The organism is Gilliamella apicola (assembly GCF_003202655.1).
Lineage (GTDB): Bacteria > Pseudomonadota > Gammaproteobacteria > Enterobacterales > Orbaceae > Gilliamella > Gilliamella apicola_R.
Map to the genome: position 1 here is coordinate 1 of NZ_QGLR01000004.1, position 57,671 is coordinate 57,671.

The 57,671-nt window shown below is 33.6% G+C and carries 49 protein-coding genes and 2 pseudogenes (1 of these 51 running past the window's edge); 42 read left to right on the forward strand and 9 right to left on the reverse strand.

The window, feature by feature from the left end:
* The coding region (locus DKK70_RS00925; protein ID WP_219999640.1) for a ShlB/FhaC/HecB family hemolysin secretion/activation protein at positions 1-1,703 on the reverse strand (1,703 nt) is incomplete at its 3' end.
* A 492-nt stretch (positions 1,704-2,195) separates the two neighbouring features.
* Here DKK70_RS00925 and suhB point away from each other — a divergent pair.
* Positions 2,196-2,999 (forward strand): inositol-1-monophosphatase, encoded by an 804-nt coding sequence (suhB, locus tag DKK70_RS00930; protein ID WP_110432358.1) that lies wholly within the window; start codon positions 2,196-2,198, stop codon positions 2,997-2,999.
* Between the two features lie 81 nt (positions 3,000-3,080).
* Here the strand turns inward: suhB and DKK70_RS00935 are convergent, their stop codons facing one another.
* Positions 3,081-3,485: a winged helix-turn-helix transcriptional regulator gene (locus tag DKK70_RS00935; RefSeq protein WP_110422440.1), complete on the reverse strand. Its 405-nt coding sequence runs from the start codon at positions 3,483-3,485 to the stop codon at positions 3,081-3,083.
* A gap of 120 nt (positions 3,486-3,605) precedes the next feature.
* Here DKK70_RS00935 and DKK70_RS00940 point away from each other — a divergent pair, with 120 nt between their 5' ends.
* The 23 genes and pseudogenes from DKK70_RS00940 (at position 3,606) to DKK70_RS01070 (ending at position 23,588) form a co-directional block, all read left to right on the forward strand.
* The gene (locus DKK70_RS00940) at positions 3,606-5,807 is read left to right on the forward strand and encodes a heavy metal translocating P-type ATPase (RefSeq protein WP_110432359.1); all 2,202 of its coding nucleotides are present in this window, start codon (positions 3,606-3,608) and stop codon (positions 5,805-5,807) included.
* Between the two features lie 732 nt (positions 5,808-6,539).
* A complete protein-coding gene (locus DKK70_RS00945) occupies positions 6,540-6,863 on the forward strand; it encodes a hypothetical protein (protein ID WP_110432360.1) in 324 nt (107 codons plus the stop codon).
* A gap of 655 nt (positions 6,864-7,518) precedes the next feature.
* A complete protein-coding gene (locus tag DKK70_RS00950; RefSeq protein WP_110432361.1) occupies positions 7,519-8,193 on the forward strand; it encodes a hypothetical protein in 675 nt (224 codons plus the stop codon).
* Between the two features lie 354 nt (positions 8,194-8,547).
* Positions 8,548-8,967, forward strand: a complete 420-nt coding sequence (locus DKK70_RS00960) for an NTF2 fold immunity protein (RefSeq protein ID WP_110432363.1) — start codon at positions 8,548-8,550, stop codon at positions 8,965-8,967.
* A 116-nt stretch (positions 8,968-9,083) separates the two neighbouring features.
* Entirely contained in the window at positions 9,084-9,500 is a 417-nt protein-coding gene (locus DKK70_RS00965) for an NTF2 fold immunity protein (RefSeq protein ID WP_110432364.1), read from the forward strand.
* Between the two features lie 170 nt (positions 9,501-9,670).
* A pseudogene (locus tag DKK70_RS17415) lies at positions 9,671-9,764 on the forward strand (RHS repeat-associated core domain-containing protein); the annotation flags it as partial.
* A gap of 280 nt (positions 9,765-10,044) precedes the next feature.
* A complete protein-coding gene (locus DKK70_RS00970) occupies positions 10,045-10,530 on the forward strand; it encodes a hypothetical protein (RefSeq protein ID WP_110432365.1) in 486 nt (161 codons plus the stop codon).
* A 545-nt stretch (positions 10,531-11,075) separates the two neighbouring features.
* Positions 11,076-11,750 carry a hypothetical protein gene (locus tag DKK70_RS00975; protein WP_110432366.1) on the forward strand — a complete coding sequence of 225 codons (675 nt, stop codon included), beginning with the start codon at positions 11,076-11,078 and terminating at the stop codon, positions 11,748-11,750.
* A gap of 101 nt (positions 11,751-11,851) precedes the next feature.
* A complete protein-coding gene (locus DKK70_RS00980) occupies positions 11,852-12,526 on the forward strand; it encodes a hypothetical protein (protein ID WP_110432367.1) in 675 nt (224 codons plus the stop codon).
* 348 nt (positions 12,527-12,874) lie between these two features.
* A complete protein-coding gene (locus DKK70_RS00990; protein ID WP_110432369.1) occupies positions 12,875-13,297 on the forward strand; it encodes an NTF2 fold immunity protein in 423 nt (140 codons plus the stop codon).
* Positions 13,298-13,656: 359 nt separating this feature from the next.
* Positions 13,657-13,854: a hypothetical protein gene (locus DKK70_RS01000; protein WP_219999641.1), complete on the forward strand. Its 198-nt coding sequence runs from the start codon at positions 13,657-13,659 to the stop codon at positions 13,852-13,854.
* A 321-nt stretch (positions 13,855-14,175) separates the two neighbouring features.
* On the forward strand, positions 14,176-14,415 hold the full coding sequence (locus DKK70_RS16920) for a tetratricopeptide repeat protein (RefSeq protein WP_219999642.1): 240 nt from the start codon (positions 14,176-14,178) through the stop codon (positions 14,413-14,415).
* A gap of 390 nt (positions 14,416-14,805) precedes the next feature.
* Positions 14,806-15,021 (forward strand): hypothetical protein, encoded by a 216-nt coding sequence (locus tag DKK70_RS01015; protein ID WP_110432370.1) that lies wholly within the window; start codon positions 14,806-14,808, stop codon positions 15,019-15,021.
* Positions 15,021-15,515, forward strand: coding sequence for an immunity 26/phosphotriesterase HocA family protein (locus tag DKK70_RS01020; protein WP_110432371.1), 495 nt, complete (start codon positions 15,021-15,023; stop codon positions 15,513-15,515). The genes DKK70_RS01015 and DKK70_RS01020 overlap by 1 nt, the downstream gene beginning before the upstream one ends.
* An 81-nt stretch (positions 15,516-15,596) precedes the next feature.
* Positions 15,597-16,091 carry an immunity 26/phosphotriesterase HocA family protein gene (locus DKK70_RS01025; RefSeq protein WP_110432372.1) on the forward strand — a complete coding sequence of 165 codons (495 nt, stop codon included), beginning with the start codon at positions 15,597-15,599 and terminating at the stop codon, positions 16,089-16,091.
* 81 nt (positions 16,092-16,172) lie between these two features.
* The gene (locus tag DKK70_RS01030; protein ID WP_110432373.1) at positions 16,173-16,667 is read left to right on the forward strand and encodes an immunity 26/phosphotriesterase HocA family protein; all 495 of its coding nucleotides are present in this window, start codon (positions 16,173-16,175) and stop codon (positions 16,665-16,667) included.
* Between the two features lie 132 nt (positions 16,668-16,799).
* Positions 16,800-17,153 carry a hypothetical protein gene (locus tag DKK70_RS01035; RefSeq protein WP_110432374.1) on the forward strand — a complete coding sequence of 118 codons (354 nt, stop codon included), beginning with the start codon at positions 16,800-16,802 and terminating at the stop codon, positions 17,151-17,153.
* Between the two features lie 14 nt (positions 17,154-17,167).
* The gene (locus DKK70_RS01040; protein ID WP_110432375.1) at positions 17,168-19,021 is read left to right on the forward strand and encodes a hypothetical protein; all 1,854 of its coding nucleotides are present in this window, start codon (positions 17,168-17,170) and stop codon (positions 19,019-19,021) included.
* Positions 19,022-19,241: 220 nt separating this feature from the next.
* On the forward strand, positions 19,242-19,508 hold the full coding sequence (locus DKK70_RS01045; protein ID WP_110432376.1) for a hypothetical protein: 267 nt from the start codon (positions 19,242-19,244) through the stop codon (positions 19,506-19,508).
* A 232-nt stretch (positions 19,509-19,740) separates the two neighbouring features.
* Entirely contained in the window at positions 19,741-20,706 is a 966-nt protein-coding gene (locus DKK70_RS01055) for a hypothetical protein (protein WP_110432378.1), read from the forward strand.
* Positions 20,707-21,522: 816 nt separating this feature from the next.
* Positions 21,523-21,975 carry a hypothetical protein gene (locus tag DKK70_RS01060; protein ID WP_110432379.1) on the forward strand — a complete coding sequence of 151 codons (453 nt, stop codon included), beginning with the start codon at positions 21,523-21,525 and terminating at the stop codon, positions 21,973-21,975.
* Between the two features lie 107 nt (positions 21,976-22,082).
* Positions 22,083-22,712 carry a hypothetical protein gene (locus DKK70_RS01065; RefSeq protein ID WP_110432380.1) on the forward strand — a complete coding sequence of 210 codons (630 nt, stop codon included), beginning with the start codon at positions 22,083-22,085 and terminating at the stop codon, positions 22,710-22,712.
* A gap of 249 nt (positions 22,713-22,961) precedes the next feature.
* A complete protein-coding gene (locus DKK70_RS01070; protein ID WP_110432381.1) occupies positions 22,962-23,588 on the forward strand; it encodes a hypothetical protein in 627 nt (208 codons plus the stop codon).
* A gap of 665 nt (positions 23,589-24,253) precedes the next feature.
* Here DKK70_RS01070 and tilS read toward each other — a convergent pair.
* Together tilS and metC are read right to left on the reverse strand one after the other, a co-directional pair.
* Entirely contained in the window at positions 24,254-25,567 is a 1,314-nt protein-coding gene (tilS, locus tag DKK70_RS01080) for a tRNA lysidine(34) synthetase TilS (RefSeq protein ID WP_110432383.1), read from the reverse strand.
* An 11-nt stretch (positions 25,568-25,578) separates the two neighbouring features.
* Positions 25,579-26,796 carry a cystathionine beta-lyase gene (gene metC / locus DKK70_RS01085; RefSeq protein ID WP_110432384.1) on the reverse strand — a complete coding sequence of 406 codons (1,218 nt, stop codon included), beginning with the start codon at positions 26,794-26,796 and terminating at the stop codon, positions 25,579-25,581.
* A 97-nt stretch (positions 26,797-26,893) separates the two neighbouring features.
* On the opposite strand from metC, the gene DKK70_RS01090 reads away from it, so the two are divergent.
* The gene (locus DKK70_RS01090; RefSeq protein WP_034884514.1) at positions 26,894-27,511 is read left to right on the forward strand and encodes a 4'-phosphopantetheinyl transferase family protein; all 618 of its coding nucleotides are present in this window, start codon (positions 26,894-26,896) and stop codon (positions 27,509-27,511) included.
* 48 nt (positions 27,512-27,559) lie between these two features.
* Here the strand turns inward: DKK70_RS01090 and ftnA are convergent, their stop codons facing one another.
* Together ftnA and DKK70_RS01100 are read right to left on the reverse strand one after the other, a co-directional pair.
* Positions 27,560-28,081, reverse strand: coding sequence for a non-heme ferritin (gene ftnA, locus DKK70_RS01095; RefSeq protein ID WP_034884515.1), 522 nt, complete (start codon positions 28,079-28,081; stop codon positions 27,560-27,562).
* A gap of 102 nt (positions 28,082-28,183) precedes the next feature.
* Positions 28,184-28,948 carry a tyrosine-protein phosphatase gene (locus DKK70_RS01100; RefSeq protein ID WP_086353756.1) on the reverse strand — a complete coding sequence of 255 codons (765 nt, stop codon included), beginning with the start codon at positions 28,946-28,948 and terminating at the stop codon, positions 28,184-28,186.
* A 101-nt stretch (positions 28,949-29,049) separates the two neighbouring features.
* Between DKK70_RS01100 and pepB the strand changes: the two genes are divergently transcribed.
* The 13 genes and pseudogenes from pepB (at position 29,050) to DKK70_RS17430 (ending at position 51,695) form a co-directional block, all read left to right on the forward strand.
* Positions 29,050-30,330 (forward strand): aminopeptidase PepB, encoded by a 1,281-nt coding sequence (gene pepB, locus DKK70_RS01105; RefSeq protein ID WP_034901472.1) that lies wholly within the window; start codon positions 29,050-29,052, stop codon positions 30,328-30,330.
* A 695-nt stretch (positions 30,331-31,025) separates the two neighbouring features.
* A complete protein-coding gene (locus tag DKK70_RS01110; protein ID WP_110432385.1) occupies positions 31,026-32,165 on the forward strand; it encodes an SEL1-like repeat protein in 1,140 nt (379 codons plus the stop codon).
* Positions 32,166-32,494: 329 nt separating this feature from the next.
* Entirely contained in the window at positions 32,495-35,341 is a 2,847-nt protein-coding gene (locus DKK70_RS01115; protein ID WP_181415878.1) for a tetratricopeptide repeat protein, read from the forward strand.
* Between the two features lie 366 nt (positions 35,342-35,707).
* Entirely contained in the window at positions 35,708-37,150 is a 1,443-nt protein-coding gene (locus DKK70_RS01120; RefSeq protein ID WP_181415879.1) for an SEL1-like repeat protein, read from the forward strand.
* A 791-nt stretch (positions 37,151-37,941) separates the two neighbouring features.
* Positions 37,942-39,189: an SEL1-like repeat protein gene (locus tag DKK70_RS01125; protein ID WP_181415880.1), complete on the forward strand. Its 1,248-nt coding sequence runs from the start codon at positions 37,942-37,944 to the stop codon at positions 39,187-39,189.
* 765 nt (positions 39,190-39,954) lie between these two features.
* Positions 39,955-40,887, forward strand: a complete 933-nt coding sequence (locus tag DKK70_RS01130; protein ID WP_110432389.1) for an SEL1-like repeat protein — start codon at positions 39,955-39,957, stop codon at positions 40,885-40,887.
* Between the two features lie 292 nt (positions 40,888-41,179).
* Positions 41,180-42,328 (forward strand): tetratricopeptide repeat protein, encoded by a 1,149-nt coding sequence (locus tag DKK70_RS01135; protein WP_110432390.1) that lies wholly within the window; start codon positions 41,180-41,182, stop codon positions 42,326-42,328.
* Positions 42,329-42,769: 441 nt separating this feature from the next.
* A complete protein-coding gene (locus DKK70_RS01140; protein WP_258363888.1) occupies positions 42,770-46,183 on the forward strand; it encodes an SEL1-like repeat protein in 3,414 nt (1,137 codons plus the stop codon).
* A gap of 401 nt (positions 46,184-46,584) precedes the next feature.
* The gene (locus DKK70_RS01145) at positions 46,585-46,689 is read left to right on the forward strand and encodes an SEL1-like repeat protein (RefSeq protein ID WP_258363889.1); all 105 of its coding nucleotides are present in this window, start codon (positions 46,585-46,587) and stop codon (positions 46,687-46,689) included.
* Positions 46,690-47,146: 457 nt separating this feature from the next.
* Complete coding sequence (locus DKK70_RS01150) at positions 47,147-48,502, forward strand: tetratricopeptide repeat protein (protein WP_181415882.1); 1,356 nt, start codon at positions 47,147-47,149, stop codon at positions 48,500-48,502.
* 348 nt (positions 48,503-48,850) lie between these two features.
* Positions 48,851-50,203: an SEL1-like repeat protein gene (locus tag DKK70_RS01155; RefSeq protein WP_110432394.1), complete on the forward strand. Its 1,353-nt coding sequence runs from the start codon at positions 48,851-48,853 to the stop codon at positions 50,201-50,203.
* Between the two features lie 544 nt (positions 50,204-50,747).
* A pseudogene (locus DKK70_RS17425) lies at positions 50,748-50,996 on the forward strand (tetratricopeptide repeat protein); the annotation flags it as partial.
* Entirely contained in the window at positions 50,979-51,695 is a 717-nt protein-coding gene (locus DKK70_RS17430; protein WP_375334959.1) for a tetratricopeptide repeat protein, read from the forward strand. The pseudogene DKK70_RS17425 and the gene DKK70_RS17430, both read left to right, overlap by 18 nt.
* Before the next feature lie 81 nt (positions 51,696-51,776).
* Here DKK70_RS17430 and DKK70_RS01165 read toward each other — a convergent pair whose 3' ends face one another.
* On the reverse strand, positions 51,777-52,346 hold the full coding sequence (locus tag DKK70_RS01165) for a peptidylprolyl isomerase (RefSeq protein ID WP_110432396.1): 570 nt from the start codon (positions 52,344-52,346) through the stop codon (positions 51,777-51,779).
* A 250-nt stretch (positions 52,347-52,596) separates the two neighbouring features.
* Here DKK70_RS01165 and DKK70_RS01170 point away from each other — a divergent pair, with 250 nt between their 5' ends.
* The 3 genes from DKK70_RS01170 (at position 52,597) to robA (ending at position 54,958) form a co-directional block, all read left to right on the forward strand.
* On the forward strand, positions 52,597-53,268 hold the full coding sequence (locus DKK70_RS01170; protein WP_110432397.1) for a phosphoribosyltransferase family protein: 672 nt from the start codon (positions 52,597-52,599) through the stop codon (positions 53,266-53,268).
* A gap of 102 nt (positions 53,269-53,370) precedes the next feature.
* Positions 53,371-53,949, forward strand: a complete 579-nt coding sequence (nfuA, locus tag DKK70_RS01175) for a Fe-S biogenesis protein NfuA (RefSeq protein ID WP_110432507.1) — start codon at positions 53,371-53,373, stop codon at positions 53,947-53,949.
* Positions 53,950-54,034: 85 nt separating this feature from the next.
* Complete coding sequence (robA, locus tag DKK70_RS01180) at positions 54,035-54,958, forward strand: MDR efflux pump AcrAB transcriptional activator RobA (protein ID WP_110432398.1); 924 nt, start codon at positions 54,035-54,037, stop codon at positions 54,956-54,958.
* Between the two features lie 37 nt (positions 54,959-54,995).
* Here the strand turns inward: robA and trpR are convergent, their stop codons facing one another.
* Both trpR and sltY read right to left on the reverse strand, forming a co-directional pair.
* Complete coding sequence (gene trpR / locus DKK70_RS01185) at positions 54,996-55,286, reverse strand: trp operon repressor (protein WP_219999643.1); 291 nt, start codon at positions 55,284-55,286, stop codon at positions 54,996-54,998.
* An 11-nt stretch (positions 55,287-55,297) separates the two neighbouring features.
* A complete protein-coding gene (gene sltY / locus DKK70_RS01190) occupies positions 55,298-57,241 on the reverse strand; it encodes a murein transglycosylase (RefSeq protein WP_110432400.1) in 1,944 nt (647 codons plus the stop codon).
* Between the two features lie 163 nt (positions 57,242-57,404).
* On the opposite strand from sltY, the gene iscR reads away from it, so the two are divergent.
* Positions 57,405-57,671 carry the 5' portion of a Fe-S cluster assembly transcriptional regulator IscR gene (iscR, locus tag DKK70_RS01195; protein WP_110432401.1) on the forward strand. It continues 189 nt past the right edge of the window, so 267 of the gene's 456 nt are visible here — the first part of the coding sequence; its start codon is at positions 57,405-57,407; the stop codon falls past the right edge of the window.

Consider the following 57,671-nt stretch of genomic DNA (forward strand, 5'->3'; position numbering starts at 1 on the left):
TTAACATTAAAGCCTAATGTTAATGGATTGGTTTGGAACCCTTTGGGTTTGTGAATCGGTTTGCCGGCAAAGAGGTCATAGTAAAAACCATAATTATTTCCTCGTATGCCTATTACGCCACCGGTTATGTGCCGACCTAATAAGTATTCACTTTTGGCGCCCGAGACTTCACCTGTATCGATGCCAAAGTATGGCTCATGATTAAAGGGGGCTTGCCAGACTAGTTCATTACGGATATACCAACCATGATCTGCTCTTAAGGTTAGCTCGCCATCAAAACCGCGCACCGACCAACGTCCACCAATGGAAAATTGGTCCGGTGAAGTTAAATGATCGCCTCGTGTATATTGACCCTGATAGTCAAAACGATAACGAAACGGTTGTTGTTTGACACTGAAAGGGATATTGGCTGAGAAGTTAATGAGAAAAATATTGGCTAAAGCACTGCTGTCATATTCGCCATTATTCTCTTCTGGCGCTTTTTTAGCATTAAACCATCTAACCCCTTTTTGATAAGTTACCCCAGCATCTAAGGTGATATCGTTAATGTAATGTCGATGCTGTAAACCTAATTGCCAGTTGGTGGTTTTACGCTGTTGAAGCTCCATTTCAGTATCATTGATATAGTTATGAGACTCACGAAGCGTAATACCATAACTTAAGGTGGTTTTTTGCGACTCATTACGATGAATGACTCGGCTTAATTGAATATTGGCATTGCGGCTGCGACCACTATACTCAAAATTTTCATTTTGCCCGGCAATGGTTTGATGATATTTATTGCCTGATAATGAGGTACTGAGTAACCAATAACCAAACGGAATTGAATAGGATAAAAGAAAGTTACGTGAACCATACTTGCCTTTACCATTAATATCATGGCCACCGGAGGCGTAAAAAGAATCACTTAACGATAATAAGTTATCTAAATATAGTGTAGCGCCACCTTGGTCACGCCCGGTGGTTTTGGTGCCCGAATCATCAACTGATAAGCCTAAGCGCCACATTTTACTTTGTCGGCGGGAGATAACTACATCACTTTCACCCGGTTTGTCTCCCGGTACCAGTTCCATTTGTGTCGATACAGTCGGCAAGCGTTGTAAGTTTTCCAGACCTTGCTCAATATCGCGCAGATTAAGTGTGTGATTTTCTCTTACCGGCATAGCGGTATATAACTGCGCATATTTATCGCTATCATCACTGTAATAGAGCTTTCTGACCTTACCTTCAACCAATAATAGCTGTAATGTTCCGGATGTCAGGTCTTGTTCTGGCACAACTACGCGAGTGGTAATATAACCATAGCTAACCAATCGGTCCTGAATTTTACTCATCAGTAAACTAATACCTTCTGCTCCTAGGCAATGATGGTCTGCCTGACGTGCTAGTTTATTGATAGGAATAAACCAAGGTAACTTATCTCTTTCCAATAATTGCACTTGCTCGATGTTAAAGCATAAAGGTTCAGTTGGAAAAATGATTTCACCGGTTTCGTTGCTGGGAGCTAATAGATGAATGTCGGGTGATGAAGGTGTTAATGTATCTTGAATGGCTTTATCACGCTCTTGTTGATGGATAAGCTGCTGATCACTAACTTGATTGATAAGCTGTCGATCGTTAAGTTGCTGCGTGGGTGGTGGCTCTGCTAACGTAACCATCGTGGGTAAAACTATGAGACTACATGCTAATAAATACCTTTTCATTAATAAATCCATAAAATTAACAATGAAACATCATTACACACAAACCTATATAAAACCATGTTAACATTGAATCGATTCAATGTCGATGTAAAAATTGAGATTCATCATTTTATTATGATTTTTAATGTTTTATTTAACGGGATAAGCTTTGCTTATTATTTGATCTGCTTGTATTCTAAGCATTTTTTAAGGAATTTAATAAATTATTGTTTATTGTCGGTTGATTCTTAGGGTGAATTTAAAGATAACCATTAATAACTCTGTATTATCTAATTGTTGTTGTTAATCACAACAAAACATTAAATTGATTCTAAATAAATTTTGCGAAAAAGTTTATGTAAAATTGATTTTGTCATTTCCTTTAAGCAACAATGGCTGGCAAAGCTAATACAAAACCTTTATACTATGCGGCAATTTTTAGCGTAAATTTTAGTAAGATTTACGTTTTACTAAATCAAACCGTTCTTTAACATCATCAATTGGAAGAAAATTATGCATCCGATGCTGAATATCGCTATTCGTGCTGCTCGTAAAGCAGGTAATGTGGCCATTAAGGCTTATGAAAATCCAAGTTCAATCGAAATTGACACTAAAGGTGCTAACGATTTTGCTACTAACGCCGATCGTGCTGCTGAAGCTTTGATTATTGAAACAATCAAAAAAGCGTATCCTGATCATACGATTATTGCTGAAGAAAGCGGACTGGCTAAAGGTAATGATGCTGACACGCAATGGATTATCGACCCAATTGATGGTACCACCAATTTTATTAAGAATATTCCTCATTTTGCGGTTTCTATCGCGGCTCGTGTTAAAGGTAAAACTGAAGTTGCTGTCGTTTATAATCCGATGAGCAATGAACTTTTCACGGCTGCTCGCGGTAAAGGTGCGCAGTTAAATGGTTACCGTATTCGAGTAAGTAATGCGAAAGATTTAGAGGGTAGTGTGCTTGCAACAGCTTTTCCTTTTAAAGCTAAACAACACAGTAATTGTTATTTCGCGGTATTGCAAAAGTTATTTACTAAGTGTGGTGATTTTCGTCGTAGTGGTTCAGCCGCGTTAGATCTGGCTTATGTAGCATCAGGACGCTTAGATGGCTTTTTTGAAATCGGCCTAAAACCATGGGATATTGCTGCAGGTGAATTGATTTTACGTGAAGCGGGTGGTGTGGTTACCGATTTTGCGGGCGGTAATAACTATATGGTTTCAGGTAATATTGTGGCTGGAAATCCAAGAGTCGTTAAAGATTTGCTAGTTACAACCCAAAACGATTGGCCAGAAAATTTACGTAATTAGTGATACTTTCTTTAGCTAATTAGCCAAATGCAGGGATGATTGATCCCTGCATGTTATGCTTTTCCTCAACCATAAAAGTAATTATTTAGCCTCATTTAATGCGGTCATTGAACAATTAACTTGTAAACCTTGATTGTTTAGATAGTCACTGCCCCAGATATACATCGATTCAAGCACTGGCCTGATACTTTTGCCAAAATTGGTCAAAGAATATTCAACTTTAGGTGGCACCACCGGAAAAACTTGTCGATGAATTAAACCATTAGCTTCAAGTTCACGTAGTTGTTGAGTTAACATTTTTGGGGTAGCCGTTGGAATTTCCTTACGTAATTGAGAAAACCTTAAGGTGGTTTCGGTTATGAGCTTCCATAAAATGAGTGATTTGTATTTACCACCAATCATATTAATTGTGGCATCAACTGGGCAACGGGTAATTGATTGATGCTCTTTTTCACAGCAATTTTTGTTTATTGAATCATTTTGCATTTGGTTATCTCAATAGTATCTTTTTGGGTAGTATATATCAAAAAAGTGCATTCTTGTTAAAAGGATAATTATTATTACAATAGCTATCTAAACCAGACCAAAAATTAAGGGATGTGTTAAATGAAAACTGTCGAATACCATTTTTTTGTTGAAGAGATGAGCTGCGCATCATGCGTTAGTCGTGTAGAAAAAGCATTAAGAAAGATTGATGGCGTGATTGATGTTAGTGTTAACCTAGCAACCGAAAAGGCCACCGTTGAGGCCAATGGCAATGTTAAATTAGACACTTTAATGGCTGCGGTAGATAAAGCCGGTTACCACGCGGTGAAGATTACCGAACCGGAAATTCACGCCAAAGATATAAATAAGCAAGCGTCACTCTGGCCGATTATTATCTCGGTTATCTTAGCGATTCCTTTTGTGTTGCCGATGTTACTTGAGCCATTTGGCATTCATTGGATGATGCCAGCTTGGTTACAATTAGTGATTGCCTCGGTTGTGCAATTTGGGCTTGGTGCTAAATTTTATCGTAGTGGTTTTAATGCTGCTAAGGCGTTGTCCGGTAATATGGATCTGTTAGTGGCTATTGGTACCAGTGCGGCTTATGGATTGTCACTTTATCAGCTTATTATTGGTAATAACGATCATCTCTATTTCGAGTCATCGGTGGTTATTATTACGTTAATCTTAATTGGTAAATGGTTAGAGTCAAGAGCCAAACATCAAACGACCCAAGCGATTGAAGCACTTTCCGCGCTGCGCCCGGAAGTTGCATTAGTTCGACAAGGTGATCAAGAGGTAAGTTTGCCGATAAGTCAGGTTAAGGTTGATGATGTGGTTGTGATCAAACCTGGTGAACGAATTCCAGTAGATGGTGTGGTTATTGACGGCGCATCGAGTTGTGATGAATCTATGTTGACGGGGGAAAGTTTCCCGGTTAGTAAAACCCTCAATAGTATCGTAACCGGTGGTACAATTAATGGCGAAGGGTTATTAATGGTAAAAACCACGGCCGTTCAAGCTGATTCTACGTTGTCGAAAATTATTGCTATGGTCGAGTCTGCCCAAGCGAAAAAAGCGCCAATTCAGCGTATTGTGGATTGGATTAGTGCTATTTTTGTTCCCGTGATTTTATTGATTGCACTGATTACACTGCTTGCTTGGGGGGGGATTTCTCATGATTGGCAGCAAGCTTTACTACATGCGGTCGCCGTGTTAGTGATTGCTTGCCCATGTGCATTAGGATTGGCGACACCAACTGCGATAATGGTTGGCACGGGTGTTGCTGCTCGCCATGGTATTTTGATTAAAGATGCCGAGGCGCTTGAAACCTTACATAACATTAATACGGTAGCATTTGATAAAACTGGCACATTAACCATTGGTAAACCAGAATTAGTTGAACTGGATGTGATGGGCACAGAAACTGCCGATCAAATTCTCGCACTAGCGGCATCAATGCAAGCTGGAAGTGAGCATCCACTCGCTAAAGCAATTTTAGCGAAAGCTAAATCGTATAATTATGCGCAAAATATTACCTCGGTTGCAGGTTCAGGGGTAATGGCAACCATTGATAATCATGAATATTATTTGGGTAGTTTGCGTTGGATGAAATCGTTAAATGCCTATTTTGTGGATATGCAGGATAAAATTAATGAGCTTACCAAAAAAGGCTATACAATCTCATTTTTAGCTAAACAGCAATCGGAAAATGGTGTTGTGATATTAGCTTTATTTGGTTTTGCTGATGTAATTAAACCAGAAGCAAAAAATGCCATTAATGCATTACATCAACTCAACGTAAATACAGTTATGTTAACCGGTGATAATCAACAAGCGGCTAATTATGTAGCACAGCAATTACATTTAGATAAAGTTATTGCTGAGGTTTTACCACAAGATAAAGCTAATTATATTTATCAATTACAAAAAGAGAGCCAAAATATTAAAAGTAGTAATAGCAATCATAAAGTGGCAATGGTGGGTGACGGTATTAATGATGCTCCAGCTTTAGCTGCGGCTGATATTGGTATTGCCATGGGAACGGGGACGGATGTCGCGATGCATGCAGCAAGTATAACCTTGATGCGTGGCAATCTATTTTTAATTGCTGATGCCATTGATATCTCAAGAAGAACCTACAATAAAATTAAGCAAAATTTATTTTGGGCATTTTTCTACAATTTAATTGGCATTCCACTCGCTGCCTTCGGCTTCTTAAATCCAATGATAGCTGGCGCAGCTATGGCACTTAGCAGTGTAAGTGTGGTGACTAATGCTTTATTGTTAAAACGGTGGCAAGCGCGTTCTGAAGCAAAATAGTTTTCTTTTGAATAAATGCACCATAAATGCTTTATGGTGATAAAACAGATCTTAAAACATGCCATCAATTCAAATATTATCCGCATTGATGGCATGATGGCACATCTTTCTAAATTAAAGATAATGACAATTTGCATCTCTACTTTCTAGAGAGTAGGGTCTTAGCATTCCTTAAATCAGTTTTATCAAATGGAGTACCTCGGTTGAGGAAGAGAATGCACGTGGTGATCATACTTACTATACAGCAAATGATTATTTTAGGTGATTTGTTGACTGCTTTGGTTGCAGCCATTATTGGAATTATGATGAATGTAAATACATAAAATTAAAGCAAATGCACTAGTCAAAGCAAGCATTACCACTATTGAGCAGACAATCACCTCACTATGATTGCGCCGACGAATGGAAGTTATTGAGTGTTTACACTACAACATGTTTAATAATTATGGGTCAAACTGTGGATGATTAACCAAACTAGAATAGGCTATGATGTATTTACTAATGGGAAACGAGTTCTTTTTGATGTTTTTAAAATTAGGGAAAATAAATAAATTTAACAGAGCAAGCTTAAAAAGTATTAAAACTGTTTTTAACAGAAATGAATAAGTGGGAAAGCTATTGGTGTGAGTTACAGTATGCGAATCCAGAAGTTGATTATACCGAAGAACTAAAAAAGAAATTGATGCCATTTACGGAAAATATGTAACGGTAAGATAAGAATAAGAGGTAATTGTGGAAATTTGGCCTATTTTAGAAAATGAATTAATTAGATATCGTGATTTATCTTCGTCTATTAGAAAAATATTGATGAAATATGAGGTTGAGTGTTCAGAACTTATTTTAAAGATGAAAGAAGAGACTTTTGATGAGAGTCAGGAACTCTTTAATAAATTGTATGATATTCAACAAAAATTATCGATAGCTATGTATAAATATGAATTTAATTTAAACGATCGTTTAAAAGACTTTGTCTATCATTTTGATCGAGATGATATTCATTCAAGAAGATATTGGTATGAAAAATTTAATGATGGATTAATTTGGCCTGATGACTGAAGTCAATTGTGACCTAATTATTAAGGATTTTATTTTTATTTATTCTTAGATCTGCATTACAAGTTTAATAATTAACGGATTATCTTCAATTTTGGCGACAACCGCTTTCCCAACATAAAAGCCTATCAGCTCAAATAAGTATCCTCTAATACGGTGATCTGGGGTTGGATTTTATCCCTTAGGGCGTGTAACCAATGATGTAAAATAGTTTGGTGAGTTGCAGTGACTTATTTTTGCAAGCACATGATTTTAAATTAAATTGTGACTTAACCTTAATTAATATATAGTATTTTAGGTGAAAAACGCTGCAACTCCATAAAGGAAAAAACCGAAGCAGTCGGGCTCTGGATATAGTGCAACATTAATGTCTTAAATAGGACAAATGAAAACGATGCTGAAAAACATATTTTTAACAAGTTATCAAAGAATCCTAATGTTGAGGTTTTTTCATCTAATTTTATGTAAAAAAACAGGAAAAAATAATAACTATTGAGTTTAAATAGGGTTACGCTAACGAAACAAAGGCTCAAATATTAAAAGATAAAGTTACTTGCTCTGGAAAAGAGAGATAATAAAAATTGATGGCTCGTCTGTTTCAGAACAATATACAATTGATCATTAGTAAAACACATGTATCGCTATGGAAGTTAGGAAAATGAATAAAACAACAAGAGATGAAGTTATATCCGATATAGCAAAAGTAATTGGGCCTTTGTTTGAACAAAAAGGATTTGTGCAAAAGAAAAATATATTTGAATTTCATGATAGTAACACTAACAATATATATCAATATGAAATACTACTTTCGAAAAGCAAGGGCTATTTTTCACTACATTTACGCCTAAATTTTTTGAATAAACCATTTATGAAAGAAGTGAATGAAGTACTTAAAAAAGTATGGTTAGATGAAGATTTTATTCGTCTAGAAGACAGTAGTGATGAAATGATAAAATACGCAATGAAGCTAAGACTTAGCAATTTTAGTTTAGGAATGGTAACTGATTGGCGCGATTTTAAAGAGGAAAATGAATCTTTGTCTGACTTTAGGGATCGATTTTCTATTTGGGTTACTGCCTTTAATGATATTAATGAAATCCCTAATTGGAAAGCGCAACTAGTGCAAAGTGTTTTATTTACTGAAAAATGGGTTTCGGATATTCAATCTAATCAGGAACAATGGATAATTAACCATACAGCATACCCAGCGCTGTACCTCTTGAAAAAGCAAAACCGAATTATTGAGTTAAATGAAAAATATAATTATTCTTTAACAAGCTATGACGCTGATGATGAGCTTATTTACTTTTATAAGTATTTAACTGCCCCATGAAAATTAAGTTAAAAATATAGTAGCTTCTAAAGTTAGATGATAGATTATCAAAGTACTTTGTGATTAACTTTCACTTTTTAAACTGGTGTTAGCGCAAATATTGTAACCCTATTGAAGAAGTGGATGCACTGGATAATCACACTTACCAACCGTCAATCGTCTCACCATGATTGAGCGGGTGGATGGCAGTTGTCAACAGTACATTTATAATCAAGCTGTCTTAGTGAAAGCGGTACACGATTTTGATGGCACGGTGACTAGGTATCATTATAACGGACGCGGACTGTTACAAAAAAGATTATCCCCTGACAATAATGAGTTCTTTTTGATATTTTTGAAAATTAGGAAAGGTAAATGAGTTCTACAGAGCAAGCATTAAAAGTATTAAAACTTTTTTTAACAGAAATGAATAAATGGGAAAGCTATTGGTACGAGGTACAGTATGAAAATCCAGAAGTTGATTATACAGAAGAACTAAAAAAAGAAATTGATGCAATTTATGAAAAATATGTAACGGTAAGAGAAAGAAAACTAGGAAAGCAGGTTGCTTTATCTACGCGGTATCCATCGACATTTACTCCTGATGGTGAAATCATTAGTTGTGAATTAAGTGCTAATAATAAAAAAATAGTAATTGAGGTTTATCAAAAATTTGATACGGGAGTTAGATACCAATATCGATATACGTTAATTTTTAAAAATAATGAATGGCGAGTTGATAGACGAGAGATGTTTCTTTTTAGTGAAAATAAATGGATCAAGGATACTTTATAAATAATAAAGGGGAAGAGGTTCCCCTGCTCTTTCCGAATAGAACGACTATATTCTATGAGGTATTTGATAATGGGGAAAAAGTTTTTTCTGAAGTTTTTAAAAATTAGGAAAAGTAAATGAATTCTACAGAGCAAGCATTAAAAGTATTAAAACTATTTTTAACAGAAATGAAGACATGGGAAGATTATTGGCGTGATTTACAGCTTGAGAATCTAGAAATTGATTATTCAAAAGAACAAAAAAAAGAAATTGATGCCATTTATGAAAAATATGTAACGGTTAGAGAAAGAAAACGAGGATTGCAGGTTGCTTTATCTACGCAGTATCCATCAACATTTACTCCTGATGGTGAAATCATTAGTTGTGAATTAAGTGCTAATAATAAAAAAATAGTAATTGAGGTTCATAAAAAATTTGATACGGGAGTTGTATACGAATATCGATATACGTTAATTTTTAAAAATAAGGAATGGCGAGTTGACAAACGTGAGGTACTTGAATATGACGGTAGATGGTGTAAGAGTAGTTTATAAATGATATGGAAGAGCGCGTGGCTGCTCTTCTCGTTACACCATTAACTAAATCATATTAAACGAAAAAACTGTGTTGATGTATTAAGGATAACTTAATTAAATAACCTTATCAGCTGATAATTAATTCTGCATTGCAATTTGTTACTATCAAGTATTCACATTAATGATAATTTATCCAACAAGACCCGATAGGTTTAATTGGGGATTAATCTTTACCAATATGCGCCGAATACACTCTCTTGGATTGACCCGTGGGGATTGAGTTGTTATGTAAAAATGCAGTCTTATAAGAATGATGTCCACACTAAAGCACCTCATGCTGATATATTGTAAAAGACAAAAAAGTTGCCGAGGCTGTATTAGGTAATAATGGGAAATGGTATCGCTGGGATGATTTAACTAAAAATCCGAAAGTATTAACAGATGCGGATAAAGTAATTAAGGAAATGTCTAAAAATACCAAAATAATGATAGAGGAGAGATTTCAGACAAAACAAGCTACTGCTGATGTTGAACAAATCTTAACTCATGGTAATCCAAGTTCATGAATCTATCAGCAAGCTCAACGTGGCATAGAAAGATTTTAGAAAATATTAACGGCAATAGAAGAAGAAATAAAATGATTTTTGAAAAATTCTTAAAAGGAGAAACATTCCCTGTTACTTTTGGGGAAGATCTAAATACGGTTATTTCTAAACTTGAATACCCCCAAGTATATTTGATCAGTAAAGAAGATGAGTCATACGGTGTGTATTCACAAGGAATAGAATATCTATTTGATATGAATGAATTATGTTTAATACAATTTGAAATTGATCGTCTTAAACAAGTTTACATAAATAAAAATAAGATTACAGAGAATACTAATTATGATGAGTTCAAAGGCTATCTGAAACAAATTAAAGTTGAATATGAAGAAGAAGAGTATATAGATAATCAAAAAATATTACTTATTAAAAATAATATAACAGTTTATTTTGACGGAGTGTCAAATAAATTCATCACAGCAATGAGAACTAGAACTTGGTGAATTAATAATAAGTTTAACAACTAAGTTGAGGAAAACCAGAATTCAGGTCTTATTTTTTTGTGATTAATTAAATCTGTATCTCAGGCTGAATAATCAGCTTGCCCTACTCAATGGTGACGGTAATAGCCAGACCGGAAAAAATCATAACTGTTCCAGCCAGCGGCCTTTAATATCAATCTGTGATGAGTTGTAACTTAGAATGTGGCTTAACCATAATTAACTCCATATTAGTTAGTTGTGGTTAGCGGTTTTAGGTATCACGGTAAAGTCCATTTGTCCTAGTGGTAGATTGATATTATTTACCCAGCAGCTTAATCTGCTTTTTAGTCAGTAAAGCATCTAAAAATATCTTAATCACGGTCTGATTTTAGGCGAGTAGCTGCTCAATCGCTTGAGTGGTAATAAGGGACGCAAAAATGGAAAAAAATAGGGAATATTTAGGAAAAATGTACCAAAAGATAAAGATGGAAATCTACTTGCAACTAAAAAAACAAAAGGTAACATCGTTAAAGTAATACAAGTATTGCCATAATAGTTAGGAAAAAATGAATAAAACACCAAAAGATGAAGTTATATTAGATATGGCTAAAGTAATTGGGCCCTTGTTTGAACAAAAAGGATTTGTGCAAAAGAAAAACAAATTTGAATTTCATGATACTAACACTAACAATATATATCAATATGAAATACTTCTTTCGAAAAGCAAGGGCTATTTTTCACTACATTTACGCCTAAATTTATTGAATAAACCATTTATGAAAGAAGTGAATAAAGTTCTTGAAAAGGTATTATTAGATAAGGATTATGATTATCTTAAAGGTTGGGATGATAAATCAATAAAAAGTACAATAAAATCAAGACTTAGAGATTTTATTTTAGGGATGGTAACAGATTGGCGTGATTTTAAAGAGAAAAATGAATCATTGTCTGATTTTAATGATCGATTTTTTATCTGGGTTACTGCCTTTAATGATATTAATGAAATCCCTAATTGGAAAGCGCAACTAGTGCAAAGTGTTTTATTTACTGAAAAATGGGTTTTGGATATTCAATCTAATCCGGAACAATGGATAATTAACCATACAGCATACCCAGCTCTATACCTTTTGAAAAAACAAAACCGAATTATCGAATTAAATGAAAAATATAATTATTTGTTAAAGGGAAACAATTATAAAGGTGAGCTTATGTGCTTTTATAAGTATTTAACTGAATTGTAAAAGCTAAGCGAAACAGGGAGTTTAGACTCAAATAAGACAATGAATTATTGGGTCGTAAATTATTAAAAAATGCATCTTCTACTATAAGAAATGACTACACAATGAATAAGACAACAAGAGATGAAGTTATATCCGATATAGCAAAAGTAATTGGCCCTTTGTTTGAACAAAAAGGTTTTGTGCAAAAGAAAAACATATTTGAATTTCATGATAGTAACACTAACAATATATATCAATATGAAATACTTCTTTCGAAAAGGAAGGGCTATTTTTCACTACATTTACGCCTAAAATTATTGAATAAACCATTTATGAAAGAAGTGAATAAAGTAGCTAAAAAAGTATGGTTAGATGAGGATTTTATTCGTCTAGATGGACGTAGTGATGAAATGATAAAATACGCAATGAAGATAAGACTTAGCGATTATAATTTAGGAATGGTAACTGATTGGCGTGATTTTAAAGAGGAAAAAGAACCTTTGTCTGACTTTAATGATCGATTTTCTATTTGGTTTTCTGTTTTTGATGATATCAATGAAATTCCTAATTGGAAAGCGCAACTAGTGCAAAGTGTTTTATTTACTGAAAAATGGGTTTCGGATATTCAATCTAATCCGGAACAATGGATAATTGACCATACAATATACCAAGCTTTGTACCTTTTGAAAAAGCAAAACCGAATTATTGAGTTAAATGAAAAATATAATTATTCTTTAACACTATATAAATCTAATAATGAGCTTATTTTCTTTTATAAGTATTTAACTGCCTCATGAAAATTAAGTTAAAAATGGAGTAGTTTTCAGATGATAAATTATCAAAGTACTTTATGATTAACTTTCACTTTTTAAACCGGTGTTAGCGCAAATATTGTAACCCTATTGAAGAAGTGGATGCACTGGATAATCACACTTACCAGTCGCTAATCCTCTCACCATGATTGAGCGGGTGGATGGCAGTTGTCAACAGTACATTTATAATCAAGCTGTCTTAGTGAAAGCGGTACACGATTTTGATGGCACGGTGACTAGGTATCATTATAACGGGCGCGGACTGTTACAAAAAAGATTATCCCCTGACAATAATGGGTTCTTTTTGATATTTTTGAAAATTAGGAAAGGTAAATGAGTTCTACAGAGCAAGCATTAAAAGTATTAAAACTATTTTTAACAGAAATGAAGAAATGGGAAGATTACTGGTTTGAGTTTAGATGTGCGAATTTAGGAGTTAATTTAAATTATAGAAAAGAGCTAAAACAAGAAATTGATGCCATTTATGAAAAATATGTAACGGTTAGAGAAAGAAAACTAGGAAAGCAGGTTGCTTTATCTACGCAGTATCCATCAACATTTACTCCTGATGGTGAAATCATTAGTTGTGAATTAAGTGCTAATAATAAAAAAATAGTAATTGAGGTTCATAAAAAATTTGATACGGGAGTTGTATACGAATATCGATATACGTTAATTTTTAAAAATAAGGAATGGCGAGTTGACAAACGTGAGGTGCTTGAATATGACGGTAGATGGTGTAAGAGTAGTTTATAAATGATATGGAAGAGCGCGTCGCTGCTCTTCCCGTGCCTGAGTATTAATACACCATTAACTAAATCATATTACACGAAAAAATTGTGTTGATGTATTAAGGATAACTTAATTAAATAACCTTATCAGCTGATAATTAATTCTGCATTGTAATTTGTTACTATCAAGTATTCACATTAATGATAATTTATCCAACAAGACCCGATAGGTTTAATTGGGGATTAATCTTTACCAATATGCGCCGAATACACTCTCTTGGATTGACCCGTGGGGGTTAATAAGTTGTCGCCTAAAATACATGGGAAAGACTCCTGGTAAAAAGAGTAAAACAGGCCGAGAAGTTATAAGAAGTTATAGATCGATTGCGTGAGAAAGATCTTGTTCGTGGTTTCGACGATGAGATGGTGTTTAAAAGTCCAACTGATGGTAAATGGTATAAACTTGAAGAAGCAGATATGGCTCATATAACTGATGCGGTTGTATGGTGGAATCAAAAAGGTAGATTTTACGGGGCTAAATTTAAGGAAGTTAGAGAGTTTATGAGAAGCGCAGAAAACTAAGTATTGGGACATTATTCGCATAACCGTTCTCAAGGGGCGAAATTAGGAGTTACATATCAGCTCCCTGTGAAATTTTATCAGGTCACCGATAAAACCAGAAAATTATGATTAAAGGAGGATAAGCATGAAAATACTTACTGATAATAAACTTGAGAAAGAAATAATATTTATAATAGAAAGTGGCAATTTAGATCGTATAAAAAAGATTATTCTAGTGCTTTAAATAAATATAATCAAGCTTGGAAATTAATTCCTGAACCAAAGTTAGACTGGGAAATGGCTCGTTGGATTTGCTCATGTATATATAGCGTTTATTTTCATATGACAGATTTTTCCAATGCTAAAAATTGGGCAGAAATATCACTACTGACAAGCGGATCTGATATTGATGTAGAACCAGCGATTAATCTGGGAATGGTGTGCTATGAATTAGGTCAATACGACGAATCATACAAATATTTTGGTGAGGCATATAATTTAGGTCAAGCTCGAGCATTTAAAGAAATACCTAAAAAATATTTGGACTTTTATTTAAATAAGAAAAAGATAAAAAATAACTGACAAACTGGAACGACCATTATCCAATGGTTACCACTACGATTATGATGGTTTTGGTCGACTGATTAAACGGCAACGACCGGCTGAAAATATCACGCAGTGGTTCAGTTATAACCATGAACATCAACTTATAGAAGCGAGGGTTGAGAGTTTACAACACCGCTCAATCACCCGATACCAATATGATGCGCTGGGTCGACGAATTAATAAGACGACGGAGCATTATGATAAATACAGTCAGCGGTATAGCACAACAGGCACCGATTTTAGTTGGCAGGGGATGCGGTTAAGTGGTGAGGCCAATGCGCAACAACATATATTAGTATTACTAATGACATAGAAAGAAGAGTCGATGAACATAGAAAAACTAGAAGATTAGATCCAAGATCGGAAATGGTATCTATAGAGGAAAACTTGACATATGGAAAAGTGAGAGGTGTGGAACAACATAATATAGAAAAATATAAAACTCGAACGGGAAAGATAGGTGAAGCGGTATCTTCAATAAATCAAGGTAATAAATATAACTTTTTTGATCACAATCGAATTGACTCTAAGGCAGCTGTGTTTAAAGATAATTACAATAACAGAATAAAAAGGGACAGTTAATGAATAATTTTAAATTTTGGGGGTGGGATAAAAAGCCTCGGACAATGTTACGTTTTATAAAACCAGGTGATATATTTTGCGTCAAACTGAATGATAAAAAATATATTTTCGGCAGAATTATTTCAAGAGTATTTGTTGGTCGTGTTGCCGAGATTTTTAACTATGTATCATCAACGCCGGAAATAGAGGTCGAATACATTGATTCATCTAAGAGAATGTTTGCACCCATAGTATTAGATAGTTATACACTATTTGATCGAAAGTTTGAAAAAGAAGCGGATTGGCGGATTATAGGACATCAGAATGATTATATACCTACAAATGTAGATGATGTCTATTTTACCTTCGGTGAAGGAGCATATTGTAAAAAGGTTGATATTTGGGATAATAAAACCCTTATATCAGAAAGCGAGGCTAAAAAATTACCTGAATTAACTGCTATGCGTAATTATGGTGTGAAGCAGCTACTAAAAGAATATATAAAGCTTGAATAGTCAAATATCAAGTGTTCAAACTGATTTAAGGAGATATGTGTTTAAAGGGAATGACAATAGCAGAATAAAAAGGGACTGTTAATGAATGATTTTAAATTTTGGGGCTGGGATAAAAAGCCTCGGACAATGTTACGTTTCATAAAACCAGGTGATATATTTTGCGTCAAACTGAATGATAAAAAATATATTTTCGGCAGAATTATTTCAAAATTATTTTTTGGTCGTGTTGCTGAGATTTTTAACTATGTATCATCAACGCCGGAAATAGAGGTCGAATACATTGATTCATCTAAGAGAATGTTTGCACCAATAGTATTAGATAGTTATACGCTATTTGATCGGAAAACCGAAAAAGAAGGAGATTGGCGGATTATAGGACATCAGAATGATTATATACCTACAAATGTAGATGATGTCTATTTTACCTTCGGTGAAGGAGCATATTGTAAAAAGATTGATATTTGGGATAATGACACCCTTATATCAGAAAGCGAGGCTGAAAAATTACCCAAATTATCTCCTCTGCGCGATTCTGGTATGAAGCTACTACTAAAAAAATATATAAAGCTTGAATAGTCAAATATCAAGTGTTCGAACTGATTTAAGGAGATATGTGTTTAAAGGGAATGACAATAATAGAATAAAAAGGGACTGTTAATGAATGATTTTAAATTTTGGGGATGGGATAAAAAGCCTCGGACAATGTTACGTTTCATAAAACCAGGTGATATATTTTGCGTCAAACTGAATGATAAAAAATATATTTTCGGCAGAATTATTTCAAAAATATTTTTTGGTCGTGTTGCCGAGATTTTTAACTATGTATCATCAACGCCCGAAATAGAGGTCGAATACATTGATTCATCCAAAAGAATGTTTGCACCAATAGTATTAGATAGTTATACGCTATTTGATCGGAAGTTTGAAAAAGAAGCAGATTGGCGGATTATAGGACATCAGAATGATTATATACCTACAGATGTAGATGATGTTTATTTTACCTTCGGTGAAGGAGCATATTGTAAAAAGGTTGATATTTGGGATAATAAAACCCTTATATCAGAAAGCGAGGCTAAAAAATTACCCAAATTAGCTCCTCAGTGTGATTTTGATGTGAAGCAGCTACTAAAAGAATATATAAAGCTTGAATAGCAAAAAATGCGACCAAGTTATCGTGATCATACAACCGAACGAGATGCAGTAAGAAATACAATGGACAGTAACCTAACTAAATATGCTTTTGATCCCGAGTAATATTTATATTTTAATGAATAAGAAATAGATATGATCTCAAATCCTTATTTACCCCCTGAAGACAATAGAACTAAAAAAACGATAATCCAACAAATCAGAAAATTTGCAAGTAGGTTTAAATTCGATCACTCAGCTATTTGGAGTTGGCACAATAATGGTTCTGATGAAGTTAATTGTCATACCTTTCTATTTTTATTGTTAGGTGAGCTTAAAGTAGCCGATCCGATTATTGCAAAAAAAGAGGATTATCATTTTATAGCCTATTTTTATCATCTCAAAGAAGACTCTAAGATTGCTAATCAAAAACGTATACAGTCATTAACTGATTTACAAGAATTATCATCACGACTTCCTCCTAAAATATTAATTAATGATAATCGCTAGATTAAGGGTGGCTTATGAAAATTGCATTTTTAAAAAAAATACACTTGTTTATTCTAATAAGTTTATTTTATTCAATTTTTGGAATGGCTATCAACAAAGATACTTTAACCGATGATATCATCATCGATCAATTAAAAATACAAGGCATTAAACCGCATGTCACTTATATTCACTCTGGAGACATCTACAGTAAATATAAGAATTTTCCAACAAAACCATTTTTAACATTATCTGAGGCTGAAAAAAAATCTCCCAATGATTCAAATAATATCATTCAATTTATTGAGCTAGATGATAATTATCAATATAAACATATTGTTGAGAAGGAAAGAGATCTAATTGATATATTGTTTCCCATTGCCTTATTTGACGATTATTCAGATGGTGAGCATTTCTTTACTCTTGATGAAAAATACCAACTCCATCATTTAAATTCAGTTGAAGAAGCTTGGAAACAAGACTGCTATCTCAAAATAGTGATTGTAAAAGGGAAAGTTGTCAAAATGCAAAAACGCCCCTTAACATATATTACCAAAACAGTATTTTCATATTGGTCAAATGGTAATAAACAACAAGAAATCAGTGAAAAGCTAGATTTGAATAATAATGTGCTTGTTCATGATGAAATTGAATATGATCAAACAGGACAAAGAATAAAATTATTAGAAGATAACTTTATAACCAACTATAAAGTGGTTATGACTTACTTATATACGCAAGACGTTTATGCATTAATGGATATTTTTAATGAGAAAGGGATTAAGGTTAATCATACAATTTTTTATGATGAATTAGGTAATGTGGAAAGCCAATATTTAGATGAGTCTGGACAAATTATACATACCAGCAATTTTGAGCCAAACTTATCAACAGATGCATATTTACCACAATCTGCGATTTATCAATCTATTCCGATGGATCTTTTACGAGTACATCAATCCCATGTAGGCAAACTGATTGAACAAATGGCATCTAAGGACAATTATACCTTAGCTGACCAAGAAGCTGTCAGACGAGCAAAATTTCTAGGTATACAATCAAATAGTACTTATTATCATTCAACCCCCTTCCCACAATGGGGAAAAGATCGTTATAAAAATTATCCTCACCAATTAACTATGACATTAGCTCAAGCTGAATATCAACACCCCAAAGAACAATATGTTGACTTAGTCAAAGTAACAGTCGGTGACAATTATCAATATCAAACCATTTCCAGAGAAAAATGGCTACAAGTCCCGTTATCAATACCACACGAACAATTTAAACCATTAGAAAATGGCACCTATTTTTTTACTCTAGATAAGCAAGGTCAATTAATACCATTAGATGATATTGAACAGGCAATTATATTGCCTAGCTACGTGCGAGTCGAAAAAGTAATGGGAAAAATTGCTTCAATACTTCAAAAAACACGAATCCAAAAAACGCAACAGGTTTATGAATACAACAAAAATAACCAAATGCACAAAGAGATTTTAACGGTGCTAGAAAGTCCTAGCATGCCATTAATAACCGTTGAAACAATCTATGATGATATTGGTGTTTTTGTCGTATCACAAACGATCAAAGATAGTCAAAACAAACGAATCGCTGTTTTTTCAAAATTTAATGATAATAATATTTATGGCGTGATTGAGCGATTTAATCGGGAAGAGGAGAAAACGAATCATATTACTATTTATCGTAATACCCTTATTGAAAATCGTCATTTAGACAAAACGGGGAATACGCTATTGATTACAGATGATTTGACTAATGAAAATGATCCACAACCTTATGATGAATTACCACTTTATTCGGATAAATTGATTCAGCAAATATTCAAACAATCTTTAGATAAATTCAAAACAAATCAAGTAAATTAGACTTTTAAAATCAATTACTAAATAAATTGTAAAATGTGTAAGAGATATTAAAAAATGAATACTCAATCCGTTAAACAGTCTGATAATTGGCAAGAAAGTATAGCTCTAACCGTATCTAAAGGGGGCCAGTTATGAACAAAAAATAGTAACTGGTGTTAAAGAATTAACCCGAATCAGGATATGTCGACTACCGATTTTAATACTTGGCGGTCGTGTTGCAGTGGATACTAAATCACCATCAGGTCATTACTGGATCGAAATTATCAACGATTTAAGCAAAATGGACGGTAGTGAACTGTTTATTGAAAGTTATGGCTGGTATCCTCAAGAGCCAGTAACCTTTTCAAACTCTTTTACTGTAATTGGATGCCTGAATAGTGATTACGTTTATTTTCGAGATATGGATGATAAGGAAAATGAAGATATTTCAAATGAAGTCGGTAGCGTTATAATCAAAGAAGAAGAAAAAATGATCTTATCTGTTTGAGTATTTTGTAGATAAATATATTTTGTATAATCCTCATTTTACTAAATTCTTTTCATCTGCTTTCATTCACAAAGACAAGTATCGTTATGTTCCAACTGATGGAGCAATTATACTCCAAATAGAAAATGATGAAGAAATCAGAAAACAAGCGGATAAGATTTATAAAAGAATGAAATGTGTTAAAGATAGTGCTGAGAAATTTACTAAAAAATAATAGATAAGGATGATAACAATGAAAAAAAAAGTGACATTAACCTTAATGGTGATGACATTGTTAATATATTTATTAGGAGCTATGATGACAGGTTTAATTAATCCATTTGATGTTGCTAAATGTATTGAAATTCGCATCATGGGTATTAAACCTCATGTTCCCTATTATGGTTCCACCAAAACTATTTTCAATCATTACCGAATTCCTAATAACTATCCTGATTTTTCACCAATTACTCTTGAACAGGCAGAAAATGCACCTTATCGGGTTAATAATCCGTTCAGTACAAGACTTAAAATTAATGAAGTCGGTGACAATTATCAATTTAAAATACGTTGGAGTTATGTACGTAAACCTCAATATATTTTACTTAATAATCAACAACAAGCCTGTTTAAAAGAATTGGAAAATGGTTCACATTTTTTTATTTTAAATGACGATTTACAATTGCAACCTATTACCATTGAAAACGCGATTACCTTACCTAATTATATAAAAGTAACAAAAGAGATGGATAAAATTGTAGCGATTGAAAAAAAACCCTTACTTTCCATCAGCAAATGGGAATATGAATACTGGCCACACAGTGCTAAGCTCCATTATTTACGATATTTTAATTATGCTATTGATAAGAAAACCATATTGCAATCTTTAAATGTGGAATATGACGAAGAGGGTCAGTCATTAATATCTGTAACTAAAAACCAAAATAATAAACCGATAAGTATAAGAAAATCCTATCCCAAAGGAAATGAATATTTTTCTGAAACCACATTATTTAATGAACAAGGTGACAAAACTGAGATCTTTTATACTCCCAGTGTTGGTAATAGTAAAATTGTTCACCTTGATAAAGAAGGAAATATAATTGAAGTTACATATGGTCGTGTTCCATCCCATAGAATTGCTAATTTTGAAGAAGAGGAACGTTATAAAAATCTTGAAATTGACACCAGTAAAAAGTATATACTAGATAGAAATTAATTAAAATCAAAAAATAGTTTTCGAAACCATAGAAAGCCTAATACATATAATTGGGAAAAACATATTTAATAAAGGTCTATTGTGTTGGAGCAATCTTCTAATTAGAACGATGCAATAAACCGGACAATCAATAAAATGGGAAAAACCATATTCAATTTGTAAATACAGCGGTTATAGAATTAAAGCGAATTCGGTTCTGTTGACTTCCAATAGTTATTGGTCAAAACAATACTCACCATAGGCATTGAAATATACGAAAGGATATACTATTGAATCCAGACCTCCCTATGGTGCAACGCATAAAATTGAATATAACCAACAAACAATAGAATAAGCCACTAATGTTTAATATAGAATGAAAAAGTAAAAGATAATGCGCTAAGAGAAGTTGAAAGATTGAGATAAATCTTAGAAAAAATCAGACCTAATGCTCGTAATGCGTTTATTTGCTTCTATAAGTATTTAACTACCTCATGAAAACTAAGTTAAAAATGGAGCTCCTTTGTTGAAGAAGTGTATGCATTGGGTGATCACACTTACCAGCTACCAATTGCCTCACCATGATTGAGCGTGTGGTGGCCGTTGTCAAGAGTTTACATTTTTATATTTCAACATGTTGCGTTATTATACTCCTAACTGTGGACTATTTACGCTACAAGCCACCTAAATTCATTAACCTAGGTAGCTCCTCTGGATTTGTTTACAGTGTCAAACTAAACAGGTAAAAACCAACTAAATTAACTCACTTCCCTGAAAATAGGGAAAACCAGAGAAAATTGCCTGGTTTTTCAGTGTCTAATTAGTGAGAGAAATTAAATGAAAAATAAAGTGAATCATATTATTCAGTTAATAAAAAAGGGGTATAGACTGCCGCATGATATTGAAGTGGTAGCTTGCGAAATATATTATTCATCAGAATACAATGAGTTAATATGTAAAAATATAGTTAACGATTTTATCAATAGTGTGGTTACCTCTAAGTACAGTAATATTGTTGAAATTACTTATGACTATATGAGCAGATTAATTTACGCTGATGGAGAGTTACTCTATGAAGAGTTTTTAAAAGTTCTCCATTTATTTGACTCAATAAATATTTTCTTTTGTTTGGGGATTAATGAATCTCATGATGTGATAGAAAAGTCTGATGTGGATATGGTATTTTTCCTAAAAAAATATAAAAAATTGGGCTGGAACATTGCAACAAGTGATATCAAAAATAAACAATGGTGGCAGCGGGTTATTAATTTAAAAGACACAACTAAATAAAACCGGAAAGATCTCTTCCGATTATTTTTTTATCTGCTATCAAATAGGAAAGAGGATGGGAAATGAAATTCCCCAAGGCATATTGAATAAAAAATAAGGAATAGAGAATGAAAAACATGAAAGATTATCTAATAGAGATATTTAATGAATACAAAAGCAAATATTTCGAGTTGAAAATTTGGTTGAATGATAATGCTGTCAGCCAATCATGGGGGATGGGAGTATTGTCAGCTTACTCGTTAGAACCATATCGTTGTGAATTATTGGGGTATAAACCTGGAAGGATGCTTAAGAAAAAGGACTGCTCTCCAGCAGCTCATAGACAAAGATATTTTATGGATATTAATAATAATATTATTGGAGTGGTAAGATACGCTAAATTCGTAGATGTGCATAAAGAATGGATTGTATACAGGGAATTTTACTTTAGAAAAGACAATGAGGTAATTGGATTATTATTTGGAAGTACTGGCGAGAATGATGATGATGCCAATCTAAATCATGTGATTTTAGTGAAATTAGATGGCGATATAATAACTGATTCTTATACTTACTCAGATGATAATAGGTTTTCAGCAAGGAGATATCTTTACAAAGATAATGTTATCACGAACATAGAAGAACGTCTGTGGTTGGGTACATATATTGAACGCTATTATAATATAGAAACTGAACCAACGCTAAAAATCACTGAAAATACGTCGAAAGGTCTTATTCAGATATATCCAAGTAATTGATTTTATCTGAAAGAAATCGGAAGATCACCTTTTGCTCCTTCCGGTTTTATTTGCTGCTATCATGACGCAAGACCTGTCTCAGCCAATGCGTTATGGATCTTGTTCACTGCGTATTTAATCTCATAAGCTTTATCATCACTGCCCCATAGGCACGCAGTTCAGACCAGCTTAAGCACATAATCATTGGTTAGGAAGGAAAATGGAATGAAATTCCCCAAGGCATAGTGAATGAAAAATAAGGAATAGAGAATGAAAAACGTAAAAGATTATCTAATAGACATATTTAATGAATACAAAAGCAAATATCCAGAGTTGAAAATTTGGTTAAGCGATAATGCTGTCAGCCAATCATGGGGAATGGGAATAATGCCAGCTTACTCTTTAGAACCATATAGCTGTGAATTACTGGGGTCTAAATCTGGAAGGATGCTTAAAAAAAAGGACTGCTCTCCAGCAGTTAATAGACATAAATATTTTATGGATATTAATAATAATATTATTGGAATAGTAATATACGCTAAATTCGTAGATGTGCATAAAGAATGGATTGTATACAGGGAATTTTATTTTAGAAAAGACAACGAGGTAATTGGATTAATATTTGGAAGTACTGGCGAGAATGATGATGATGCCAATCTAAATAGGGTGATTTTAGTGAAATTAGATGGCGATATAATAACTGATTCTTATACTTACTCAGATGATAATAACTTTTCAGCAAGGAGATATCTTTACAAAGATAATGTTATCACGAACATAGAACAACGTATGTGGTTGGGTACATATATTGAACGCTATTATAATATAGAAACTGAACCAACGCTAAAAATCACTGAAAATACACCGGAAGGTCTTGTTCAAATATATCCAGAGTAATTAATTTTATCGGGAAAATGACAGAAAAAACGATAGTATCTAATAAGGAACCAAATTCAAATCATGCTACTGATGTTCATATTCCAATAAAGCCAATTAGCTCTCCTTATGACTGATGAAATTAAGATGCATACCGATATTTATCAACGTTTTGCTTTGATAAAGCAGTCAGTACATTGAAGAATTTTAGATGATGAGTTAGTTGGTAAATATGAGATATTTGATACAACTAGTTTATTATTAAGTAATAACCCTAGTTATGAGTTGATCAGTTATTTAGAAAAAAATTACTATTTTATAAAAATCAAGATTTGAAAAAGGATCTTTACGAACTAATTAATATGATTAAAATGCATCTTTAAAAAGGAAAACTGGAACGGCCATTATCCAATGGTTACCACTACGATTATGATGATTCATTTGACGAATTATTTACTAAGATAGAACAGGCATTGAAACTTAAGCTATCCTATAAAGATGATAAGGGGTGTTTTGAAAATCATATAAAGGGGATCTTAAGTAATAATGCTATACAATGGAAACAATTAGTTTGGGCACCTAGTAAATTGCCTGACTGAATTATGGTTGCCATATAAATAAAATAGCCGAGTAACAAATTAACTTTTTCCGTCTTTTTATTGTTTAATTGTTAAATCCCCTTTTATTTACACAATTTGTTTTAGATTAAAGCTAATTTGTGAGCCCTTACCTTGTTCAGTAACAAATACCCCGACAGCACTAATCAATTGTTCATTATAGTAAATTAATGGAATACGAGTACGCTGCCAAGGGGGAATATGGTGTTCTTGCCACAATTTTTTTATCGATCGTGATCCTTTGCGCTGCACAATTTGAAATTGACCTTGGGCATGAAAACGCACCGAAACGGTTTCCTCTTTTTGTGGTAAACGACAAGTTAACTTGGTTTGATAATTGGACTGTAATATGCCTAAATTATCCGGCAAGCTTAGCGAAGTATTTAGATCCCAAGGCAAGATTTGCTGTTCAATATCTTGATATAGAGGCAATAAATAAAGTTGGTTTTGATAGCGGCGAATCTGTCGATTATGCAAAATAAATTGTGGATTAGCATCTTCTTTCGCTTGAATAACGGTTTGCCAAATTAGTGAGAGTTGCTTTTGACTTGGCATGCCGATATGTTGTTCTTTAAACCACATCCGCAATATTGCATTACGTTTATAATCTGAATAATCACGTAGTGGTTGGATATTAAGTTGTTTGGCATTGCCAATAATTTGCTTAAACTCTGACGATAAAAGCTCATGGATTAATGCTTCTTGCTGTTGACATAACTCGGCACTACGCGCCACCATTTGCGAGAAATGTGGCCAACGCTGATTAAGCGTTGGCAGTACCTTTAAACGTAAAAAATTACGATCGTAATGATCATCTTGATTACTTTCATCTTCTATCCAAGTTAATTGGTGCTGATTGGCATACTGTTCAATCTCTTGACGAGAAATCGTGAGTAGCGGCCGAAGATGTTGACCATTTTCAAGTGGCATAGCGGATAAGCCAGCAGGACCACTACCACGCTTTAACGCTAAGAAGAACGTTTCACATTGATCGTCAAGGTGCTGAGCAGTACATAACAACTCATCACTTTTTAAATGTCGATAAATAGCTTGATAGCGAGCTTCTCTGGCTTGTTCTTCAATATTGCCCGCCGCTCTATCAAGTTTGACTTTTTCAATAATCAAAGGAATTTGCCAAATATTGCATTGTTGCTGGCAATGTTCAGCCCAACTATCAGCGTTTTTGCTTAAACCATGGTGAATATAAATGGCTCTAAGTTGTAAATTTTGTGACTTTTGTCTCAAGTTGACTAATGCTTGCAGTAAAACAGTCGAATCGACACCACCACTAAAAGCAACCAGTAGCGATTGTCGACCGTTTAGATGTTGTAAGATTGTTTGTTCAATAATACTTTTAGTCTTAGCTTGATTTTGATGACTCATCGGTTATCCATTTATACTAAACTTTGTAATGCATTAACTTTGTTTTTATGTAATTTAATTCTATCTAAGCCAGCAGCAAGATCGGCGATTAAATCATCAGGATCTTCAAGACCAATATGTAATCGAATTAATGTACCAGTGAAATCAATGCCCGATACCGGACGTATTTTTGCTAGATCTTCAGGTTGGTTGGCTAAAATTAATGATTCAAATCCACCCCATGAATACGCCATAGAAAAGTGAGTCATATTATCCAAGAAATCAGATAGTTGCACATCGCTTAAATGATCTTTAAGTACAAACGAGAATAGACCACTAGCACCACTAAAATCACGTTTAAAAAACTCATGTCCCTTACAACTTGCCAAAGCCGGATGATTAACAGTTGCCACTTTAGGATGATTAGCTAACCAGTTTGCCACTTTTAAGCTACTTTCGTGATGTTGTTTTAATCTAACCGCTAAGGTTCGTAATCCTCGTGCTGCCATATAAGCGGTATCGGCATCACACATTTGTCCCATTAGATAAGAACGTTCACGTAATTGATCCCAACAACGTTGATTAGCAACAGCAGTTCCTAACATGGCATCGGAGTGGCCGATTAAGTACTTAGTACCTGCTTGAATGGAGATATCAACATCGTGATCTAATGCTTTGAATAAAACGCCAGCACTCCAAGTGTTGTCCATCATAATGACAATTTCCGGATTTACCTTGCGAATTGCTTTAACAATTGCTGGTACATCATGCAGTTCCATCGTGATTGAGCTTGGTGATTCAAGAAATACCACTTTGGTATTTGGTTTAATATGATTCGTGATATAACGACCAATTAGCGGAGAAAAATAATCGGTTTCCACACCAAAATCTTTGAGTATATGTTCACAAAATTCTTGCGTTGGTTCGTAACTGGCTTCTGATACCAGAATATGATCACCGGTTTTTACAAAAGCTAAAATGGCATTTGCAATGGCGGCCGCACCGCAAGGATAGAGATAACAACCAGCACCACCTTCAATTTCCACCATGGCATCTTGCAGGGCAAAATGAGTTAATGTGCCGCGACGACCGTAAAATAGTGCTCCTTTAGTGCGATTTTCCATCGCTTCTTTTTTGGCCTCAATTGAATCAAAAACCAGCGATGATGCTCGCTGAATAACTGAATTAACTGCACCTTGGGTATAGCGTTTTTTTCGACCAGCATGAACTAATTTTGTTTGTAATGACATGATGTATCCTTAGTGATCTAATAATTTCGATAACAGTTAGCATAGCATGCTGTTAAAATAGTAAAAAATAATTTTTATTCAAACTGGCTTATACAACATGTTAATTGTCCAACTTGCCCATTTAGATACGGTTGAAGTGAACTATTCGCTATTATCACCACAGGTTATTGATGATGCTGAATTATTAAAGGGTACACGTAAAAAACAGTTTTTAGTTTGCCGTTCAATGTTAGCGAGTTTGCTTAAACAGTATTGTCAAATTGATACTTTACCGAGCATGATAGTTGGCGATAATGGTCGACCGCGTTTTTTAGATAATCATTTTCCTGATTTTAATATTAGTCATAGCCAAGATTGGATGGCGGTTGCAATATCGCTAAATGGTCAAGTCGGCCTTGATATTGAAGTTGCTCGACAGCGTAAAAATTATTTGAATGTCGCTGAAAGTATATTTGCTAATGATGAATATCAATGGATGTTAAAACAACGTGATACTTTAACCGCCTTTTGGCAACTTTGGACATTAAAAGAGTCAGCTCTTAAATTATATGCCAAAGGCGTTTGGCAAATGAAATCGGTAAAAGTTGATGTTGCAAACCAGTTGATTAGTGCGCCATTTGGACAAGATTTTTATTATCAATATCAGCAAGTGGCATCGGTTCATCTTGCTGTTAATCAGAATAAACCAATCAAAAAATTTATCCTGCAAACTTAATCTATTAATAATCTGCTACTAATGTGGTAGCAGATTAATATCATCAATTTACTCTTCGCTTGAGGTCGTTAGGCCTGATTCACTTAATGTTTTATTGAAGTCTTTATCCATAAAGAATAAATCACGTTTGTTTTCACCAACTAATTCGAGTTTATCAACAATGCTCTTGAACAGTTTTTCTTCCTCATGTTGTTCAGCTACATACCATTGTAAAAAGTTGAAGGTTGAAAAATCTTTTTGGGTTAAAGCATAGTCAACAAGTTCATTAATTTCTTTGGTAATTTTAAGTTCATGTTGATATGCCGCTTTAAACACATCAAGTAGTGATTTATATTCTGATTCTGGCGCTGCAATTTTGCCAATAAGCGCTAACGAACCGCAATCTAACACATAATCAAATAAGCGTTCCATATGTTGCCGCTCTTCTCCGGCATGATCTCTTAAAAATTTTCCGAAAGATGGAAAATTTTGATCATCACACCATGCGCTCATTTGTAGGTAAAGGTTAGAAGAGTAGAATTCTAGATTTAATTGGTCATTAAGTTTTTTGACCATTTGGTTGGTTAACATTTTATTTGCCTCACATTGTTATTTTATTGTTTTCACTTCTCTGTCTTTAAAGATAATCTGATTATAATAAGAGCACGGAGATGACCCATCCCCTTAGGTTATTTATATCAGATAAATATCTTGAAGAATTTTCCTGTTTTTATCATCCAATTGATACTCTTTAGTTAACCAATCGTCGATGGTGGTATAGCGTTTTTTGATTTCATCAAGAGCTGCGGTTAAAAACTCTTGTTTAGCCGCAAAAATGATTTTCTGTTTCTCAAACTCTTCAGCCGATAATTTACTTTCATTTTGGCTGAGTATGGCTTGACGATAATCATTTAAATGGCGTTCGGTAAGTAAGTAATCTTGCATAACTACGTCTTCACTTACCCCCAATGCAAATAGGGTTAAAGCTACGCCAACACCAGTTCTATCTTTACCAACTGCACAATGTTGCACTAAGGGTTTTCCATTAGCGCTAAGTAGTAGTGATGTTAACTTTTTATAAGCAAGATTATTAAAAGGTAATAATTGATAAAGTTTAATCATAAAATCAAACGGTGAATATTTTTTCATAACGAAAATATCATCACTGGTTAGGCTTGCTGTAATTTCATCACTTAATGGGTTTGCTGGCACATTAATATATTGACTGTTATTCCAAAGATTATCGGGATGACGATCAATTTCATGTTGATCACGATAATCTAATACATAATGCAAATTAAGCTCATCAGATAAAAAGTTTTTTTCACTATCATTAAGACGTGAAAATTCACCTGAACGATACAACATTCCTGTTCGAATTTGGCGACCATCACTGGTCTTAATGCCACCTAAGTCACGAAAATTGATGCCATTTTGGATTGGTACAACTGATGTCATTATAGGTCCTTATTTACGCTTAACTTTGCTTGCTATCTTAACATGTTTCTGATTAGAATTGATTTATCGTTTTTGCATTTTTATTGCTTGAGGAATTTATTATGTCGAGTTTATCTATATTACTTTCGGAAAAACCTGCACCATCAAAGTGGGGAAAAGAGGCGTTACTTAGTTTTTCAGATGATGCTGTTACCATTCATTATCAACCGGATCATCGACATGGCGCCATTCAGCGAGCAGCAAGAAAATTAGATAATCAAGGTATTAAGTCGGTTAAACTTAGTGGTGATAATTGGGATCTAGAATCGTGTTGGCATTTTTGGCTCGGTTATCGTAATGCCAAAAATAATAATAAAGTGAGTTGGGCAAAACTTAATAGCCAAGATAAACAAGAACTAAAATATCGCTTAGCAATTATTGATTGGTGTCGAGATATTGTTAATCAACAAGCAGAAACATTAAGTCCTCTAGAATTGGCCACGCAAAGTGCAAACTTAATCAGCAATTATTCCTCAGATATTACCTATAACATCATTTCCGGCGAAGCATTAAAAGAACAGGATTATATGGGAATTTATACGGTTGGCAAAGGATCTGATCGGCCGGCAGCGTTACTTGAGCTTGATTATAATCCGACTAACAACCCCAAAGCGCCAATTGTCGCTTGTTTAGTCGGTAAAGGTATCACTTTTGATTCTGGTGGTTATAGCTTAAAGCCAAGCAGTTTTATGGAATCAATGCGATCGGATATGGGGGGCGCGGCATTAGTAACTGGTGCTCTGGCACTTGCTATTGCCCGAGGAGTCAAACATCGTATTAAACTTTACCTATGTTGCGCTGATAATTTGGTGAGTGGTAAGGCATTTAAACTGGGTGATATTATCCGATATCGTAATGGTAAAACAGTTGAAGTGGATAATACCGATGCGGAAGGACGATTAGTTTTAGCTGACGGGTTAATTAGTGCGGACAGTGATAAGCCTCACTATATTATTGATTGCGCAACCCTTACTGGAGCAGCAAAAATTGCAGTAGGTAACGATTATCAATCATTACTCTCATTTGATGACAAATTTGCTAATCAATTATTGGCAAGTAGCCAAGCGGAACATGAAGCTTTTTGGCGATTACCATTAGCTGATTTTCATCGTAGCCAATTTCCATCATCGTTTGCGGATATAGCCAATTCAGGATTACCCAATACCGCTGGTGCCAGCACTGCCGCGGCATTTTTATCTCATTTTATTAAAAATTATAAACAAAATTGGCTACACATTGACTGTTCAGCGACATTCCGCAAAAGTGCCACCGCTTTATGGGCAACTGGTGCAACAGGTATCGGGGTAAGAACTCTGGCTAATTTGTTAACTATATTAAAATGATTAGTAATGATTTTATGATGCATTAAATAGAATTTTAAAAAAGTTTATAAATATATAAGGAATATCATGAACATAAAAAAGTTACTATTAGTTATGCCCCTCTTGTTTTCTTTATGTTGTTTATGCGAGTGATTGCAAAACAGAAATTTGGCATAAAAATTATGAAAAGGGCTTTATTGCAATTGTATGTGCCCATGAAGCAGAACAAGGTCATTTTTGCGCACAATATAATTTAGCGCTTATATATGATTAAGGTGATGGTGTTGAGCAAAACAAATTATTAGCTAATGAGTATTTTAAACAGTCCTGTGAGCAGGGTTTTGAAAAAGCTTGTAATAAATTAAAAGAATAATTTTATGATTTAATAAAAAACACCTTAAATCATTAAGGTGGTAGCTTGAAGTGTTTAGTAATTCTAGAACAGCTTATTGTTTATCTTCAATCACTGTTGCTTTTTTATATAGATCGGTTTAACAAGGACATTTTGACGTGATGCCATATGTTTGGTGACTCGTTAACAATTTTATTAACGATGTCCATTCCTTTAAAGACTATACCAAAACAGTATAATCATATTGATCTGTTGATTGGTAATTAAGGAAATCAATAATAACGATTACTTTCGATATATATTGGCAAATAAAAAATAGTAGTGTCTACTTTAACATATATATTTAACATATATAGGAAATACCATGAAAAAACTAGTCTCTTTTGGGGTATCAATTCTCCGTTCTTTTTCAAATTATGCCAATCAATACAAAAAAATTTTTCAACAAAAAAATCATAACAAATCTGTATATTGGTATACAAAGGCAGCGAAACAAGGAGATATTAAAGCTCAAATTAATTTAGCGTATATGTATGATAAAGGTGAAGGTGTAAAACAAAATAAACGTAAAGCTCTTTTTTGGTATACAAAAGCTGCTGAAAAAGATCACTTTTTAGCACAATATAATTTAGCCGTTATGTATTGTGAAAGTGAAGGTATCAAACAAGGTAAACAGAAGGCGGTATATTGGTATACAAAAGCAGCGGAGCAAGGTTACGCCAACGCCCAATATAATTTAGCGTATATGTATGCTGAAGGTGAAGGTATCAAACAAGATAAGCAGAAGGCGGTATATTGGTATACAAAAGCAGCAGAGCAAGGTTATGTCTGTGCCCAATATAATTTAGCGCTTATGTATGAGAAAGGTAATGGCATAAAACAAGATAAAACAAAGGCTATATATTGGTATACAAAAGCTGCGGAACAAAATGATTCTAATGCACAATTTAATTTAGCGATTATCTATTTTAACATTGATGGCTTAGAACAGAATAAACAAAAAGCTTTCTTTTGGTATACAAAAGCCGCGGAGCAAGGTGACTCCAAAGCCCAATACAATTTAGCGCTTATGTATTGTAACGGTGAAGGTATAGAGCAAGATAAACAAAAGGCAGTTTATTGGTATACAAAAGCGGCAGAACAAAATGATGCTGAGGCTCAGAATAATTTAGCGATTATGTATTATTTCGGTGAAGGTATAGAGCAAGATAAGCTGAAAGCCTTCTTTTGGTATACAAAAGCAGCTGAGCAAGGTCATCCAAGAGGACAATATAATTTAGCGCTTATGTATTGTAACGGTGAAGGTATAGAGCAAGATAAACTTAAAGCCTTCTTTTGGTTTACAAAAGCAGCCGAGCAAGGTCATCTAAGAGCACAATATAATTTAGCGCTTATGTATAAGTATGGTGATGGCATAAAGCAAAATAAATTTTTAGCTAAAAAGTATTTTCAATTGGCTTGTGATCAGGGATTTGAAATGGCTTGTGATGAATTAAGAAAATAATCCTATGATTTAATGAAAAATAGTTTAAATCACTAAGGTGGTTTATTTGAAGTATTGATTGATTTTAGAACAACTTATTGTTTATCTTCAATCACTGTTACTTCTTTAATATAGATTGGTTTAACAGGGACATTTTGCTGTGGTCTTATACGTTAAGTTCGATATTCACAATCTTATCAACAATATTCATTCCTTTAATAGTTTTACGAAAACAGTATAGTTAAATTTTTTGGTGATTAGAGAAATTAATAATATTGGTTATTTTTGATATATACTTCTATAAAATGAATAAAATAATTAATGTTTATTTAACATGTATAGGAAATACAATGAAAAAAATATTATCTTCAATAGTAAAAACGCTAAAAAAAACTTTATCTTCTGGTGAACAAAAAAAATATGAAAAAGCGTTTGATATATGTACACAAGAAGCGATGAATGGTGACTCTGACGCACAATTTAATTTAGGGCATATGTATTATAACGGTGAAGGAATCGAGCAAGATAAACAGAAGGCAGTTTATTGGTTTACAAAAGCAGCGGAGCAAGGTGAGTCATACGCCCAAAATAATTTAGGGAATATGTATTATAACGGTGAAGGCATAGAGCAAAATAAACAGAAGGCGGTATATTGGTATACAAAAGCAGCGGAGCAGGGTATCTCCAGCGCTCAGTATAATTTAGGGTTTATGTATAATAACGGTGAAGGAATAGAGCAAGATAAACAAAAGGCGGTATATTGGTATACAAAAGCGGCGGAACAAGATCTTATTAATGCACAATATAATTTAGCACTTATGTATGATGAAGGTGATGGAGTAGAGCGAGATATACAAAAAGCTATTGAGTTATATGCCAAAAGCGCAGAACTGGGGCAATCCGATGCACAATATAATTTAGCTGTTATTTATGATGAGGGTGATGGTGTAGAGCAAGATAAGCAAAAGGCTATATATTGGTATACAAAAGCAGCAGAACAAGGCAATCCCGAAGCACAATATAATTTAGCCGTTATGCACAAATATTGTGAAGGTATAGAGCAAGATAGACAAAAGGCGTTATATTGGTATACAAAAGTGGCGGAGCAAGGTAACCCTAATGCACAATACAATTTAGCGGTTATGTATGATGAAGGTGATGGTATAGAGCAAGATAAACAGAGGGCGGTATATTGGTATACAAAAGCGGCAGAACAAGATAATCCTGATGCCCAAAATAATTTAGGGTTTATTTATGGTCATGGTGAAGGTGTAGAACCAGATAATCAAAAATCGGTATATTGGTATACAAAAGCAGCAGAACAAGGTCTATCCAACGCACAATTTAATTTAGCACTTATGTATAGTGGTGATCATGGTATAGAGCAAGATAAACAAAAGGCGTTATATTGGTATGCAAAATCGGCGAAGCAAGGTAACTCTAATGCACAATACAATTTAGCGGTTATGTATGATGAAGGTGATGGTATAGAGCAAGATAAACAGAGGGCGGTATATTGGTATACAAAAGCGGCAGAACAAGATAATCCTGGTGCCCAAAATAATTTAGGGTTTATGTATGATAACGGTGAAGGCATAGAACAAGATAAACAGAAGGCGGTATATTGGTTTACAAAAGCAGCCGAGCAAGGAGCATCTGAAGCACAATTCAATTTGGCTATTAGATATCATAAAGGTGAAGGCGTAACACCAGATAATCAAAAAGCGATATATTGGTTTACACAAGCAGCGGAGCAAGGATATTTAGACGCACAATTCCATTTAGCGCTTATGTATTATTATGGGGAAGGTATTAAAATAGATAAGGAAAAAGCAGCTTTTTGGTTCATTAAAGCTTCGGAACAAGATTATCCCGATGCACAATCTATTTTAGCATATATGTACTGTAATGGAGACGGTGTAGAAATGGATAAGAAAAAAGCCGAATATTGGTTTACAAAAGCAGCAGGACGAAGTTGTCTTGATGCCCAATTAAGTTTAGCTAATATGTATAAGTATGGTGATGGCATCGAGCAAGATAAATATAAGGCGTTTTATTGGTATGAAAAATCGGCGAAGCAAGGTAACCCTAATGCACAATACAATTTAGCGGTTATGTATGATGAAGGTGATGGTATAGAGCAAGATAAACAGAAGGCGGTATATTGGTATACAAAGGCAGCAGAGCAAGGTGATTTATATGCACAATACAATTTAGCGGCTATATATGATGAAGGTGAAGGCATAGAGCAAGATAAACAGAAGGCGTTATATTGGTATACTGAAGCAGCAGAGCAAGGTTGTTCTCAAGCTCAATATAATTTAGGGAATAGGTATTATAGCGGTGAAGGCATAGAGCAAGATAAACAGAAGGCGGTATATTGGTTTACAAAAGCAGCAGAACAAGATAATCCTTATGCCCAAAATAATTTAGGGTTTATGTATGATAACGGTGAAGGAATAGAGCAAGATAAACAGAAGGCGGTATATTGGTATACAAAAGCAGCAGAGCAAGGTGATTCAGACGCACAACACAATTTAGGGTTTATGTATGATAACGGTGGAGGCATAGAGCAAGATAAACAGAAGGCGGTATATTGGTATGCAAAAGCGGCAGAACAAGATAATCCTGGTGCTCAATATAATTTAGCGGTTATGTATAATAACGGTGAAGGCATAGAGCAAGATAAGCAGAAGGCGGTATATTGGTATACAAAAGCAGCAGAGCAAGGTCATTCAAACGCACAAAATAATTTAGGGTTTATGTATGATAACGGTGGAGGCATAGAGCAAGATAAACAGAAGGCGGTATATTGGTATACAAAAGCAGCAGAGCAAGGTGATTTATATGCACAATACAATTTAGCGGCTATATATGATGAAGGTGAAGGCATAGAGCAAGATAAACAGAAGGCGTTATATTGGTATACTGAAGCAGCAGAGCAAGGTTGTTCTCAAGCTCAATATAATTTAGGGAATAGGTATTATAGCGGTGAAGGCATAGAGCAAGATAAACAGAAGGCGGTATATTGGTATACAAAGGCAGCAGAACAAAATGACCCTGAAGCACAATATAAGTTAGGAATTATGTATGATAAGGGAGATGGTGTTGCGCAGGATAAATCTTTAGCTAAAGAGTATTTTAAACAGTCTTGTGATCAACGTTTTGAAGCAGCTTGTGAAGAGTTAAAAAAATAATCCTATTATTTGATGAAAAACCACCTAAAATCACTAAGGTGGTTAGCTTTAAGTATTTGTTCATTTTATAACAATTTTTGTTTATCTTTAATCATTGTTACTTTTTTAACATAGATTGGCTCAACAGGCACACTTTGATGTTATCCCATGTGTTTGATTGCTACATTCATAATCCTTATTAACAATGTCAATTCCTTTAATGACTTTACCAGAAACGGCATAGCCATATTTTCTAGTAATCAAGAACATCAAGAACATCAAGAACATCAATAACATTAATAACAACAGCTGTTTTGGATACATATATTTATATATAATAAGTAAAATAAAAAATTAATGTCTGCTTTAACATGTATAGGAAATACAATGAAAAAAATATTATCTTCAATAATAAACACGCTAAAAAAAACTTTATCTTCTGGTGACCAAGAAAAATATGAAAAAGCGTTTGATATATGTACACAAGAAGCGATGAATGGTGACTCTGATGCACAATTTAATTTAGGGAATGTGTATTATAACGGTGAAGGTGTAAAACAAAATATAATAAAAGCAGTAGATTGGTTTACAAAAGCAGCGGAGCAAGGTCATTCTAGCGCACAATACAATTTAGCGTTGATATATGATAATGGTGAAGGGATAGAACAAGATAAAATAAAAGCAATAAATTGGTATACAAAAGCAGCGGAGCAGGGTATCTCCAGCGCTCAGTATAATTTAGGGTTTATGTATAATAACGGTGAAGGAATAGAGCAAGATAAACAAAAGGCGGTATATTGGTATACAAAAGCAGCGGAACATGATCATATTAATGCACAATATAATTTAGCACTTATGTATGATGAAGGTGATGGAGTAGAGCAAGATATACAAAAAGCTATTGAGTTATATACCAAAAGCGCCGAACTGGGGCAATCCGATGCACAATATAATTTAGCTGTTATTTATGATGAGGGTGATGGCGTAGAGCAAGATAAGCAAAAGGCTATATATTGGTATACAAAAGCAGCAGAACAAGGCAATCCCGAAGCACAATATAATTTAGCGTTTAAGTACGATGAGGGGGATGGTATAAAACAAGATAAGTTGAAAGCTATTTTTTGGTATACAAAATCCGCAGAGCAAGGTTATTTCAGAGCACAAAATAATTTAGGGTTTATTTATGGTCATGGTGAAGGTGTAGAACCAGATAATCAAAAATCGGTATATTGGTATACAAAAGCAGCCGAGCAAGGAGCATCTGAAGCACAATTCAATTTGGCTATTAGATATCATAAAGGTGAAGACGTAAAACCAGATAATCAAAAAGCGGTATATTGGTTTACAAAAGCAGCCGAGCAAGGATACTTAAACGCACAATTCCATTTAGCGCTCATGTATTATTATGGGGAAGGTATTAAAATAGATAAGGAAAAAGCAGCTTTTTGGTTCATTAAAGCATCAGAACAAGATTATTCCGATGCACAATCTATTTTAGCACTTATGTACTTCAATGGAGACGGTGTTGAAATGGATAAGAAAAAAGCCGAATATTGGTATACAAAAGCAGCAGAACAAGGTGATTTAACTGCTCAGCACAATTTAGCCGCTATGTATGATAGTGGAGATGGTGTTGAAATAGATAAGAAAAAAGCTGTATACTGGTTTAAAGAAGCTGCAGCACAAGGTAATCCTTATTCCCAATATAATTTAGCGGTTATGTATAATGAGGGTGATGGTGTTGAGCAAAACAAATCATTAGCTAAAGAGTATTTTAAACAGTCTTGTGATCTAGGTTTTGAACTAGCTTGTGAGGAATTAAGAAAATAATCCTATTATTCGGTTAAAAACCACCTTAAATCACTAAGGTGGTTTGCTTGAAGTATTTGTTCATTTTAGAACAACTTTTGTTTATCTTTAATCATTGTTGTTTTTTTTACATAGATTGGCTCAACAGGCACACTTTGATGTTATCCCATGTGTTTGATTGCTACATTCATAATCCTTATTAACAATGTCTATTCCTTTAATGACTTTGCCAAAAACGGCATAACCATATTTTCTGGTAATCAAGAAAATCAATAACAACGACTATTTTGGATACATATATTTATATATAATAAGTAAAATAAAAAAATATTAATGTTTGTTTTAACATGTATAGGAAATACAATGAAAAAAATATCATCTTTAGGGTTATCAATTCGCCGTTCTTTTTCAAATTATGCCTGTCCGTGTAAAACAGATTGCCAATAAAAAATCATAAAAAGCCTTTGTTGGATGTGCACAAGAAACCAAACAAGTAAATGCTAATAGGCAAAATTAAATTATTTCGGAAATCACTTTACCCCCCGTTTTTTATTAATAACACTCAATAATTGCTTTTTTTATTTGCCAATATTAAGAATAAGTTGATGCATTTATAATCTCAATAAAAATATCCATTCTGTTAATGATTTTTTTCAAAAAAACATAGCTATATTTTTCTATTGATTTATTATGAAAATAATATTAATAATTTTGTATCAATTTACTAAATACATTGATAGTTAATATCACTAAAATAATATCGGTAAAATAAACAAGTATTAATGTCTGCTGCAATAGGTATAAGGAAAACCATGAAAAAATATTTATCTTCTGGATTATTAGTTCTATGTTCTTTTTCAATTTATGCAAGCCAGTGCACTACATATATTGAACAAAAAAATTATGATAAAGCATTTGCTAAATGTACAAGAGAGGCGGCGAAAGGTAGTAATAAAGCTCAATACTACCTTGGGATTATGTATGATATTGGTAAAGGCGTCGTACAAGATCAACAAAAAGCCTTATTTTGGTATACAAAAGCAGCAGAGCAAGGTAATTCTAGCGCCCAATATAATTTAGCACTTAGGTATTATGAAGGTGATGGCATAGAGCAAAATAAACAAAAGGCTGCATATTGGTTTACAAAAGCCGCAGACCAGGGGGATGCTAAAGGTCAATATAATCTAGCGTTTATGTATTATAACGGAGATGGTATAGAGCAAGATAAACAAAAAGCTTTTGTTGTTTATAGCAAAAGTGCCGAACAAGGTATCCTCAAAGCACAATATAATTTAGCGATTATGTATGACGAAGGTGATGGCACCGAACAAGATAAACAAAAGGCGGTATATTGGTATACAAAAGCTGCCGAACAAGATCATCCTGGCGCTCAATATAATTTGGCTCTTAAATATTATAACGGTGAAGGTGTAGAGCAAGATAAACAAATAGCAGTATATTGGTATACAAAAGCTGCCGAACAAGGTGAGTCTAACGCCCAAAATAACTTAGCCTTTATGTATTATAAAGGCGATGGCGTAGAGCAAGATAAACAAATGGCGGTATATTGGTATACAAAAGCCGCCGAGCAAGGTTATGCTAACGCCCAAAATAACTTAGCTTTTATGTATAATAACGGAGATGAAGTCGAGCAAGATAAACCAAATGCGGTATATTGGTATACAAAAGCCGCCGAGCAAGGTCATTCTAGCGCACAATATAATTTAGCGCTTATGTATTACAGCGGTGATGGCATTGAACGAGATAAACAAAAAGCGGTATATTGGTATACAAAAGCCGCCGAAGAAGGTCATTCTAAAGCACAATATAATTTAGCGCTTATGTATTATAACGGTGATGGTATCGATCAAGATAAACAAAAGGCGGTGGATTGGTATACAAAAGCAGCAGAACAAGGATACTTAAGCGCACAATACAATTTGGCAACTATGTATGAGAATGGTGATGGAGTTAAACTAAACAAATCATTAGCTAATAAGTATTTTAAACAGTCTTGTGAGCTAGGTTTTGAAACAGCTTGTGATAAATTAAAACAGTAGTCCTATTATTTAATGCAAAATCACCTTAAATCATTAAGGTGATTTTTTGACGTGTTGATAAATGTTAGAGCAATTCATTGTTTATCTTCAATCACCATTACCTTTTTAATATATACAGGTGCATTTTGATATGTACCACCTAGAAGTTTAGTAGCTAGATTTGTAATTTTATCAATGATGTCCATTCCTTTAACATCTTTTCCTTAAACGGCATAACTATTGCTTCTGATAATTGATAATTAAAAAAAAATCAATAACAATGGCTATTTACGATACATACATTTATATATAATGAGTAACAAAAAAATTAATGTCTGTTCTAATCTGTATAAGAAATACATTGAAGATAGTTTTATCTTCTGATTGCTAACTATTTTTTATTTATAAATTTAGTTGGGTGATGGAAAACAAAAGCTGCACGAAAATTATATAAAAACATATGATAAATTAAAGCAATTAAACGAATAATTAAATTATTCTGCAAAATTACTTTAAATCACAGTTTTATCAAAATAGTATTCAATGAGTGATTTTTCTGTTTTTACCAAGATCAAAAATGAATTGATGCATTTTTAATCTCAATCAAAATATCAATTCTATTAATGAATTTTTCTGAGAAAAAAAGTTATAGTTTTCTTTGATTTTTTTATACTAAATTCTATTAATAATTTTGTATAAATGATTTTAAATATATTGATAGTTAATATCTCAAAAATAACATTCAAATAATATAAATAAGTTTTCATATTGAATATAAGGAAAATTATGAAGAAAGGATTATTAGTCATCTTATCACTTTTATTTTCTACTATTGTTTATGCTAATCAATGCAGTAAATATTGGTATAAGGAAAATTATGAGAAAGCCTTAACTTTATGTAAAGTGGAAGCAGAGCAAGGTAATACTGAATCTCAATATTTTTTAGCGTATATGTATGATGTAGGTAATGGTACAGAGCCAGATAAACAAAAGGCGTTTTATTGGTATAAAAAAGCCGCGGAACAAGGTAACGTAGATGCACAAAACAATTTAGCGGTTATGTACAATGAAGGTGATGTCACCGAGAAAAATATACAAAAGGCGTTTTATTGGTACACAAAAGCAGCGGAGCAAGGTAATTCCATTGCACAAAAAAATTTAGCGCTTATGTATGATAAAGGTGATGGTATAGGGCCTGATAAGCAAAAGGCGTTATATTGGTATACAAAAGCAGCAAAACAAGATAATGCTGATGCCCAATATAATTTAGCGCTTATGTATGATGAAGGTGATGGCATAGTGCCTGATAAACAAAAGGCGTTATATTGGTATACAAAAGCGGCAGAACAAGGTGAGTCTTACGCACAAAACAATTTAGCGATTATGTATGATGAAGGAAATGGCGTAAAGCCTGATAAGCAAAAGGCGTTATATTGGTATACAAAAGCGGCAGAACAAGGTAATGTTGACGCTCAATGTAATTTAGCGGCTATGTATGATGAGGGAGACGGCATAAAGCCAGATAAACAAAAAACGGTATATTGGTATACAAAAGCCGCGGAGCGTGGTGATGCTCAAGCCCAATATCTTTTAGCGTATATGTATGATAAAGGTAATGGTATTGAGCAAAATAAATCTTTAGCTAAAAAGTATTACCAACTAGCTTGCGAGCAACATTATGAAAAGTCTTGTGATAAATTAAATCAATTAACAGAATAATTAAATTATTTCAGAAAACATTTTAAATCACCGTTTTTCACAAAAAGCACTCTACGAGTGCTTTTTCTATTTTCCCTTAAGATCAAAAATGAGTTGAGGTATTTTTAATCTTAATCAAAATAGCCATTCTATTAATGATTTTTTCTGAAAAACTAGATATAGTTTTCTCTGATTTTTTATAAAAATCCTATTAATAATTTGTATAAATTTCCTAAATATATTGATAGTTAATATCCATAAAATAACATTTAAAAAGCATAAATAAGTTTTCGTAGTAAATATAAGGAAAATCATGAAAAAAGGATTATTAGTCATATTATCAGTCTTATTTTCTTCTGCAGTTTATGCCAATCCATGCAAATTATATTGGTCTATGGAGAGTTATGAAAAAGCCTTTACTCCGTGTAAAGTAAAAGCAGAACAAGGTGATGCCGAAGCTCAATATAATCTGGCATTCATGTATCACGATGGTAAGGGGGTTAAAGAAGATCTACAAAAAGCTTTATTTTGGTATTTTAAGTCAGCTGAACAAGGTAATACTAATGCACAAAATAATTTAGGGAATATGTATTATTACGGTGAAGGAGAACAACAAGATAAAGTAAAAGCGCTAAATTGGTATACAAAAGCCGCCGAGCAAGGTCACATAGATGCACAATATAATTTAGGGTTTATGTATAAAAACGGTGATGGCGTAGAACAAGATAAACAAAAGGCAGTATATTGGTTTACAAAAGCAGCAGAAGAAGGTGATTCCGACTCACAAAACAATTTAGCGGGTATGTATAAACGAGGTGATGGCGTAGAACAAGATAAAGAAAAAGCTGTAAATTTGTATACAAAAGCGGCGGAGCAAGGTAACTTTGCCGCCCAATATAATTTAGCGTTTATGTATTATGAAGGTAATGGCGTAGAACAAGATAAGCAAAAGGCGGTATATTGGTATACAAAAGCAGCAGAACAAGGTCATCCTAGATCACAATATAATTTAGCGCTTATGTATAGTGAAGGTTATGGTATAGAGCAAGATAAACAAAAGGCTGCATATTGGTATATAAAAGCTGCCGAACAAGGTCATTCTACCGCCCAATATAATTTAGCGATTATGTATAAAGAAGGTACAGGCTTAGAACAAGATGAGCAGAAAGCGTTATATTGGTATACAAGATCGGCAGAACAAGGATTTGCTGACGCCCAAAACAATTTGGGGAACGCGTATTATTACGGTAAAGGTGTAAAGCAGGATAAAATAAAAGCGATAAATTGGTATACAAAAGCGGCGGAACAAGGTCATTCTAGTGCCCAATACTATTTAGCGCTTATGTATGATGAAGGCGATGGTGTTAAGCAAAATAGATCCCTAGCACAAAAGTATTACCAACAAGCCTGTGATGGAGATTATCAAGAGGCTTGTAATAAATTAAAGCAATTAACAGAATAATTAAATTATTTCAGAAAACATTTTAAATCACCGTTTTTCACAAAAAGCACTCTACGAGTGCTTTTTCTATTTTCCCTTAAAATCAAAAATGAGTTGAGGTATTTTTAATCTTAATCAAAATAGCCATTCTATTAATGATTTTTTCTAAAAAACTAGTTATAGTTTTCTTTGATTTTTTATAAAAATCCTATTAATAATTTTGTATAAATTATTCTAAATACACTGATAGTTATTATCACTAAAATAACATTTAAAAAGCATAAATGAGTTTTGGTAGGGAATATAAGGAAAATTATGAAAAAAGGATTATTAATCATATTATCACTCTTATTTCCTACTTTATTTTATGCAACCCAATGAAAAATATATTTTTTATGGAGGGTAACAAACCTTTACGCCCAATAAAGTTGAATTAGGGCAAGGTAATGCCGATGTCCATATATTTTAGCGCTTATGTATGATGAAGGTGATGGTATGGAGCAAGATAAACCAAAGGCGTTATATTGGTATAAAAAAGACGCTGAACAAGGCAATGCTAACGGCCAATATAATTTAGCGGTTATGTATAGTAACGGTGATGGCATAGAGCAAGATAAACAAAAGGCACTATATTGGTACACAAAAGCGGCGGAGCAAGGTCATTCTAGGGCACAGTTTAATTTAGCGGTTATGTATAGTAACGATGAAAGTATAAAGCAAGGTAAACAAAAGGCGTTATATTGGTATACAAAAGCCGCAGAGCAAGGTCACTTAGAAGCACAAGACAATTTAGGCATTATGTATGATAAAGGCGATGGCATAAAGCAAGATAACCAAAAGGCACTATATTGGTATACAAAAGCCGCAGAACACGGTAATGATGATGCTCAAAAAAACTTAGCATTTATGTATTATTACGGTAAAGGTGTAAAGCAGGATAAAATAAAAGCGATAAATTGGTTTATAAAAGCGGCAGAACAAGGATTAGTTGACGCACAATTTAATTCAGCGCTTATGTATGATAAAGGTGATGGCGTAGAGCAAGATAAACAAAAGGCGCTATATTGGTATACAAAAGCTGCAGAACAGGGATTCCCTCAAGCCCAATATAATTTAGCGCGTAAGTATGATAAAGGTGATGGTATAGAGCAAGATAAGCAAAAGGCTTTATATTGGTATACAAAAGCGGCGGAGCAAGGTAACTCCAATGCACAAAATAATTTAGGGAGTAAGTATTATTTCGGTGATGGCATAAAAGAAGATAAACAAAAAGCGTTTTATTGGTATACAAAATCGGCAGAACAAGGTAATGCTTACGCCCAATATAATGTAGCGCTTTTGTATGATAAAGGTGATGGCATAGAGCAAGATAAACAAAAGGCACTATACTGGTATACAAAAGCCGCAGAACACGGTAATGATGATGCTCAAAAAAATTTAGCAATTATGTATTATTACGGTAAAGGTGTAAAGCAGGATAAAATAAAAGCGATAAATTGGTTTATAAAAGCGGCAGAACAAGGATTAGTTGACGCACAAATTAATTCAGCGCTTATGTATCATAAAGGTGATGGCATAAAGCAAGATATGCAGAAAGCTTTATATTGGTATACAAAAGCGGCAGAACAGGGATTCCCTCAAGCCCAATATAATTTAGCGCTTATGTATGATAAAGGTGATGGCGTAGAGCAAGATAAACAAAAGGCGGTATATTGGTATACAAAAGCGGCGGAGCAAGGTAACTCCAATGCACAAAATAATTTAGGGAATAAGTATTATTTCGGTGATGGCATAAAAGAAGATAAACAAAAAGCGGTATATTGGTATACAAAATCGGCAGAACAAGGTGATGCTGATGCCCAATTTAATTTAGCGCTTATGTATAGTAATGGTGATGGCATAGAGCCAGATAAACCAAAGGCGTTATATTGGTATACAAAATCGGCGGAGCAAGGTCATTCTAACGCACAGTTTAAATTAGCGTTTATGTATAGTGACGATGAAAGTATAAAGCAAGATAAACAGAAAGCTTTATATTGGTATACAAAATCAGCAGAGCAAGATAATCTTTACGCACAATACAATTTAGGGAATATGTATTATAAAGGTGATGGCGTAGAGCAAGATAAACAAAAGGCGGTATATTGGTATACAAAAGCGGCGGAGCAAGGTAACTCCAATGCACAAAATAATTTAGGGAATAAGTATTATTTCGGTGATGGCATAAAAGAAGATAAACAAAAAGCGGTATATTGGTATACAAAATCGGCAGAACAAGGTGATGCTGATGCCCAATATAATTTAGCGCTTATGTATAGTAATGGTGATGGCATAGAGCCAGATAAACCAAAGGCGTTATATTGGTATACAAAATCAGCAGAGCAAGATTATCCTTACGCACAAAACAATTTAGCGGTTATGTATGATAACGGTGATGGCATAGAACAAGATAAACAGAAAGCGTTATATTGGTATACAAAAGCGGCGGAGCAAGGTCATTCTAACGCACAGTTTAAATTAGCGTTTATGTATAGTGAAGATGAAAGTATAAAGCAAGATAAACAGAAAGCGTTATATTGGTATACAAAATCAGCAGAGCAAGATTATCCTTATGCACAAAACAATTTAGCGGTTATGTATGATAATGGTGATGGCATAGAGCAAGATAAACAAAAAGCGTTATATTGGTTTACAAAATCGGCAGAACAAGGTAATGCTGAAGCCCAAAACAATTTAGCGGTTACGTATGATAACGGTGATGGCATAGAACAAGATAAACAGAAAGCGTTATATTGGTATACAAAAGCGGCGGAGCAAGGTCATTCTAACGCACAGTTTAAATTAGCGTTTATGTATAGTAAAGGTCAAAGTATCAAGCAAGATAAACAGAAAGCGTTATATTGGTATACAAAATCAGCAGAGCAAGGTCACAAAGATGCCCAAAACAATTTAGGGGTTATATATGATAAAGGAAATGGCATAGAGCCAGATAAACAAAAAGCGTTATATTGGTATACAAAAGCGGCGGAGCAAGGTAACTCCATTGCACAAAATAATTTAGGTAATAATTATTATTTCGGTGATGGCATAGAGCAAGATAAACAAAAGGCGATAGAGTGGTTTAAAAAAGCGGCAGAACAAGGTGATGCTGATGCCCAATATAATTTAGCGGTTATGTATAGTAACGGTGAAGGCATAGAACAAGATAAGCAGAAAGCTTTATATTGGTTTACTAAATCGGCGGAGCAAGGTAACTCCATTGCACAAAATAATTTAGGTAATAATTATTATTTCGGTGATGGCATAAAGCAAGATAAACAAAAGGCGATAGAGTGGTTTAAAAAAGCGGCAGAACAAGGTCATTCTAACGCACAGTTTAAATTAGCGTTTATGTATAGTAAAGGTGAAAGTATAAAGCAAGATAAACAAAAAGCGTTATATTGGTATACAAAATCAGCAGAGCAAGGTAATGCTGACGCCCAATTTAGTTTAGCAATCATGTATAGTAACGGTGATGGCATAGAACAAGATAAGCAGAAAGCGTTATATTGGTATACAAAATCGGCAGAACAAGATAATGCTGCTGCCCAAAACAATTTAGGGTTTATGTATGATAAAGGAGATGGCATAGAGCCAGATAAACAAAAAGCGGTATATTGGTATACAAAAGCGGCGGAGGGAGGAAATAACCAGGCACCATATAATTTAGCGTTTTTGTATGAGAAAGGTGATGGTATTGAGCAAAATAAATCTTTAGCTAAAAAGTACTACCAACTAGCTTATAAAGGGAATTCTAAAGGCGCATGTAAAAAATTTAAAGTAATTAAAAGTGTAATTACTTTATTTCGAAAAACCTTTTTTAATCATCGTTTTTAAAAAGCACTCAATGAGTGCTTTTTCTGTTTTGATTAAGATCAAAAATAAGTTAATGCATTTTAAATCTTAATCAAAACATCCATTCTATTAATGATTTTTTCTAAAAAACTAGTTATAGTTTTCTTTGATTTTTTTATAAAAATCCTATTAATAATTTTGTATAAATTATTCTAAATACATCGATAGTTATTATCACTAAAATAACATTTAAAAAGCATAAATGAGTTTTGGTAGGGAATATAAGGAAAATTATGAAAAAAGGATTATTAATCATATTATCACTCTTATTTTCTACTTTATTTTATGCAACCCAATGAAAAATATATTTTTTATGGGAGTGATTAACAAACCTTCACGCCCAATAAAGTAGAATTAGGGTAAGGTAATGCCGATATCCATATATTTTAGCGCTTATGTATGATGAAGGTGATGGTATGGAGCAAGATAAACCAAAGGCGTTATATTGGTATAAAAAAGACGCTGAACAAGGCAATCCTAACGGCTAATATAATTTAGCGTTATGTATAGTGTGATGGCGTTGAGTAAAACAAATCATTAGCTAATGAGTATTTTAAACAGTCTTGTGAGTAAAGCCTTAAAAAATATTTTAATAAATCAAAAATTTAACCATGATTTTTAATGAAAAATCACTTTAGATTATTAAGGTGATTTTCTTTTAATGTTTATGAACATTAGATTAATTTATCTTCGATCACCATTATCTTTTAAATATAGATTGGCAAAATAGGGGGTATTTTGATCTGCACCAGCCATGCGTTTGGTTGCAAGATTGGTAATTTTATCAACGATATCCATTCCTTTAAATGATTTTTCCTAAAATGGTATAACCATTTTTCTGATAATTAAAAAAACCATAATGATGGCTATTTTATATATATATATTTATATATAATCAATAACATAAAAATATTAATGCTGGTTTTAACCAGTATAGGAAATACAATGAAAAAATATTTATCTGCGGGGTTGTTAGTCGTATGTTCTTTTTCAATTTATGCGAGCGAGTGCATTAGCCATATTGAGCAAAAAAATTTTAAAAAAGCGCTTGATAAATGTACACAAGAGGCGACAAAAGGTGATAATAAAGCTCAATACTATCTAGGCGTTATGTACGATGAAGGTGCTGGCGTAGAACAAGATCAACTAAAAGCAGTATATTGGTATACAAAAGCAGCAGAACAAGGTGAGCCTAATGCCCAATATAATTTAGCAATTATGTATAATAACGGTGATGGCATAGAACAAGATAAACAAAAGGCGGTATATTGGTATACCACAGCTGCGGAGCAAGGCCATACTAAAGCACAATACCAGTTAGCGGTTATGTATTATGAAGGTGATAGCGTAAAGCTAGATAAACAAAACGCAGTATATTGGTACACAAGAGCTGCAAAGCAAGGTGATTCTAGATCACAGTATAATTTAGCATTTATGTATAATAATGGTGATGGCATAAAGCCAGATAAACAAAAAGCTATATATTGGTATACTTTAGCTGCGGAGAATGGTCATTCTAAAGCCCAATATAATTTAGCTCTTATGTATAATAATGGTAATGGCATAGAGCCAGATAAACAAAAGGCGCTATATTGGTATACTATAGCTGCGGAGCAAGGTCAATCTAGCGCGCAATACAATTTAGCCCTCATGTATCATCAAGGAGATGGCATAAAACAAGATACGCCGAAGGCTATATATTGGTATACTAGAGCAGCGGAGGAAGGAGAATCCGATGCCCAATTTAATTTAGCGCTTATGTATAGTAATGGTGATGGCATAGAGCCAGATAAACAAAAGGCGGTATATTGGTATACAAAAGCCGCAGAACAAGGTCTCTCCAGAGCACAATATAATTTAGGGAATATGTATTATAAAGGAGATGGCATAGAGCCAGATAAACAAAAGGCAGTTTATTGGTATATAAAATCGGCAAAACAAGATGAGTCTAACGCCCAATATAATTTAGCGCTTATGTATGATATGGGTGTAGGCATAGAGCTAGATAAACAAAAGGCAGTATATTGGTATACAAAAGCCGCAGAACAAGGCCATTATGGTGCACAATTTAGTTTGGCTATTAAATATTATTACGGTGAAAGCGTAGAACAAGATAAAATAAAATCTGTATATTGGTTTACAAAAGCCGCAAAGCAAGGAAATGCTGAAGCACAATACAATTTAGCGCTTATGTATGCTCAAGGTGATGGCGTTGAGCAAAATAAATTTCTAGCTAAAGAGTATTTTAAACAGTCTTGTGAACAGGGGTTTAAAAAAGCTTGTAATAAATTAAAAAAATAATCCTAATAGTTGATGAAAAATCACCTTACATCATTAAGGTGATTTTCTTATAATGTTTATCAACATTAGATTAATTTATCTTAATTTTCAATCACCGTTGCCTTTTAATATAGATCGTCAAAACAGATATATTTTGATGTCTACCCCCATGCGTTTGGTTGCAAGATTAGCAATTTTTCCAATGACGTCCATTCCTTTAATGTTTTTCATAAAACGGCATAACCGTCTTTTTCTGATGATTAATTAATAAAAAAACAATAATAATGGATATTTTCTATACACAAATTTATATATAATGAGTAAGATAAAAAAATATCAATCTCTGTTTTAACCTGTATAGGAAATACTATGAAAAAATATATATCTACTGGGTTATTAGTTCTATGTTCTTTTTCAATTTATGCAAATGACTGCACTTCGTATTATGAGCAAAAAAATTATAAAACAGCATTTGATGAATGTACACAAGAGGCGGCGAAAGGCGATAATAAAGCGGAATACTATTTAGGCGTTATGTATAATAAAGGTGCTGGCGTAGAACAAAATGAAGAAAAAGCAGTTTTTTGGTTTACAAAAGCAGCAGAACAAGGTCATCCCGGCGCACAATTTAATTTAGCGGTTAAATATAATGACGGTAAAGGCATAAAGCAAGATAAGCAAAAAGCGTTATATTGGTATACAAAAGCAGCAGAACAAGGTGATTCTAAGTCACAATATAATTTAGCGAGTATATACTATGAAGGTACTGGCGTGGACCAAGATAAGTTGAAAGCAGTATATTGGTTTACAAAATCGGCAGAACAAGGTGAGTCTAGAGCGCAATTTAATTTAGCTCTTATGTATAGTGGTGGCCATGGTATAGAGCAAGATAAACAAAAGGCGATATATTGGTATACAAAAGCAGCAGAGCAAGGTGAGCCTAACGCGCAAAACAATTTAGGGAGTATATATAAAAACGGTGATGGTGTAGAACAAGATAAACTAAAAGCTATAAATTGGTATACAAAGGCAGCAGAACAAGGGCAGTCTACCGCTCAATATAATTTAGCGGATATGTATAATATCGGTGATGGCATAAAAAAAGATAAACAAAAGGCGATATATTGGTATACAAAAGCAGCAGAACAAGGTGATTCTATCGCCCAATATAATTTAGCGCTTAAATATTATGAAGGTAATGGCATAAAAAAAGATAAACAAAAGGCGATAGATTGGTTTACAAAAGCGGCAGAACAAGGGATGCCTAGCGCACAATTTAGTCTAGGTTTTTTGTATAGTCATGGTGATGGTATAAAGCAAGATAAGCAAAAAGCGTTATATTGGTATACAAAATCCGCAGAACAAGGTAATGCTGACGCGCAGAACAATTTAGGCAGTGCGTATTATCAAGGAATAGGCGTAACACAAGATAAAATAAAAGCAATAAATTGGTTTAGCAAAGCCGCGGAGCAAGGTCATTTAGATGCCCAATATAATTTAGGGCATATGTATGAGGTAGGAGACGGCATAAAGTCAGATAAACAAAAAGCGGTATATTGGTATACAAAAGCGGCGGACGGAGGAGATGTCGAGGCACAATATAATTTAGCGCTGATATATGAGAAAGGTAATGATATTGAGCAAAACAAATCTTTAGCTAAAAAGTATTACCAACTAGCTTGTGAAGGGCATTATCAAAAGGCTTGCTATAAATTAAGGTAATTAAAAAAATAATTAAATTATTTTCGACAATCATTTTAAATCAACGTTTTCACAAAAGCACTCAAAGAGTGCTTTTTTATTTTTTCAATATTAAGAATGAATTGATGTCGTTATAATTTTAATAAAGGGTATTTACTTTATATTGATTTTTTCAGAAGAAAATAGCCATATTGTTATGGCACCATTAGTTTGGTTGGTATATTTACCACTGTTACCCACAATATCTCTTTTTTTAATGACTTTAGTCATAACACAATAGCTTCATTTTATGTGATCGGTAATTAAGAAAATCAATATTAATTATTTTACATACTTTTATGTAAAACGCCGGTAAAATAAACAAGTATTAATGTTTGCTGCAATAGGAATAGGAGAAAATGAAAAAATATTTATCTTTTTGGAGTATTAATTCTATTTCCTTTTTAAATTTATGCAAACCAATGCATTACATATATTAATAAGAAAATTATAAAAGGCATTTAATCAATGCATATAAGAAACGAGCAAAGGTAATAATAAAGCTAAATACGATCTAAAGGGAGGATGTATGAAAAAAGATGACGAAAAAACAGTATCTTGGTATACAAAAGCAGCACAACAGGGTGATAGTAATGCTCAACTTGAGTTAGCTTTTATGTATTATAATGGCGATAACATAGAACAAAGTAAATCTGAAGCGGCATATTGGTTCGCTAAAGCGGCAGAACAAGGTAACCCAAATGCACAATACAATTTAGCGGTTATGTATGATCAAGGTGATGGCATAGAAAAAGATATATCAAAGGCGGTATATTGGTTTACAAAAGTAGCGAATTTCGGTTACTCAAAGGCACAAAATAATTTAGCGGTTAAATATTATAGAGGTGAAGGCGTAGAACAAGATAAACAAAAGGCGGCATATTGGTTTGCGAAAGCAGCTGAGCAAGGTAATTTCCTTTCACAGTTCCATTTAGCGGTTATGTATGATACAGGTGATGGTGTAGAACAAGACAAAACAAAAGCTGCATATTTGTATACAAAATCCGCAGAGCAAGGAAATTCTTACGCACAAAACAATTTAGCGCTTATGTATGAGAAAGGTGATGGCGTAGAACAAGACAAATTAAAAGCTTTAAATTTGTATACCAAAGCTGCGGAGCAAGCTAACCCCAGTGCATGCTACAATTTAGCCGCTATGTATGATAAAGGTGATGGCATAAAACAAGATAAAAAAAAGGCAGTATATTGGTATATAAAAGCTGCAGAAAAGGGGTATGCTAATGCACAATATAACTTAGCGCATAATTATTTTAATGGTAATGGTGTAGAACAAGATAAACAAAAGGCAGCATATTGGTATACAAAAGCAGCTGAGCAGGGATACTTAAGCGCACAATACAATTTGGCGATTATGTATGAGAAAGGTGATGGCGTTGAACAAAACAAATCATTAGCTAAAAAGTATTTTCAACTGGCTTGTGATGGGGGGCTTAAAATAGCTTGTGATAAATAAAAAACAAGCCTATTTTTTGATGAAAACCACCTTAAATCATTAAGGTGGTTTGCTTGAGGTGTTTATTAATTTTAGAACAACTTATTGTTTATCTTCGATCACTGTTGCCTTTTTAATATAGATTGGTTCAACAGGCACATTTTGATGTGGCCCTACGCGTTTGGTTGGTACATTCACAATGTTATCAACGATGTCCATTCCTTTAATAACTTTGCCAAAAACAGCATAACCATATTTTTCCGGACTTTGGTAGTTAAGAGAATCATTATTTACAACATTGATGAAGAATTGGCTAGTTGCACTATTGATTGCATTAGTTCTTGCCATTGCGATAGTTCCGCGATCGTTTTTCAAACCGTTATCAGCTTCATTTTTGATTGGTTGTTTCGCCTCTTTGAATTTTAATTGATCATCAGCACCACCACCTTGAATCATAAATCCAGGAATGACACGATGGAAGGTTAAGTTTTCATAGTAACCGCTATTGACATACTCAAGAAAGTTTTTTGTGGTAATTGGAGCAAGTTGGCTATCTAATTCAACTTCGATATCCCCCACGCTGGTTTGAATTAATACTTTGGTATCAGCTAAAGAGACGGTAGAAAAAAGGCTTAATAACAGCCCTATAAATAACAGTTTGATTTTTCTCATTTTATAAATCCTTATTATTATATTGTCGGCAAATTATACCGAATATTGGTTTAATTGAAATCATTAATATGAAAAATTATCTAAAATTTTGTTTGGCAGATCGCAATACTTTGCTAAATGAGAAAAAAATAATTTTTATTCGCTATAATTGAAAATGTTAATAAAGTTATATTTTATTTGATGACTATTTTATCTCATTTCTTTGAAAAAATTCTGCTCCTCAACTTTTGATGCTGAATGAAGAATTGTTATGCGATGTATTTTATGTAATATGCCATTAATGTTATCTCACCATGGAATTTGTAGTGAGTGTGTTAAAAATTTGCCGAAGCTTAATAAGGTTTGCCATCGATGTTGTCTTCCTCATTCATTAGCAACCAAAGAGTGCTACCGATGTCGCGAAAATAACCCTTATTGGGACGACATGGTTGCCGTGACAGATTATATTGAACCATTAAAAAAATTAATCCAACATTTAAAATTTCATAAAAAAGTAGAGTTAACTAACGCATTAGCCAGATTGATGTTTTTAGCGTGGTATCAACGTCGATTGATTGATAGTCTCGTTAAACCTGATATAGTAACTTGTGTCCCTCTACACCATTTTCGTTATTGGTTTAGAGGTTTTAATCAAGCGGCATTGTTAGCTAAACCAATAGCCAGGTGGTTAAAGCGAGATTTTCAACCGCATCTGTTATCAAGAAAACTAGCCGCACATGATCAAAAGAATCTATCACTCAAGCAGCGAATGAGTAATGTAAAAACACTTTTTAAGTGTCACTCTGATTTAACTAATCAATCGGTAATGCTTATTGATGATATCGTTACTACCGGAAATACGGTAAATGCCATTAGCCAGCAATTAAAAGAGCGTGGAGCAATCCATGTGCAGGTCGTTTGTTTGTGTCGGACAGTCTTGTAAAATCCAAAACACCCCCTATAATAACCAAGAAAGTTAGTCAACTATTATCGATGACATTAGCCGTAATTAATGTCAGTCGTGTCTAAGTGAGGGATTATGTCTATTATTACCATTTCTGAATCAGCTCAACAACATTTTAAAAAATTACTTGCTAATCAGCCGGATGGTACTCAAATTCGGGTTTTTGTTATTAATCCTGGTACACCATCTGCTGAATGTGGAGTTTCCTATTGTCCGGTGGATACTATTGAAGATAGTGATATTGAAGAACAACAACAAGCCGGTTTTTCTGTTTATATTGACGAGATTAGCGCCCCTTTTTTAGAAGAAACCGTGATTGATTATGTCACTGATGAATTAGGTTCGCAATTAACCTTAAAAGCACCTAATTCAAAAATGAGAAGAGTTGCAGATGATGCTCCGTTAATTGAACGGGTCAATTATGTTATTCAAGCCCAAGTGAATCCTCAATTAGCTAGTCATGGTGGTCATGTTAGCTTGGTAGAATTGACTGAAGATAATTATGCAATATTACAATTTGGCGGTGGTTGTAATGGTTGTTCAATGGTTGATTTTACTCTAAAAGAGGGGATTGAAAAGCAGTTGCTCGCCGAATTCCCTGAACTGGCAGGAGTTAAAGATATTACCGAACATCAAGCAGGAAGCCATTCTTATTGTTAAAAAATTTTCGATTTAAACCTTGCTTATTGCTAGGATTAAGTCATAATCGCATGATATCTGCCAATTCACTTTATGATGGGGTTTTATGAATCAAGTTAGTATTATTTCAGATCTTATCGTTTGGATTGAAAAAAATTTGGAGCAGCCCTTATCCATTGATAATGTTGCCCAAAAATCAGGTTATTCAAAGTGGCATTTACAACGGATGTTTAAAGAAGTAACAGGACAAGTACTTGGTACTTATATTCGTCACCGCAGGTTAACTTATGCGGCATTATCTTTGCGAATGACAAGTAAACCTATTTTAGATATTGCTATGCAATATCGTTTTGATTCACAACAAACTTTTACCCGATCTTTTAAAAAGCAATTTAATGAAACACCTGCAAGTTATCGTCGTGGGGAATTCTGGGATCCAACTGGCTTAACCCCTGCTATTGAATTAAATAAAAATCGGCTTTCTTTACCTGAACCTAAATTTGTTAATATGCCGAAACAAACCTTTTGGGGAATTTCATATAAGAACAATTGTAATTTGAGCCAAATTTTAGATGAGGAAAATAAGTTAAGATCACAGTTTTTTCATAATTATCTATCTCATTATGAGCATAATAGTAACAGTTTGCCAGACAAAATCTTTGCTTTTAGTCGTATTTTAAAAAGTAGAGATAATGCCAATGAACAAGAACTTTTATATACAATTGCTTTAGAGCACAATAATAATCTTGAGCATATCGAACCGATTGTTAGTGATGGTGGTTTGTATCTGTGCTTTAAATATATTGGTTCACCAGAGGATTTTAGTGATTTTATTTCTCAAGTTCATTTAGCGGCGATGCCAGCTTTAAAAGTGAGATTGCGTAGTTCAAGTTGTTTAATTGAAATTCATCACAATCATCATGATGATACCATTAAATGTTTTAAAGATATCCATAGTATGGAATGTGATTATTGTGTTCCGGTAGTGGCTGATGAAGAAGTCAATATTCAATCAAATTTATCGTTATAATATGTTATAACTAGTCATCATGAATATTGACAAGCTTTTAGTCATTGGTATTCAATAGAATCTTTTCTAACCAGGCTTTAAATTCAGGTGTTGCTTCTTTTAAACTATTTGACCCTCGGGTGACGGTGGCAATACCGATTTTTAGTTGATCTTTAAGTTGGCGCTGATTAATTGAACCGTCAAGTAATGAGCGCACAATTTTTACTCTTGTGATTAAAGCATCGCGTTCATCGGCGGTCATCAGTAGTTTTAATATATCTAATGAATAACCGCTATTAAAAGCTTGGTGTAATATTTCAACCGTTTGGTTCCATTCTTTAGTTTTCATATAATGTACCATTAGTATTGTCTATTAAATTCGTTTTTTGTCAGTATATGAGGTTTCTTTTCACCTAAAATATGCTGATAAATATGATCATACACTAATACACTTTTGACATAATTTCGGGTTTCATTAAAAGGAATACTTTCAATAAATGCGATAGCATCAAGTTTTCCATTACTGTTATTCAACCATTTTTTTACTCGGTTTGGGCCAGCATTATAGGCAGCAGAAGATAAAATACGATTATTATTATTTTGTAAATAAACGTTGTTTAAATAATAAGTGCCTAAATGTACATTAGTTACCGGCTCTAACAGTTGTTTAGGTGAATAATAGGTAATATTGCTGACCTTTTTGGCTGTGTCTTTAGCTGTTGCTGGCATTAATTGCATTAAACCACTGGCGCCCACTGGTGATTTTACTGTGGTGTCAAATGCACTCTCTTGCCGTGTAATGGCTAAAGCGTAAGATAATGGGATCGCTTTATCCTTTAATGCTTCATTATATAAGTTTTTATACATGATAGGTAGGCGTTCTGTCCAATTATCCCATAATTTGCCAGATATTGTTGCTTGAATACTAAGATCCCCCCAACCTTTATGATAAGCATATTTGGCTAAATCTAAATATTCGCTTTCTTGTGTTTGGTTATTTAGTATATAGCGCCACTCTTGCTTTGATTCAGCTAATAGACCTAAAAGTCTCAACTCTTCAATTCTAATAACAAATGGTTGTTGGTCATATTTGTTTTTTAAAGAACTTACTTCGGCAGTTGGTAGCTTTTTAGATAAATTATTAATTATGTAAGGTTGATTCAGTGTTTGTGCACTGACCATTCCATAAAAACCACGTTTATTGGCTAACGATTTTAGGATTTTCTTGGCTTCATTGGTTTTCTTGTTATTGAGTAATACCCGTGCATGCCAGTATTGCCACTCTTCTTTTAATTGGTCTGCTGGAGGTAATTGTGTTATCCAATACGCAATGTCTTGATAGTTATTGGCATCAATAGCTATACGAATACGTTTTTCAATTAATGGGGTGTCATGACTTTTGGTTAGATAATTGTCTCGCCATTTGCTTTGTTCTTTTGTCACAGAATCACTAAAATAACTATTTGCTAAACTACTTTGTAATCTATTTTGTTCTTCATCAGTTAAATTCTGTTTTTTTATCAGTTGAGGTAGCAATGCTGCCGCAAGATTTTTGTCTGCTTTGACTAAGCGAGGATAAAATGCTAAGACAATTTTTTTTGTGAAAGTGCTAGTATTTATATTTTGCGAAAATTGTTCAAGTTTGCGCGGATCATTAAAAACAGCTAATAAATAACTTTTGGTGGTTTGATAATTATCATCTAATAAACTGGTTAAATGACGTGCTAGTTTTACATTATTTTTTTCAAGTGCAAGTTCAATACGTAACAATATAAGATCAGAAGTGCGTTTTCCACTTTTTGACCATGCGTCTAATAATGGATCACAGGCTGAAGGTAACTCGTTTCCCGTTAACCATAAGGACTCGACACTATCTAATGCCGATTTATCATTATTTTTTTGTAATTTGGCATATTGATATCGACAATCAGCGACAGTGGAATTGTCTTTAGGGAAAGAGATAATCGCGTTCCAATCTTGGCGATTAGTTAGTTCAGTTAAATAAGCTTGAGTTAATGATGAAGTTAATGGAAAGTGATCATATTTTTTTACAAATTCACTCACTGATTGTGGTGATACCTTTTTAATATTAGTTTGAAAAAATTGAACAGCAGCATAAGGATAAAGTGGATAATCCTTCAATTGCTTTAGTAATGCCTGTTGCTCATCAAAACTTAGTGATTGATAAGTGTTTTGCCATTTTTGATAATTTTGTCGCCAATCATTTTGCGATGGGTCTGCAAATACACTATTGGCTAATAAAGTAGTGCTTAATATCAAACACCAACGTATTACTGAATTCATTGCTTAACTCCTTTATCAAATCTGCTTAATAGATTAGCATATTTGCTTATATTTCGTCGATGACCAACTAATAACTTAATTCCCACTAAAATAGTCAAGTAAATACTTGACTAAAACTGAAGGATATATAAAATATTGATTATTAAATATAGGGGAATGAGTAATGAAATTGACATCAAAAGGGCGTTATGCAGTGACAGCTATGTTAGATGTAGCTTTGCATTCAGAATCAGGCCCTGTATCACTTGCTGATATTTCTGAACGTCAGGAGATCTCACTATCTTATTTAGAACAACTATTTTCTCGATTGCGTAAAAATGGTTTAGTTTCGAGTGTTAGAGGTCCTGGTGGCGGTTATGTACTTGGTCGTAGTATGGATCAAATTGCGATTAGTGCAATTGTTAAAGCGGTTAATGAAACTGTTCACGCA

Excerpts from the sequence above, each read along its gene's own strand:
- suhB (WP_110432358.1), top strand. The coding sequence starts at position 2,196 with ATGCATCCGATGCTGAATATCGCTATTCGTGCTGCTCGTAAAGCAGGT.
- tilS (WP_110432383.1), bottom strand. The coding sequence starts at position 25,567 with ATGAGTCATCAAAATCAAGCTAAGACTAAAAGTATTATTGAACAAACA.
- DKK70_RS01135 (WP_110432390.1), top strand. The coding sequence starts at position 41,180 with ATGAAAAAAGGATTATTAGTCATATTATCAGTCTTATTTTCTTCTGCA.
- DKK70_RS00940 (WP_110432359.1), top strand. The coding sequence starts at position 3,606 with ATGAAAACTGTCGAATACCATTTTTTTGTTGAAGAGATGAGCTGCGCA.
- trpR (WP_219999643.1), bottom strand. The coding sequence starts at position 55,286 with ATGAAAACTAAAGAATGGAACCAAACGGTTGAAATATTACACCAAGCT.
- DKK70_RS00950 (WP_110432361.1), top strand. The coding sequence starts at position 7,519 with ATGAATAAAACAACAAGAGATGAAGTTATATCCGATATAGCAAAAGTA.
- DKK70_RS01015 (WP_110432370.1), top strand. The coding sequence starts at position 14,806 with ATGGTATCTATAGAGGAAAACTTGACATATGGAAAAGTGAGAGGTGTG.
- pepB (WP_034901472.1), top strand. The coding sequence starts at position 29,050 with ATGTCGAGTTTATCTATATTACTTTCGGAAAAACCTGCACCATCAAAG.
- DKK70_RS01165 (WP_110432396.1), bottom strand. The coding sequence starts at position 52,346 with ATGAGAAAAATCAAACTGTTATTTATAGGGCTGTTATTAAGCCTTTTT.
- DKK70_RS00965 (WP_110432364.1), top strand. The coding sequence starts at position 9,084 with ATGAATTCTACAGAGCAAGCATTAAAAGTATTAAAACTATTTTTAACA.
- DKK70_RS00935 (WP_110422440.1), bottom strand. The coding sequence starts at position 3,485 with ATGCAAAATGATTCAATAAACAAAAATTGCTGTGAAAAAGAGCATCAA.
- DKK70_RS00970 (WP_110432365.1), top strand. The coding sequence starts at position 10,045 with ATGAATCTATCAGCAAGCTCAACGTGGCATAGAAAGATTTTAGAAAAT.
- DKK70_RS01070 (WP_110432381.1), top strand. The coding sequence starts at position 22,962 with ATGAAAAACGTAAAAGATTATCTAATAGACATATTTAATGAATACAAA.
- DKK70_RS01060 (WP_110432379.1), top strand. The coding sequence starts at position 21,523 with ATGAAAAATAAAGTGAATCATATTATTCAGTTAATAAAAAAGGGGTAT.
- DKK70_RS00960 (WP_110432363.1), top strand. The coding sequence starts at position 8,548 with ATGAGTTCTACAGAGCAAGCATTAAAAGTATTAAAACTTTTTTTAACA.
- DKK70_RS01120 (WP_181415879.1), top strand. The coding sequence starts at position 35,708 with ATGAAAAAAATATTATCTTCAATAATAAACACGCTAAAAAAAACTTTA.
- DKK70_RS01155 (WP_110432394.1), top strand. The coding sequence starts at position 48,851 with ATGAAAAAATATATATCTACTGGGTTATTAGTTCTATGTTCTTTTTCA.
- DKK70_RS01025 (WP_110432372.1), top strand. The coding sequence starts at position 15,597 with ATGAATGATTTTAAATTTTGGGGCTGGGATAAAAAGCCTCGGACAATG.
- ftnA (WP_034884515.1), bottom strand. The coding sequence starts at position 28,081 with ATGTTAACCAACCAAATGGTCAAAAAACTTAATGACCAATTAAATCTA.
- DKK70_RS00975 (WP_110432366.1), top strand. The coding sequence starts at position 11,076 with ATGAATAAAACACCAAAAGATGAAGTTATATTAGATATGGCTAAAGTA.
- DKK70_RS01090 (WP_034884514.1), top strand. The coding sequence starts at position 26,894 with ATGTTAATTGTCCAACTTGCCCATTTAGATACGGTTGAAGTGAACTAT.
- sltY (WP_110432400.1), bottom strand. The coding sequence starts at position 57,241 with ATGAATTCAGTAATACGTTGGTGTTTGATATTAAGCACTACTTTATTA.
- DKK70_RS00980 (WP_110432367.1), top strand. The coding sequence starts at position 11,852 with ATGAATAAGACAACAAGAGATGAAGTTATATCCGATATAGCAAAAGTA.
- DKK70_RS01030 (WP_110432373.1), top strand. The coding sequence starts at position 16,173 with ATGAATGATTTTAAATTTTGGGGATGGGATAAAAAGCCTCGGACAATG.
- DKK70_RS01100 (WP_086353756.1), bottom strand. The coding sequence starts at position 28,948 with ATGACATCAGTTGTACCAATCCAAAATGGCATCAATTTTCGTGACTTA.
- DKK70_RS01125 (WP_181415880.1), top strand. The coding sequence starts at position 37,942 with ATGAAAAAATATTTATCTTCTGGATTATTAGTTCTATGTTCTTTTTCA.
- DKK70_RS01130 (WP_110432389.1), top strand. The coding sequence starts at position 39,955 with ATGAAGAAAGGATTATTAGTCATCTTATCACTTTTATTTTCTACTATT.
- robA (WP_110432398.1), top strand. The coding sequence starts at position 54,035 with ATGAATCAAGTTAGTATTATTTCAGATCTTATCGTTTGGATTGAAAAA.
- DKK70_RS01150 (WP_181415882.1), top strand. The coding sequence starts at position 47,147 with ATGAAAAAATATTTATCTGCGGGGTTGTTAGTCGTATGTTCTTTTTCA.
- DKK70_RS01020 (WP_110432371.1), top strand. The coding sequence starts at position 15,021 with ATGAATAATTTTAAATTTTGGGGGTGGGATAAAAAGCCTCGGACAATG.
- DKK70_RS01055 (WP_110432378.1), top strand. The coding sequence starts at position 19,741 with ATGAAAAAAAAAGTGACATTAACCTTAATGGTGATGACATTGTTAATA.
- DKK70_RS01035 (WP_110432374.1), top strand. The coding sequence starts at position 16,800 with ATGATCTCAAATCCTTATTTACCCCCTGAAGACAATAGAACTAAAAAA.
- DKK70_RS01170 (WP_110432397.1), top strand. The coding sequence starts at position 52,597 with ATGCGATGTATTTTATGTAATATGCCATTAATGTTATCTCACCATGGA.
- DKK70_RS01065 (WP_110432380.1), top strand. The coding sequence starts at position 22,083 with ATGAAAAACATGAAAGATTATCTAATAGAGATATTTAATGAATACAAA.
- DKK70_RS01040 (WP_110432375.1), top strand. The coding sequence starts at position 17,168 with ATGAAAATTGCATTTTTAAAAAAAATACACTTGTTTATTCTAATAAGT.
- DKK70_RS16920 (WP_219999642.1), top strand. The coding sequence starts at position 14,176 with ATGACAGATTTTTCCAATGCTAAAAATTGGGCAGAAATATCACTACTG.
- DKK70_RS01115 (WP_181415878.1), top strand. The coding sequence starts at position 32,495 with ATGAAAAAAATATTATCTTCAATAGTAAAAACGCTAAAAAAAACTTTA.
- metC (WP_110432384.1), bottom strand. The coding sequence starts at position 26,796 with ATGTCATTACAAACAAAATTAGTTCATGCTGGTCGAAAAAAACGCTAT.
- DKK70_RS00990 (WP_110432369.1), top strand. The coding sequence starts at position 12,875 with ATGAGTTCTACAGAGCAAGCATTAAAAGTATTAAAACTATTTTTAACA.
- DKK70_RS01110 (WP_110432385.1), top strand. The coding sequence starts at position 31,026 with ATGAAAAAACTAGTCTCTTTTGGGGTATCAATTCTCCGTTCTTTTTCA.